The 57,671-nt window shown below is 69.5% G+C and carries 44 protein-coding genes (2 of these 44 running past the window's edge); 26 read left to right on the top strand and 18 right to left on the bottom strand.

All coding sequences use genetic code 11. The features are described from left to right. From AB4Z01_RS05125 to AB4Z01_RS05095, 7 genes are all read right to left on the bottom strand, one after another. Nucleotides 1-579 carry the 5' portion of an aldo/keto reductase gene (locus AB4Z01_RS05125; protein WP_441691222.1) on the bottom strand. 414 nt of this gene lie to the left of the window's left edge, so the window shows 579 of its 993 coding nt (coding positions 1-579); the start codon lies at nt 577-579; the stop codon falls past the left edge of the window. Next, nucleotides 563-1,543: a sugar-binding transcriptional regulator gene (locus AB4Z01_RS05120; RefSeq protein WP_441691220.1), complete on the bottom strand. Its 981-nt coding sequence runs from the start codon at nt 1,541-1,543 to the stop codon at nt 563-565. The genes AB4Z01_RS05125 and AB4Z01_RS05120 overlap by 17 nt, the downstream gene beginning before the upstream one ends. Nucleotides 1,544-1,546: 3 nt before the next feature. Continuing rightward, nucleotides 1,547-2,518, bottom strand: coding sequence for an ABC transporter permease (locus AB4Z01_RS05115; RefSeq protein WP_441691218.1), 972 nt, complete (start codon nt 2,516-2,518; stop codon nt 1,547-1,549). Further along, nucleotides 2,515-4,065: a sugar ABC transporter ATP-binding protein gene (locus tag AB4Z01_RS05110; protein WP_441691216.1), complete on the bottom strand. Its 1,551-nt coding sequence runs from the start codon at nt 4,063-4,065 to the stop codon at nt 2,515-2,517. The genes AB4Z01_RS05115 and AB4Z01_RS05110 overlap by 4 nt, the downstream gene beginning before the upstream one ends. A 71-nt stretch (nt 4,066-4,136) precedes the next feature. After that, nucleotides 4,137-5,162 (bottom strand): substrate-binding domain-containing protein, encoded by a 1,026-nt coding sequence (locus AB4Z01_RS05105; RefSeq protein WP_441691215.1) that lies wholly within the window; start codon nt 5,160-5,162, stop codon nt 4,137-4,139. A 602-nt stretch (nt 5,163-5,764) separates the two neighbouring features. Continuing rightward, the gene (locus AB4Z01_RS05100) at nt 5,765-6,163 is read right to left on the bottom strand and encodes a RidA family protein (RefSeq protein WP_441319619.1); all 399 of its coding nucleotides are present in this window, start codon (nt 6,161-6,163) and stop codon (nt 5,765-5,767) included. A 227-nt stretch (nt 6,164-6,390) separates the two neighbouring features. Beyond that, the gene (locus AB4Z01_RS05095) at nt 6,391-7,146 is read right to left on the bottom strand and encodes a GntR family transcriptional regulator (protein ID WP_441691213.1); all 756 of its coding nucleotides are present in this window, start codon (nt 7,144-7,146) and stop codon (nt 6,391-6,393) included. Nucleotides 7,147-7,350: 204 nt separating this feature from the next. Here AB4Z01_RS05095 and AB4Z01_RS05090 point away from each other — a divergent pair, with 204 nt between their 5' ends. The 7 genes from AB4Z01_RS05090 to AB4Z01_RS05060 all read left to right on the top strand — a co-directional run bounded on the left by AB4Z01_RS05090 (nt 7,351) and on the right by AB4Z01_RS05060 (nt 14,211). After that, on the top strand, nt 7,351-8,526 hold the full coding sequence (locus tag AB4Z01_RS05090; protein WP_441691211.1) for an ABC transporter ATP-binding protein: 1,176 nt from the start codon (nt 7,351-7,353) through the stop codon (nt 8,524-8,526). 23 nt (nt 8,527-8,549) lie between these two features. Further along, the gene (locus AB4Z01_RS05085) at nt 8,550-9,590 is read left to right on the top strand and encodes an extracellular solute-binding protein (RefSeq protein WP_441691209.1); all 1,041 of its coding nucleotides are present in this window, start codon (nt 8,550-8,552) and stop codon (nt 9,588-9,590) included. A 5-nt stretch (nt 9,591-9,595) separates the two neighbouring features. Next, the gene (locus AB4Z01_RS05080; RefSeq protein WP_441691207.1) at nt 9,596-10,423 is read left to right on the top strand and encodes an ABC transporter permease; all 828 of its coding nucleotides are present in this window, start codon (nt 9,596-9,598) and stop codon (nt 10,421-10,423) included. After that, nucleotides 10,416-11,219, top strand: coding sequence for an ABC transporter permease (locus AB4Z01_RS05075; protein ID WP_441691205.1), 804 nt, complete (start codon nt 10,416-10,418; stop codon nt 11,217-11,219). The genes AB4Z01_RS05080 and AB4Z01_RS05075 overlap by 8 nt, the downstream gene beginning before the upstream one ends. Nucleotides 11,220-11,268: 49 nt before the next feature. Further along, entirely contained in the window at nt 11,269-12,687 is a 1,419-nt protein-coding gene (locus tag AB4Z01_RS05070) for a M24 family metallopeptidase (protein ID WP_441691277.1), read from the top strand. After that, nucleotides 12,684-13,340 carry a flavin reductase family protein gene (locus tag AB4Z01_RS05065; protein ID WP_441691203.1) on the top strand — a complete coding sequence of 219 codons (657 nt, stop codon included), beginning with the start codon at nt 12,684-12,686 and terminating at the stop codon, nt 13,338-13,340. The genes AB4Z01_RS05070 and AB4Z01_RS05065 overlap by 4 nt, the downstream gene beginning before the upstream one ends. A 238-nt stretch (nt 13,341-13,578) precedes the next feature. Next, complete coding sequence (locus AB4Z01_RS05060; protein ID WP_441691201.1) at nt 13,579-14,211, top strand: hypothetical protein; 633 nt, start codon at nt 13,579-13,581, stop codon at nt 14,209-14,211. Between the two features lie 429 nt (nt 14,212-14,640). On the opposite strand, the gene AB4Z01_RS05055 is transcribed toward AB4Z01_RS05060, so the two are convergent. Then, nucleotides 14,641-16,140 (bottom strand): CoA-acylating methylmalonate-semialdehyde dehydrogenase, encoded by a 1,500-nt coding sequence (locus AB4Z01_RS05055; protein ID WP_441691200.1) that lies wholly within the window; start codon nt 16,138-16,140, stop codon nt 14,641-14,643. Between the two features lie 109 nt (nt 16,141-16,249). On the opposite strand from AB4Z01_RS05055, the gene AB4Z01_RS05050 reads away from it, so the two are divergent. Continuing rightward, entirely contained in the window at nt 16,250-17,134 is an 885-nt protein-coding gene (locus AB4Z01_RS05050; protein ID WP_441691198.1) for a LysR family transcriptional regulator, read from the top strand. A gap of 222 nt (nt 17,135-17,356) precedes the next feature. Here the strand turns inward: AB4Z01_RS05050 and AB4Z01_RS05045 are convergent, their stop codons facing one another. Next, nucleotides 17,357-21,661, bottom strand: coding sequence for an Ig-like domain-containing protein (locus AB4Z01_RS05045; RefSeq protein WP_441691196.1), 4,305 nt, complete (start codon nt 21,659-21,661; stop codon nt 17,357-17,359). Between the two features lie 263 nt (nt 21,662-21,924). Here AB4Z01_RS05045 and AB4Z01_RS05040 point away from each other — a divergent pair, with 263 nt between their 5' ends. Beyond that, nucleotides 21,925-23,646: a cytochrome c biogenesis protein DipZ gene (locus AB4Z01_RS05040; RefSeq protein WP_441691194.1), complete on the top strand. Its 1,722-nt coding sequence runs from the start codon at nt 21,925-21,927 to the stop codon at nt 23,644-23,646. Here AB4Z01_RS05040 and AB4Z01_RS05035 read toward each other — a convergent pair. Further along, nucleotides 23,625-24,509 carry an alpha/beta hydrolase gene (locus tag AB4Z01_RS05035; protein WP_441691192.1) on the bottom strand — a complete coding sequence of 295 codons (885 nt, stop codon included), beginning with the start codon at nt 24,507-24,509 and terminating at the stop codon, nt 23,625-23,627. The genes AB4Z01_RS05040 and AB4Z01_RS05035 overlap by 22 nt on opposite strands. 97 nt (nt 24,510-24,606) lie before the next feature. On the opposite strand from AB4Z01_RS05035, the gene AB4Z01_RS05030 reads away from it, so the two are divergent. The 7 genes from AB4Z01_RS05030 (at nt 24,607) to AB4Z01_RS05000 (ending at nt 31,419) form a co-directional block, all read left to right on the top strand. After that, entirely contained in the window at nt 24,607-25,587 is a 981-nt protein-coding gene (locus AB4Z01_RS05030) for a GlxA family transcriptional regulator (RefSeq protein WP_441691191.1), read from the top strand. A 200-nt stretch (nt 25,588-25,787) separates the two neighbouring features. Then, entirely contained in the window at nt 25,788-27,092 is a 1,305-nt protein-coding gene (locus AB4Z01_RS05025) for a M24 family metallopeptidase (RefSeq protein ID WP_441691189.1), read from the top strand. After that, complete coding sequence (locus tag AB4Z01_RS05020) at nt 27,092-27,775, top strand: isochorismatase family protein (protein ID WP_441691187.1); 684 nt, start codon at nt 27,092-27,094, stop codon at nt 27,773-27,775. The genes AB4Z01_RS05025 and AB4Z01_RS05020 overlap by 1 nt, the downstream gene beginning before the upstream one ends. A gap of 29 nt (nt 27,776-27,804) precedes the next feature. Next, on the top strand, nt 27,805-28,467 hold the full coding sequence (locus AB4Z01_RS05015; RefSeq protein WP_441691185.1) for an ABC transporter permease: 663 nt from the start codon (nt 27,805-27,807) through the stop codon (nt 28,465-28,467). Continuing rightward, the gene (locus AB4Z01_RS05010; RefSeq protein WP_441691183.1) at nt 28,464-29,585 is read left to right on the top strand and encodes an ABC transporter ATP-binding protein; all 1,122 of its coding nucleotides are present in this window, start codon (nt 28,464-28,466) and stop codon (nt 29,583-29,585) included. Before AB4Z01_RS05015 ends, AB4Z01_RS05010 begins: the two co-directional genes overlap by 4 nt. After that, nucleotides 29,582-30,364, top strand: a complete 783-nt coding sequence (locus tag AB4Z01_RS05005; RefSeq protein WP_441691181.1) for an ABC transporter permease — start codon at nt 29,582-29,584, stop codon at nt 30,362-30,364. The genes AB4Z01_RS05010 and AB4Z01_RS05005 overlap by 4 nt, the downstream gene beginning before the upstream one ends. A gap of 119 nt (nt 30,365-30,483) precedes the next feature. Continuing rightward, complete coding sequence (locus tag AB4Z01_RS05000) at nt 30,484-31,419, top strand: glycine betaine ABC transporter substrate-binding protein (RefSeq protein WP_441691179.1); 936 nt, start codon at nt 30,484-30,486, stop codon at nt 31,417-31,419. 283 nt (nt 31,420-31,702) lie between these two features. Here AB4Z01_RS05000 and AB4Z01_RS04995 read toward each other — a convergent pair whose 3' ends face one another. Both AB4Z01_RS04995 and AB4Z01_RS04990 read right to left on the bottom strand, forming a co-directional pair. Continuing rightward, nucleotides 31,703-32,488, bottom strand: a complete 786-nt coding sequence (locus tag AB4Z01_RS04995) for a LytR/AlgR family response regulator transcription factor (protein WP_441691177.1) — start codon at nt 32,486-32,488, stop codon at nt 31,703-31,705. After that, entirely contained in the window at nt 32,476-33,546 is a 1,071-nt protein-coding gene (locus AB4Z01_RS04990; protein ID WP_441691175.1) for a sensor histidine kinase, read from the bottom strand. The genes AB4Z01_RS04995 and AB4Z01_RS04990 overlap by 13 nt, the downstream gene beginning before the upstream one ends. 221 nt (nt 33,547-33,767) lie before the next feature. On the opposite strand from AB4Z01_RS04990, the gene AB4Z01_RS04985 reads away from it, so the two are divergent. From AB4Z01_RS04985 to AB4Z01_RS04965, 5 genes are all read left to right on the top strand, one after another. After that, nucleotides 33,768-40,442, top strand: coding sequence for a hypothetical protein (locus AB4Z01_RS04985; RefSeq protein ID WP_441691173.1), 6,675 nt, complete (start codon nt 33,768-33,770; stop codon nt 40,440-40,442). Between the two features lie 153 nt (nt 40,443-40,595). Further along, entirely contained in the window at nt 40,596-42,098 is a 1,503-nt protein-coding gene (locus AB4Z01_RS04980; RefSeq protein ID WP_441691171.1) for an ATPase domain-containing protein, read from the top strand. Next, a complete protein-coding gene (locus AB4Z01_RS04975) occupies nt 42,088-44,154 on the top strand; it encodes an ATP-binding protein (RefSeq protein ID WP_441691169.1) in 2,067 nt (688 codons plus the stop codon). Before AB4Z01_RS04980 ends, AB4Z01_RS04975 begins: the two co-directional genes overlap by 11 nt. Nucleotides 44,155-44,274: 120 nt before the next feature. Then, nucleotides 44,275-44,952 (top strand): GntR family transcriptional regulator, encoded by a 678-nt coding sequence (locus tag AB4Z01_RS04970; protein ID WP_441691167.1) that lies wholly within the window; start codon nt 44,275-44,277, stop codon nt 44,950-44,952. A 23-nt stretch (nt 44,953-44,975) separates the two neighbouring features. Continuing rightward, entirely contained in the window at nt 44,976-46,082 is a 1,107-nt protein-coding gene (locus tag AB4Z01_RS04965; RefSeq protein WP_441691165.1) for a mandelate racemase/muconate lactonizing enzyme family protein, read from the top strand. Between the two features lie 5 nt (nt 46,083-46,087). On the opposite strand, the gene AB4Z01_RS04960 is transcribed toward AB4Z01_RS04965, so the two are convergent. Further along, on the bottom strand, nt 46,088-46,840 hold the full coding sequence (locus AB4Z01_RS04960) for a GntR family transcriptional regulator (protein WP_441691163.1): 753 nt from the start codon (nt 46,838-46,840) through the stop codon (nt 46,088-46,090). A 169-nt stretch (nt 46,841-47,009) separates the two neighbouring features. Here AB4Z01_RS04960 and AB4Z01_RS04955 point away from each other — a divergent pair, with 169 nt between their 5' ends. The 4 genes from AB4Z01_RS04955 (at nt 47,010) to AB4Z01_RS04940 (ending at nt 51,638) form a co-directional block, all read left to right on the top strand. Further along, entirely contained in the window at nt 47,010-48,032 is a 1,023-nt protein-coding gene (locus AB4Z01_RS04955; protein ID WP_441691161.1) for a sugar ABC transporter substrate-binding protein, read from the top strand. Between the two features lie 68 nt (nt 48,033-48,100). Then, the gene (locus AB4Z01_RS04950; RefSeq protein WP_441691159.1) at nt 48,101-49,141 is read left to right on the top strand and encodes an ABC transporter permease; all 1,041 of its coding nucleotides are present in this window, start codon (nt 48,101-48,103) and stop codon (nt 49,139-49,141) included. A gap of 14 nt (nt 49,142-49,155) precedes the next feature. Continuing rightward, nucleotides 49,156-50,124 carry an ABC transporter permease gene (locus tag AB4Z01_RS04945; protein WP_441691157.1) on the top strand — a complete coding sequence of 323 codons (969 nt, stop codon included), beginning with the start codon at nt 49,156-49,158 and terminating at the stop codon, nt 50,122-50,124. Between the two features lie 2 nt (nt 50,125-50,126). Then, entirely contained in the window at nt 50,127-51,638 is a 1,512-nt protein-coding gene (locus AB4Z01_RS04940; RefSeq protein ID WP_441691155.1) for a sugar ABC transporter ATP-binding protein, read from the top strand. Between the two features lie 17 nt (nt 51,639-51,655). On the opposite strand, the gene larB is transcribed toward AB4Z01_RS04940, so the two are convergent. The 3 genes from larB to AB4Z01_RS04925 are packed head-to-tail and all read right to left on the bottom strand — an operon-like array spanning nt 51,656 to nt 54,317. Next, nucleotides 51,656-52,333 carry a nickel pincer cofactor biosynthesis protein LarB gene (gene larB, locus AB4Z01_RS04935; protein WP_441691153.1) on the bottom strand — a complete coding sequence of 226 codons (678 nt, stop codon included), beginning with the start codon at nt 52,331-52,333 and terminating at the stop codon, nt 51,656-51,658. Beyond that, nucleotides 52,330-53,133, bottom strand: a complete 804-nt coding sequence (locus AB4Z01_RS04930; protein ID WP_441691151.1) for a hypothetical protein — start codon at nt 53,131-53,133, stop codon at nt 52,330-52,332. The genes larB and AB4Z01_RS04930 overlap by 4 nt, the downstream gene beginning before the upstream one ends. After that, on the bottom strand, nt 53,130-54,317 hold the full coding sequence (locus AB4Z01_RS04925) for a LarC family nickel insertion protein (protein ID WP_441691149.1): 1,188 nt from the start codon (nt 54,315-54,317) through the stop codon (nt 53,130-53,132). Before AB4Z01_RS04925 ends, AB4Z01_RS04930 begins: the two co-directional genes overlap by 4 nt. 119 nt (nt 54,318-54,436) lie before the next feature. Between AB4Z01_RS04925 and AB4Z01_RS04920 the strand changes: the two genes are divergently transcribed. Further along, complete coding sequence (locus tag AB4Z01_RS04920; RefSeq protein WP_441691148.1) at nt 54,437-55,192, top strand: FadR/GntR family transcriptional regulator; 756 nt, start codon at nt 54,437-54,439, stop codon at nt 55,190-55,192. 198 nt (nt 55,193-55,390) lie between these two features. On the opposite strand, the gene larA is transcribed toward AB4Z01_RS04920, so the two are convergent. Next, nucleotides 55,391-56,677, bottom strand: coding sequence for a nickel-dependent lactate racemase (gene larA, locus AB4Z01_RS04915; protein WP_441691146.1), 1,287 nt, complete (start codon nt 56,675-56,677; stop codon nt 55,391-55,393). Nucleotides 56,678-56,777: 100 nt separating this feature from the next. After that, on the bottom strand, nt 56,778-57,671 hold the 3' portion of the coding sequence (locus tag AB4Z01_RS04910) for a GMC family oxidoreductase (RefSeq protein WP_441691144.1). It continues 630 nt past the right edge of the window; the window shows 894 of its 1,524 coding nt (coding positions 631-1,524); its start codon lies off the right edge, out of view; the stop codon is at nt 56,778-56,780.

Genomic DNA, 57,671 nt, shown 5'->3' with positions numbered 1-57,671 from the left:
GCGGTCGAGCATGTTGTAGGCCTCCTGCACGCAATCGACCTGCCCCGCGGCACGGTAGGCGGCGAGATCCTCGACGCTGGCGTTGCTGATGCCGATGGCCTTGGTCTTGCCCTCGGCCTTCAGCGCCAGCAGCGCGTCCATGGTCTCGGCGATCGGGGTCGTCGGGTCCTGCCAATGGGTGATCAGCACGTCGACATGGTCGGTGCGCAGGCGGCGCAGGCTGGCCTCCAGCTCCTGCCGCACCGACTCCGCGCCGAGATAGCGGTGGATGGTCTTGTCGTCCTGGCCGACGAAGGGCCGGCCCTTGTCGGTGTCCCAGACCAGGCCGCATTTGGTCACCAGCACGACCTCGTCGCGGCGGCCCTCGACCGCCCGGCCGACCAGATCCTCGGCCCGGCCCAGGCCATAGGCCGGGGCGGTGTCGATCAGGGTGACTCCGGCGTCCAGCGCGGCGCGGATCGCCGCCACCGAGGCATCGTCGTCGCCGCCGCCCCACAGCCAGCCGCCCATGGCCCAGGTGCCGAGCCCCACCGCGCTGGCGGGGATCCCGCTGGCCCCGATCTCACGCTGCATCTGCATCCTTGCCCTCCAGCTTTTCGACGACGGCGCGCGCCGTCCGGTCATCCGTGATCAAATGGCCCAGCGCGCCGCCGCGCAGCACCGCGGCGATGGCCCCGACCTTGCGCTCGCCCGAGGCGACCGCGATCCGCCGCGGGATCCCCGCCAGCTCGTCCAGCGTCAGCGCCACCAGCCGGCGGTTCGACGGGTGGTCGCAGGGCCGGCCGTCGCGATCGAGCAGATGGGCCAGCAGCTCCGCCTCGGCCCCGACGCGCTCGATCGCGCCGCGGTCGGCGGTGTCCGACAGGGTCAGGTAGGTGGCGTGCTCGTCGCGCACCGAGCCGATGCCGAACAGGGCGACGTCGGCGGACCGGGCCATGTCGAGCACGCTGCGGATGGTCGACACCGACAGCAGCGCCGCCCGCTCCGCCTCGTTCGCCGCGAAGATCGGGGCGTGCAGCTGGTAGGCCTTGCCGCCCAGCTTCTCGGCCAAAGCGACGGCGACGTGGTTGACGTCGGTGCGGAACTTGCCCTGGACGCCGCCGGTGGCCGGCACGACGCGGACGTCATAGGCCCGCGGCGGGGCCAGCGCCTCGATCGTGGCGCAGAGGGCGACGCCGCCGGAGACGGCGATGGTCATGCCGTCGGCCAGGCCTTCCAGCAGCGTCGTCGCCGCCGCCTCGGCCGCCGATTTCAGCACGATCGCCGGGTCGGTCGAGACCGCGGCCACCGCCACCGCCGAATCGAGGCCGCCCAGGCGCTTCAGCGTCGACGACAGCCCCTCCTCCGCATCGAAGGGCGAGCGGATGCGGATGTCGACCAGCCCGCGCTCATGCCCCTCGCGGATCATGCGGTTGACGCTGGCCGGCGAGATGCCGATCTCCGCCGCGATGTCGGCCTGGGAGCGGTGCTCCTGGTAGAACATCACCAGGACGCGGTGGATGTTTCGCAGTCGTTCGGATTCGCTGTAGAGCGGGCGCGGCATCGGTCAGCCCCGGGCTTTGTTCATGTTGAGGAGGTGATCGATCGTCACCGCCACCAGCAGGATGGCGCCGCGGATGATGTCCTGCCAGTACACCGGCACGTTGAGCAGGATCAGCGACGACGTGACCAGCGACAGCAGGGCCGCCCCCAGCACCGCGCCGGCGATGGTGCCGGACCCGCCGTTCAGGCTGGCCCCGCCGATCACCGCGGCGGCGATGACGCTGAGCTCCATGCCGACGCCGAATTGCGGGGTGGCCGCGCCGAACCGGGCCATGTAGATCACCCCGGCGACGCCGGCCAGCGTGCTGCACAAAGTGGCGCAGATGATCTTGGTGCGCCTGGTGTCGATGCCGGAGAAGCGGGCCGCCTTCTCGTTGCTGCCGGTGTAGTAGACCCGCCGGAACAGCACCGATTTGCGCAGCAGCACGTCGAACACGGCGATCAGCACCAGGAAGATCAGGATGACGAAGGGCAGGCCGCCGACGCTGCCCTGGCCGACGAACTTGAACTCCTTCGGCAGCGAGAACAGCGACTGCGGCGTGCCCTGGGTCAGCAGCAGGCTGAGGCCGCGGGTGATCACCATGAAGGCCAGCGACACGATGAAGAAATGCAGCCCGATGCGGGTGACGCACAGCCCCATCAGGAAGCCGATGGCGCCGCAGCACGCGACCGCGATCAGGCTGGCCGACCATGGGTCCAGCCCGGCCAGGAACAGCGTGCCGCCGATCACCATCGACAGGCAGACCACCGAGCCCACCGACAGGTCGATGCCGCCGACGATCAGCAGGATGGTCATGCCGATGACCACGATCCCCTCGATCGAGAAGGACAGCAGGATCGCCCGCATGTTCGACAGGGTCAGGAAATAGGGCGAGGCGAAGCTCATCGCCACGAACAGCAGGGCGATGATGGCCAGCAGGCCGAATTCGCGGACCCGGACGACGCGCATCATCGGCGTCACGTCGGCCATGCTCATCTGATGTCTCCCATGGCGGCGCGGCGCGGCGCGCCGGGTCCGCGTTCCTGGACAGCGAGGCCGGAGGCCAGCTGCATGATCGCCTCCTCGGTCATCTCGCCCGGCCCGAGCTCGCCGGCCAGGCGGCCCTCATGCAGGACCAGGATGCGGTCGCTGATGCCGATCAGCTCCGGCAGCTCGGACGAGATCGCGACGATGCCGGCGCCCTGGTCGGCGAGCTCGCGCAGGATGGCGTAGATCTGCGCCTTGGCGCCGATGTCGACGCCGCGCGTCGGCTCGTCGACGAACAGGATGCGCGGATTGACCGCCAGCAGCCGGGCCAGCGCCACCTTCTGCTGGTTGCCGCCGCTGAGCGTCGCCACCGGCTGGTGCACGCCGGCGCAGCGGATGCCCAGGCGCTGGCGCATCGTCTCGGCCAGCGCCGCCTCGCGCCGGCGGCTGACCATGACCGGGCCCGACACCAGCCGCAGGTCCAGCGACGAGACGTTCTGGGCGATCGACAGGTCGAGGAAGACGCCGTTGCCCTTGCGGTCCTCGCTCAGATAGACCAGCCCCTGCCGGATCGCGGCGGGATAGTCCCCCGGCGGCACCTCGGCGCCGTCGCAGGTGACCCGGCCGGACGCGCGCCGGGTGAGGCCGCAGATCGCCTGCACCGTCTCGGTGCGGCCGGAGCCGATCAGCCCGCCGAGGCTGACGATCTCGCCCGGCCGGACCTCGAAGCCGACATCGCGGACGATGCCGCCGTCGGACAGGCCCTCGACCTTGAGCAGCGGGGATCCTGTGGCCGGGCCGCGGCGCGGCGGGTACAGGTCCAGCAGCGGCCGGCCGACCATCTTCGCCGCCACCTGCTCCGGCGTCGTCGCCGCGGTCTGCAGCGTCTCGACATAGGCGCCGTCGCGGAACACGGTGATGCGGTCGGCGATGGCGAAGATCTCGGCCATGCGATGGCTGATATAGATGATGCCGATGCCACGGGCCTGAAGGCCGCGGATGATGGCGAACAGCGCCTCGGCCTCCGCCTCGGTCAGCGCCGCCGTCGGCTCGTCGAGGATCAGCACCCGGCAGTTCAGGGTCAGGGCCTTGGCGATCTCGACGATCTGCTGGCTGGCGATCGGCAGCTCGCCGGCGCGGACGTCGACCGGCACCGGATGCAGGCTGGCCAGCACCGCCTCGGCCCGCCGCTTCAGGTCGCGCGTGTCCAGCCACAGGCTGCGCCTGAGGCCGCGCCGGCCATTGGTCTCGGCCATGAAGATGTTCTCGGCCACGGTGGCGTCGGGGCAGAGCGCGATCTCCTGATGCACCAGCCCGATTCCCAGTGCCTGGGCCGCGGCCGGGCTGGGAATCCGCACCGGCTTGCCGTCCAGGCTGACCGTGCCGCGGTCGGGCTGGTGCACGCCGCCCAGCACGTTCATCAGCGTCGACTTGCCGGCGCCGTTCTCGCCCATCAAGGCGTGCACCTCGCCGGCCTGCAGCTCGAACCGCACGCCGGACAGCGCGCGGACCGGGCCGAAGCTCTTGGCGATGTCGTGGACGGAGAGCAGGGACATGGGATTTCGAAGGGCTTCCTGGGTCGCGGAGGCCGGCCGGGACGAGTCCCGGCCGGCAGTCGGATCGGCGATTACTCGTCGATGCCCTTGGTGCCGCGGCGCTGCAGATACTTGTCCCAGTAGAAGTTATCGGCATTGGCGGCCGTGACCACGGCGTAGCCGTTGTCGATGAACGGGATCACCATCGGGTTCCGGCCGGCGCCCTTGGCGTCGTTCATCGGGTCGATCAGGTCGGGATGGGCGGCGAGGTACAGCGCCATGAAGCCCATATAGCCCTGCATGCCCTGGTTCGGGTTGACCGAGCCGAAGACCTGGCCGGCCTTGATCATGTCGAGGATCTTGGCGTTCACGTCGGCGGTCATGACCTTGATCTTGCCGCCGAGCTCGACGCTGGCCTGGGCGGCGCCGAGGGCCGAGTTGGCCTCCGGCATGAACAGCGCGCCGAGGTTCGGGTTGGCCTGGGCCATCGACAGCACGGCCTGGTACGCCTTGTTCGGGTCCTGGTTCGAGGCGGCGCGGGCGACCAGCTTCATGTCCGGCCACTTCTCCTCCATCCGCTCGATGAAGGCGGCGACGCGGCGGTCATGGTTGTCCTGGCCCGGATTCTCCAGCACGCCGTATTCGCCCTTGCCGCCCATCGCCTCGGCCACGGCGTCGGCCGCGCCCGTGCCCTCGAGGTCGTTGTTCGAGGTGATGAAGGCGGTGCGGTTCGAGTTCGGCGAATCCGCGGCGAAGGTGACGATCGCCGTGCCCTGCTCGATCGCGCGGTTGATCGGCTCGATGAACGGATCCGAGTTCATCGGATGCACCAGGATGCCCTTGGGCTGGCGCGCCAGGATCTGGTCGAAGCTGGCGATCTGCTTGGTGACGTCATAGTCGGGCGTGCCGGTGTAGATGGTCTCGCAGCCCATCTGCTTGCCGGCCTGCTTGAACATCTCATAGACCGGGAACCAGTACTCGACGCCCGAGACCATCACGTTCATGGCGTAGAGCTCGCCCGGCGCGCAGCGGAACGGCTCGGCCGCGCCGGCCGGGGCGGCGGACAGCATGGCCGCCAGGGCGGCGCCCGCCAGGATCCGGGTACGCAAGGTCGTCATCTCTCATCCTCCCTAGCTCCGGCAGCGGCATCCGCGACCGGTTGTTGATGTATATTTCAATGACTGAAATTTCTTCCGTCCAAGAAAGCGAGCTTTGCCGGCGGCGTCAAGCGCTTTGTCGGCGGGCAAATAAAAAGGGCGCGCCGGATCCGGCTGTGCGGAACCGACGCGCCCCTTGGAGTCGATCGAGGATGGCCGGATCAGAGCATGATCATTTCAGGTCAGATCACGCCGGCGCGCACTGGCCGAAGATCACCAAGTTGCCAAGCGCCTTCGTATTGCCTCTCCCGCCTGGCGGGAGAGGTCGGGCTCGCGCAGCGAGACCGGGTGAGGGCGGGGCCGGACCTCGACAAGGGTCTCACCGGGCCACCCCGCACCTCCGGACTCCCGCAAGCGAGACCTTTTCGGAATCCCCAACACCGTCATTGCGAGCGCAGCGAAGCAATCCATGCCTCCGCTCATGCGGGACGATGGATTGCTTCGTCGGCTTCGCCTCCTCGCAATGACGGCGAGGGATGGGCGTTGTGACATGCTCCCGCAAGCAGGAGCGGCAACGCCCGCTACGACCCCACCGGCATGATCCGACCCGAGATCATCCCGGCTCAGCCAGCCTGCGGAATGCGCGCGATGACCTTGATCTCGAAATCGAAGCCCGCCAGCCAGTTCACGCCGACCGCGGTCCAGTTCGGATAGGGCGGCTCGCCGATCGCCTTCAGCCGGATCGGGTTGATCGTCTCCCACTGCGCGGCCGGGTCGGTGTGGAAGGTGGTGACGTCGACGACGTCCTCGAAGGTGCAGCCGGCGGCCTTCAGCACGGCCGCGAGATTGTCGAAGGCGAGCTGGACCTGCTTGGCGAAGTCCGGCTCGGGCGACCCGTCCTCGCGGCTGCCGACCTGGCCCGAGACGAACAGCAGATCGCCCGACCGGATCGCCGCCGAATAGCGGTTGATCTCGTAAAGCGCCTGCCGGCCGGCAGGGAAGATCGCATCGCGCTTGGCCATCGTTTGACTCCTGTGCAGACACCGCCGGACCGCCCGGCCGGCGCGACGATCGCCCGGCTTCAGGGTTGAGGCCCGCTGACCGTGACGAGCATTCACATACGCCCCGTATGTCGCCATATCGGAACATACGCCGCGTATGTCAATACGTATACGCGATGTATATTTCTTTAGAATGGAGTGAATCGCTTGGCATACACGGGCCCTGAGCGCCGCCTCGGCAGCTCCCGTCATTGAGTCGAGAAGTTGGCCAGCACCGACTCGAAGGTATGGCGGTCACCATGGTCCTGGGTCAGCCGGACCCGCCCCTCGATGTCCGACAGGTGCTCGGCCATCAGGTGCTGCGCGCGATCGAGGTCCTTGTCTCGCACGGCGGCAAGAATGGCTCTGTGATGGTCGGTGCCGCAATCGTCATGGCGCTCGTCCTCATAGAGCGCCATCACCAGCGAAAGCCGCGCCACGACCTTTTCCAGGAGCTCCGCCAGGACCCCGTTTCCGCTGATGCGCGCCAGCTCGACATGGAATTGCCCGGACAGGCCGGCCTTCGCCTTCTCGTCCGTGCCCTGACGAACGACGTGCTCCTGCTCGATGATGGCGTTGAGCCGATCGCAGTCGGCGGCCGAAGCGCGCCCGATCGCAAGTTCGAGGATCACGCGTTCGATCGATCTACGGGCCTCGAACAGCTCCTGGGCCTGGTCGATGGAGGGCTCGGCGACAAACGAGCCACGGTTTCGCTTACGCTCCAGCAGATGGTCATGCTCGAGAATGCCCAGCGCACCGCGCACGACCGTCCGGCTCACCCCGAAGTGCTCTGCGATCGCGTCCTCCAGAATCTTGGATCCCGGCCTCAGCGCACCTTCGCGGATGGCCGCGGCCAGAGTCGCACAGATCCGGTCGCTGACGTCCTCCGTTGCGTCCACGGAGTCGAACCGCGCCTCCTGAGCTTGGGTCAGCGGTTTGGCGCGGCGTTTTACGCTGGTTCGCACTGCGATCTCCGTATGCGGCTGCCCACATTTACACCAATTGGCGCGTTTGGATGCGCTATTTCTTGCGCATGTTAGTTTGAAAATTTTGTCGAACAAAGTTTCGTAACTTTGTTTTTCGAATGAATTTTCCATGTGATTCAGTTAGTTAAGTTAAGATTTTTATTATCTGCACGGGTTGGCATGGCGCTTGCTTCCATAAACTGCATGGACACGAACCCTGCTCTCGCGCGCTCCACTCCGGAATTCGGGCCCGGCACCGCCACAGCGGCACGAATCGCGTCGGCCGCGCCGATGAGCGCTCGCGCCCTGTCGGTGCGCGCTCTCACGCATTCCTATGGAGGAACCGCGCCGGCGGTCGACGATGTCAGCTTCGATGTTCCCGCCGGCGAGATCGCGGCCCTGCTCGGCCCGAGCGGCTGCGGCAAGTCCACGGTGCTTCGGGCGATCGCCGGCCTGATCCGGCCCAACCGCGGCATCATCTCGCTGGGAACGACGAATCTCACGGTTCTGTCCGCCCGAGCGCGCGGCATCGGCATGGTCTTTCAGAACTATGCGCTGTTTCCTCACCTGACGGTCGCCGAGAACATTGCCTATCCGCTGGCCTGCCAACGCGTGCCGCGGCCCGAGCGGCGCGCCAGGGTCGCCGAACTGCTTGCGCTGATCCGCCTCGACGGCTTTGGCAGCCGCCTGCCGCGCGAGCTGTCGGGCGGCCAGCAGCAGCGCGTGGCTGTCGCGCGCGCTCTTGCGGCCCGGCCGTCGCTGCTGCTGCTCGACGAACCCTTCGGGGCGCTGGACCGGGCGCTGCGTTTCGATCTCCAGGTCGAGATGCTGCGCCTGCAAAAATCGCTTGGCGTCACCACGCTGATCGTCACCCACGACCAGGAGGAAGCGCAGAGCCTGGCGACCCGGCTGGTCCTGATGAATCGGGGCCGCGTCGAGCAGATCGACAGCCCGACCACCGTCTACGACCACCCGAAGACTCTCTTCGTGAACAGCTTCATCGGCCACGCAAGCCGGCTTCCGGGCATCGTCGAAGCCTCTCGCGGCCATGAGGCAATGGTCAGGCTTTCGACGGGCGATACCCTCGTGCTGAAGCGGGATCTCCAGTTCATCGCCGGTGCGCCGGTGGTCGTCACCTGCCGGCCGGAGGATGTGCGCCTCCTTGCTGCCCCCGGGCCGGCAACGATCGAGGCGCGCCTCACCATCTCCGTTCCGCTCGGGCCGACCCTGGTCCACGACCTCCGGCTGGTCGACGGGACCGAGATCCGTGCCACCGAGATGCGCGGCGCCGCAGGCCGTGCGGCCGTCCCGGGCGACCGGGTCTACATCCAGGTCGACACCGACCGGTGTCACGTCTTCCCGCGCGACACCGGCAACTGATCCAACAGGAGAGGCGCCAATCCATGACCGAATTCGGATTGAACAGACGCGGTTTCGGGCTCCTTGCGGCAGGCGTCGCAACGGCCGCACTGTTGCCGGCCAGGGCGCGCGCCGCCGGCTCGCTCGTCGCCGCGACCTTTCCCGGCGGTTGGGAGGATGCCTACCGGCGCGTGCTGACGCCGCTCGTTTCGGCGGCCGGCTACGATCTCACCATCGCGCCCGCTTTGGCCCAGGACCAACTGGCGAAGGTCCAGGCAAGCCCGGACAATCCGGCTTACGACACGCTTCTGATGTCGCCGGGACAGGGCGCGGTCGCGATCGAGAACGGGCTGATCCAGAAGATCGATCCGGGCAAGCTTTCCAACTGGGCCATGCTCGATCCCGCCTTCCAGGGAGAGTACGGCCCGACCGTCACCGTCGAGGTCAACGGCATTGCCTACAATCCCGACATGGTGCCGAAGCCCGCCGGCTATCGCGATCTGTTCGAGAACCCGGCCTATGCCGGCAAGGTCTCGTGGACGGGGTTCGGATCAAACACCGCGGTCATGGCCTATACCCAGCTGGCGAAGATCTTCGGCACGGGTCCGGACGACATGGACGCGGTCTTCAAGCTGTTCAGGGATCATCCCGAGAACCTCAAGACCGTCATCGACAGCACCAACCACCAGATGACGCTGTATCAGCAGGGCGAGATCGCGGTGTTCATGTGCTCGACCAACAATGTGGCGCACCTGAAGGCGCTGGGCCTCGCGGCCGAGTTCGCCCACCCCGAGACAGGGTCCCCAGCCGCGCCCGTCAACATCCACCTGGCCAAGGGTTCGCGGAATGTCGACGCGGCCTATGCCTATATGGACGCAGCCATCTCGAAGGCCGCCCAGGACGTCCTGAAGTTGCCGCCTTCGGAGATGTTCCCGACCAACCGGGATGTCGAGCTGACACCCGGCATCGCGGCCTATGTCACGCGCGAGCAGGTCGCATCGCTGGTCTATCCGGACTGGACGCTGATCAACAAGAACCGGGCCGCCTGGATCAGGGCGTTCGACACGCTCGTGGCAGGGGGATGACGACGATGAGGTCGAGCGGCGCTCCGTATCTCCTTCCGATGCTCCTGCTTTCGGTGGTGTTCTTCGTGACGCCGCTCGCCCTGCTCGTTGCCTACAGCTTTTCCGGGAAGGCCGGCATCTCGCTCGAGAACTATTCGGCATTCCTCGGCGATCCGTTCAACTTCCGTGTGCTCATGAACACTGTCCGGCTCGGCGTCCTGACCGTCATCGGAACGACGTTGCTCGGCATTCCGATCGCGCTGCTTTACTGGCACAGCGGCTCCCGGACGCGGCAAATCATCATCTTTCTGTCACTGATTCCGATGCTGACGAGCAATGTCGTCCGCACCTTCGCATGGATCGTGATCCTCGGCCGCCAGGGGCCGATCAGCCAGGCCCTGCTCGGCCTCGGCTTCACCGGACAGCCCGTCAGCCTGATGTTCACGGAACTGGGGCTGGTGCTGACCATGTGCCAGATCGACCTGCCGCTGATCATCCTGCCGCTGATCGCCGTGCTGTCGCGCGTCAACAAGCAGTTGACCGATGCCGCCGAGGTGGCCGGGGCCGGGCCGTGGCGAGTGTTCCTGACCGTGCTGCTTCCGCTCATGCTGCCGGGCCTCCTCGCCGGCTGGATCCTGGTCTTCGCCAGCACCAGCGCATCCTTCGTGACCCAGGCGGTGATCGGTGGCGCCCGCAACGTTTACATGCCGCAGCTCATCTACCGCGAGGTCGGCGTGCTGTTCGACTGGCCCTTGGCATCCGCGATCGCGGTGGTCCTGCTGCTGTCCACCGGCAGCCTTCTTCTGGCTCTGTCCGCGATCGCCCGTCATCGGAGGCTCGTCGGCCATGCGTGACGCCGCCTCGACCTTTCTCTACCGGGCCTTTGTCTACGGCATCGGCGGGCTGGCCATTCTCTACCTCATCGCGCCGATCGCCATCGCCCTGGTGATGTCGTTCACGGCCGGCCAGACGCTTCAGTTCCCGCCGCAAGGTCTCTCCCTGCGCTGGTACGCGGCTCTGCTCGATCCGGTCGTATCGGCGACGGAACATATCGCCGCGTTCAATTCGCTGAAGATCGCCGGCCTCGCGGTGATCGGCTCGCTGCTGTTCGCGGTGCCCGCCAGCATCGGCATGGCCCGCATCCGGGGCCGGGCGGCCAACCTCACCGAGCCGCTGCTCCTGGCGCCGCTGGTGCTGCCCAGCCTGGTCTATGGGCTCGCGGCGTTGGTGGTATCGAGCCTCGTCGGCCTTCGGCCGTCGCTTTGGCTCACGGTTGCCGGGCATATCGTGGTGTTCGGGCCGTTGATGTATCGCGCAACGGCCGTCATCGCGCAGGGCATGGATCCGTCCCTGGCGGAAGCGTCGACCACCCTGGGTGCGACGCCCATGACGACGCTGCGGCGGGTGATCCTGCCGCTGCTGGTTCCGGGCATCCTCGCCGGCGCGTTCCTGGTGTTCATCCAATCGCTCGACAACGTCTCGGTCTCGCTCTTCCTCGCCGATGCGCGCACCACGGTCCTGCCGCTTCGCATGTTCGCGATGATCGAGGAATCCCTCGATGTCCGGGTCGCCGCGATGTCCGGCATCCTGATCGCCGTGACGCTCGTCGTCGTGGTTACCGGCCGCAAACTCTTCGGCCCCTCCCGCTAACGCCGACCTCGCCCTCCGCGGGCGCAAAAAGGAACATTGCGTCGTGACCATGCACCGTATTCCGGCATCCGGACGCCGGATCGAATCCCTGCTGGCCGGTTTCGAACCCGATTTCGAATTCAGCCCGCCTCTGCCGCTGCCGGATGACGAGTTCGCGGAACGGGTGCGCCGCATCCGCCGCGAGGCGGTGCTGGCGGAGCACGATGCGCTGGTCGTCCACACCGACATGGTCGGCTGGTTCCACACCTCGAACGCCTATCTGCGCTACGTCTGCGACTGGATGCGCGAGGGCGTGCTGATCATTCCGACCGACAGCGACAAGGAAATGGTGCTGCTGTCGTTCTTCACCCAGTCGGTCATCCTGCCGCCAGGCGGCGAACCGGTCGGCGTGGACCAGATCTGGCAGATCGGCGCGATCGGCCGCGAATATGCCGACCGGCCCGGCTCGTCGACGGCAAGGACTGCGGAAGCCGCCGCGAAGATCCTGTGCGATCTCGGACTTTCCGCCGGGCAGATCGGCCGGCTCGGCGACCGGACCAGCTCATCCCTGTTCGGCCATCTCGACGACCTGATGCCGAAGGCGAGGTTCGTCTCCGACAACCCGATCATCGACCGCATGCAGAAGATCCGCTCGCCGCGCGAGATCGAGATGGTCCGGGCGGCCGCGCAGTTGATCTCCATCGGCACCCAGGCCGCCTATCATGTCACCCGTCCCGGCGTGACCGACGCCGAGATCTATGCGGCATTCACCTTCGCCCAGTTGGCCCGCGGCGGCGAGACCGGCGACGGCTACCAGATCGGCGTCAACCAGTACGGCACGCATTGCGGCAAGCCCTATGGCCGCGTGGTGCGGACCGGCGACCTGATCAACCTCTACATCTCCAACGTCACCTATCAGGGCTACACGGCGCAGACCGCCCGCATGATCGCGGTGGGCGAGATCACCGCGCGGCAGGAGAAGGTGCTCGCCGCCTGCACCGACGGGCTCAGGCGCGCGGAACGGCTGATCCGACCCGGCGCGCTCGTCAGCGATATCAACAACGCGGCGTTCGATTCCTACATCGAGCACGGCCTGCTCACCTCGCCGCATGCGCGCACCATGCCCTACAACTGGCAGGCGGCCGATGATGGCGGGCCGCGGCCCGTGCCGATGCAGTATGTGGCGGACGCCGATTGGGAGGCGCGCGGACGCAGGCTGATGCATGTCTACCCCGCCACCCACGGGCCCCATAATCCAAATCTCGGTCATTCGGTCGGCATGGCCGGCGCGCAGAACAGCTTCAATGTCTCCTCGCACAACCACGACAGACTCGAGGAAGGAATGGTCTTCGTGCTGCACGCGCAATGGCTCGAAGCCCAGTCGGCCGGCTGCAATATCGGGGATTGCTACCTTGTCACCTCCGACGGCTTCGAGAACCTCAGCCGCCACACGCCGCTCGAAACCTTCCGTGTGCCGGGGGACCGATGAACGGCGTGGACAAGCTCGGGCACACCCATTTCGACTTCTCGGCGCTGACGGAGCGCGAGCGCTACAAGCTCCTGATCGGAACCGTCATCCCCAGGCCGATCGCGCTGGTGACGACCCTGAGCCGCGACGGCCGCCCCAATGCCGGGCCGTTCAGCTTCTTCAATGTACTGACCCACGATCCGGCGATCGTCGCCATCGGCGTGGAGAACCATGCCGATATGAGCTTCAAGGACACCGCGCGCAACATCCGCGAGACCGGCGAGTTCACCGTGCACATCTGTGACACCGCCCTGGTCGATCGGATGGAGATCTGTGCCATCAAGTTCGGCCCCGAGGTCGATGAGCTGAAGCAAGCCGGTCTCGAGACGGTGCCGGGCGAAATGGTGCGCAGCCCGAGGATCGTGGCGGCGCCGGCGGCGCTGGAGTGCCGCAGGTACATGACCCTTCAGATCAGCCCGGCCCGCGAGATCATTCTCGGCGAGGTCCTGGGGGTGTTTGTGCGCGCCGACGCGGTCGACCCGCGGAACCTGCATATCGACCAGCACAAGATGGACGCGATCGGCCGGCTCGGCGGGCACAGTTATGCTCGAACGCAAGACCAGTTCGAGATCAAGACAATGACCCCCGACCAGTTCTGCCAGCGCCGAGCATAGCTGGTCTCACGCCCGCCCGGCCCCATGATCCCGTGGCACCTTTCCGGACCGTCGCTGGTGGGTGAGGCACTGTCCGGAACGAGGCCTCATCACCCAAAGCCGCCCGGCGATATCAGACAAGCAGTGAGCCACCCGCTTATCCGCCGCGGACCCAGCCGAACAGCCCCCGCCCGCCCCGCCTATCACTAAACACAATGTGCATTGCGCTCGGCTGCGCGACTTGTTCATGATACGTTCCATGAAGGAGATCCCTGCCGATTTCGATGTCCAGGCCTATGGCCGCGGCTGCACGCTGCAGCAGTGCGAGATGCTCACGCGCCTGGCCGAGATCGGCATGCAGCTGGCCGAGACGGCTGGCGCCCACGCCCTCGCCGCCGAGGCTCAGCCTCCGGCTGTGGCGGACGAGGCTCAGCCCCAGGCTGCGGCCCCGGAGCCCGGCCTCGCTTTCGCACGCTACGCCCATCTGGTGCGCCAGACCCTGGCCCAGCGCGCCCGCGCCGTGAAGGACCTGTGCGCCCGCGACGGCGGCCGCGAGGCACGCCGCGCCCGCCATCGAGAGGAGGTCGAGGACGTCCTCATCCGCCTGATCGGGGACGACCGTGGCACCGACCGCGCCCGCTTCTCCGATCTCAGGATGCAACTCGACGAGGCGTTGGTCCAACTCTATGGCGACCGGGACGACCCGGTCGAGGATCGCACGGTCCCGTCGGTCGTGGCCGGCCTGGTCTGCGGCCTCGGCCTGGTCCGGCAGTGGCGCCGCCGGCAGCCGCGCTACGAGAACGGCCGCCCGGGCCTGCCGGCCGGCACCCCGGCCGAGATCCGGGCCGAGCGCGCCCGCCGCCGGACCGCGGTCGTCGCCATGACCGAGTAGTGCATCGCCGAGGTCGGCGACCCCGCCCGGATCGCCGACCTCAAGGCCGGGCTGGCGATCCGGCTGCAGGAGCCCGACATCGACACGCTGCTCGATACCGCCAGCACCGAGAAGGCCACGGTCCGCCTCTGCCGCTCCCTGGGCATCGACCTCCACTCGGACATCTGCCTCGAGAACGGCCCCGACGTGCCGCCCGATAGCAGTTGAGCGCCGCCGCCGGATGACGCGCCGCTTCTCGGTAGCCATGAACGGACCATCATCGCAAGCGTCGGTTTGCCTCTCCCGCCTGGCGGGAGAGGTCGGGCTCGCGCAGCGAGACCGGGTGAGGGCCGGCCCGGGCCTCGACAAAGAACCCTCACCCGGAGCCGCTTCGCGTCTCCGACCTCTCCCGCAAGCGGGAGAGGCAAAATGCGATGGCGCCCGGTCGGGTTACTTCATCGTCGGCATCACGAATTCGGCGCCGGCGCGGATGCCGGTCGGCCAGCGGGTGGTGATGGTCTTCAGCTTCGTATAGAAGCGCACGCCCTCCGGCCCATGCATGTGGTGGTCGCCGAACAGCGACGACTTCCAGCCGCCGAAGGAGTGGAAGGCCATCGGCACCGGGATCGGCACGTTGATGCCGATCATGCCGACCTGGATCTGGTGCGCGAACTCGCGCGCGGCGTCGCCGTCGCGGGTGAAGATCGCCGTGCCGTTGGCGAATTCATGGCCGTTGATCCAGCCGGCCGCGGTCTCGTAATCCGGCGCCCGGGCGATCGACAGCACCGGGCCGAAAATCTCCTCGCGGTAGATCTTCATGTCGGTGGTGACATGGTCGAACAGCGTGCCGCCGATGAAATAGCCGTCCTCATAGCCCTGGCGGCGGAAGTCGCGCCCGTCGACCACCAGCTTCGCGCCCTCGGCGACGCCCGAGTCGATATAGCCGCGCACCTTGTCGAGATGCTGGCGGGTGACCAGCGGCCCCATCTCGGCCTCCGGGTCGGTGCCGGGGCCGATGGCCAGGGCACGGATTCGCGGCTCCAGCCGCGCCAGCAGGGCCTCGGCGGTCTTCTCGCCGACCGGGACCGCGACCGAGATCGCCATGCAGCGCTCGCCGGCCGAGCCGTAGGCGGCGCCCATCAGCGCGTCGACCGCCTGGTCGAGATCGGCGTCCGGCATGATGATCATGTGGTTCTTGGCGCCGCCCAGCGCCTGGCAGCGCTTGCCGGTGCGCGCCGCGGTCTCATAGATGTAGCGGGCGATCGGGGTCGAGCCGACGAAGCTGATCGCCGCGATGTCGGGGTCGAACAGCAGCGCGTCCACCGCCTGCTTGTCGCCATGCACGACGCTGAACACGCCGTCGGGCAGGCCGGCTTCCTTCAGCCATTCGGCCAGCAGCAGCGAGGCCGAGGGGTCGCGCTCCGACGGCTTCAGGATGAAGCAGTTGCCGCAGGCCAGCGCCACCGGGAACATCCACATCGGCACCATGGCCGGGAAGTTGAACGGGGTGATGCCGGCGACGATGCCCAGCGGCTGGCGCATCGCGTGGCTGTCGACCCGGGTGCCAACATTCTCGGTGAACTCGCCCTTCAGCAGCTGCGGCGCGGCGGTGGCGAACTCGACCACCTCGATGCCGCGCTGGACCTCGCCGCGGGCGTCGGACAGCACCTTGCCGTGCTCGGCGGTGATGGCAGCGGCCAGCTCGTCGGTGCGCTCCTCGAGGATGCGCAGGAAGCGGTTCAGGATGCGGGCGCGGCGCAGCGGCGTGGTGCCGGCCCAGCCGGGAAACGCCTCGCGGGCGGCAACCACCGCGGCGCGGACGTCGTCGGCCGAGGCCAGGGCGACGCTGCCGCTCTGCTGGCCGGTGGCCGGGTTGAAGACGGGGGCGCTGCGCCCGCTGCTGCCCGCGAACCGGCGGCCGGCGATGAAATGATGGATCTCGGTCGGCATTGTCGTCTCCTCCACTGTTGCCGGCACCTTCGCGCTTTACCCGGCGCGCATCAACGCACAGGATCGAGCAACCGTTGTGCGGGAATTGAAGTCACCGATCGGAGATGGCATGGACTGGGACCATCTGCGCGTCTTCCTGGCGGTCGCCCGGCACGGCCAGCTGCTGGCCGCGTCGCGCAAGCTGGGGCTGAACCACGCCACCGTGGCGCGCCGGCTGGATGCGCTGGAGGCCGATCTGGGCACGGTGCTGTTCGACCGGCGGCCGGCGGGGTCGGTGCTGACCCAGGCCGGCGAGCGGCTGCTGCCCGTGGCCGAGGGCATCGAGACGGCGCTGCTGGGCGCGGCGGAAGGGCTGCGGGACGACGAGGCCGAGGTGGCGGGCACGGTGCGCATCGGCGCGCCGGACGGCCTCGGCAACCACTTTCTGGCGCGCGAGCTGGGCCGCTTCGCCCGGCAGTATCCCAGCCTGACGATCGAGCTGGTGCCCCTGCCCCGCAGCTTCTCGCTGTCCCGGCGCGAGGCCGATTTGGCGATCGGGCTGGACCGGCCGGTCGAGGGGCGGCTGATCGTGTCGCGGCTGACCGATTACAGCCTCGGCGTCTATGCCGCGGCCGAGTATCTCGGGGCGGCCGGCACGCCCGCGGATGCCGACGGCCTGGCCGAGCATGTCGTGGTGACGGGGGTCGAGGACTACGCCTACGCCCCGGCGCTGGACTATGCCTGGGCGCTGGAGGACCGGTCGCTCCGCCGCTTCCGCTGCGCCAGCGTCACCGGGCAGATGGAGGCGGTGCGGGCCGGGATCGGCATCGGCGTGCTGCACGATTTCGCCGCCGCCGACATGCCCGGGCTGGTGCGGATCCTGCCGGAGGTCGGCTTCCGCCGCAGCTACTTCATGCTGTCGCACCCGGACAGCGCCGGGCTGCGGCGGGTGGCGCTGTGCCGCCAGTTCATCACCCGCCGCTTCGAGGAGGAGCGCCGGCGCTTCCTGCCGTAGCGCTATCAGCAGGGACAGCAGGATGCCGGACGTTTCGCGTTGCCTCTCCCGCCTGGCGGGAGAGGTCGGGCGTCCGCAGGACGACCGGGTGAGGGCTGGCCGGGCCTCGACGAAGGACCCTCACCCGGAGCCGCTTCGCGTCTCCGACCTCTCCCGCAAGCAGGAGAGGCAACGCGTTACCGCCTTGATACCGTCGGGATGACCCGATCCAGCCTAAACTCTCTACCGGCTGGCCACCCCGGTGCACACGTTCTGGCCGTCCAGCGACCGCAGATAGGCGGTCACGGCGCCGATGTTGCCGACACCGACCTTGCCGCCATGCACCGCACTGAGATTCGGGCGGAACACATCCGCCAGCGTCGCCGCCTGGCCATTGTGGAAGAACGAGGAGGACTGCCACAGGCCATAGAGCGTCGGCGTGTCGAAGCCGGTGCCGGGCAGCGGCTGGCCCGACCCCGTGCCGGACGACGGCTGGACGGTGCCGACGTCGTGGCGCTGGTTGTCCTGGCTGACGGCGGTGCCGTGACAGGTGGTGCAGCTGGCCGCCCGGACCAGCTGTTCGCCCCTCTTGGCATCCGCGGTCAGGCACCCCTGTGCGGTCCGGTACGGACTGCGCTGGAAGGTGCTGAGCGACGTGACATAGGCCGCCAGGTTGTCGAGGTCGGCGCTCTTGCCGGCCTTCTTCGGGCCCAGCGGGTTGATGGTGGCGGCGTAATCGGCGTCGGTCATGAAGCCGGCACCCTCGAACTCGTCGCGGATGTCCTTCTCGAAATCCTGCAGCTCGTCGAAATTGGCGGTCCAGTGCAGCTTGCCCATGGACGGCCCGATGCCCTGCCGGCCCTGCAGCGAGATGGTGCGGCGCAGGCCTTCGCCGCGCTGGGTGAAGTCCCAGACCATGCCGTCGCTGTCGCCGTCGACATGGCAGCTGGCGCAGGAGATGTAGCTCTCGCTGCTCATCCGCGGGTCGGCGGCGTTGTAGAAGATCCGCTTGCCGGCCAGGACGGCGGTCGCCAGCGGCTCGGTCGCCACCGTGGCGATCACCGTCGGGGCCGGGGTGATGAAATCCTCGCCGGTCAGCACCTTGCCGACGTCATGGACGGTGACGCGGCGGTCGAGGAAGGCGTTGACGAACAGGCGCTTCCGGGTGGCGTCGAGATACAGGCCATGCGGCGTCCGGGCCGTGCCGGCGACCGACCCGACCACGGCGCGGCGATACGGGTCGACGATCTCGACGCTGTTCGATTCCATCTCGGCGACGAAGATGTAGTTGCCGGAGGGGGCGAAGATCGCGGCGCGGGCCGGCGCCCGGTTGTTGAAGTCGATCTGCTCGGCGAACACCTCCCGGCCCTGCGCCAGGTCGAGCTGGGACAGGATCGAGCGCACGGTGGTGTCGGCCTTGAGGTCGATGGCCTTGCGGTAGCGGCCCTGGACGATGTTGTCCTTCTTCGACGGCAGGATGGCGCGCCGCCCGTCCGGCGAGATCACGACCTGGGTCATGTAGTTGGCGACGCCGGGCGCCGCGGCCTCCGTCGCCGGCGTCGTGGTGTCGACCGGCAGCGCGATCACCGTCGCGGCGGCCGTGGTGGCGAGGCTGACCTTGTAGACCTCGCCCTGAATCATCTTCGAGCGGAAGCGGGTGACATAGGCGGTCTTCGAATCCGCGCTGACGGCGATGCCGCGCACGTCGCCGCCCTCCGGCAGCGTCACCCGGCGGATGATCGCGCCGGTGGTCGGGTTGAACACCGCCAGCACCGACTTGCCGGCCAGGGTCAGCAGCCCCTTGGTGCCGTCCGGCGTGAACACCACGCCATAGGGCGCGCTGCCGTAGTCCAGCGTGAAGGTGCTGACCGCCTTGGTCAGCGGGTCGATGCGCAGCAGCTTGTCGTCGCCCTGCACCGCGACCCACAGCTTGCCGCCGGGCCCGAGGGCCAGGGTCTTCGGCTCCTTGCCGACCGCCAGCTGCCAGGATTTGGCCAGGGTGGCGGCGTCGATCGCGGCGATGGTCCCGGCATCGGGGTCGACGGCGTAGACCGCCGTGGCGTTGCCGACGATGTTGCTGCTGTGGGTCGGGGCCGCGGCCGTGACCGGATGGATCACGCTCTGGATGAAGGAGAACGAGGTCTCGGTGCCGTCCTCGGTCACCACCGTCACCGACACGGTGTAGTTGCCCGGCGTGGCGTAGGTGTAGCGCGCGATCGGGCTGGCCGCGGTGGTGGTGACCGGCGCGCTGCCGTCGCCGAAGTTCCAGACGTATTTCGCGCCGCTGAGGCCCAAAGCGGCGGGGTCGAGCGCGACCGCCTTGGCGACCTGCTGCTGCGGCAGCACCGTCGGGCGAGGGTTGAAGATGCCGTCGATCTCGGCGTCGGCCAGCACCCGCTTGTAGACCCGCACGTCGGACAGGATGCCCTTGAAGGCGACCGGGTTGCCCTGGATCTGCCCCAGCATCTGCAGCTTGTCGAACAGCCCCAGCACCCCCGCGGTGCCGGTCGAGGCGACCTTGGCGCCGTCGATGAACATGGCTTGCGCGCCGGTCACGGCATCGCGGGTCATGGCGACCTGGTGCCACTGCCCGTCATTGATCGGCGCCGCCGACCGGGTGACCGGGTTGCTGGCGCTGCGGTCGCCGACGGACAGGTTCAGATGGCCGGCATTGTCGATCCAGCCCCAGAACACGTCATTGGCGGCGCCGACCTGGTCGCGGCCGAAGATGCCCGGCGCCTGCCACGGATTGCTGTTGCCGATCTGGCTGGTCTTCATGCGGACGCTGACGGTCGCGGTGCCGCCCAGGGCCTTGGCGATGGTGTCGCTCTCCAGCTCGACGCCGGTGGTCCGGGGCGTGAAGTCTAGGCCGCCCTCGCTGTAGCTGTCCTGGCTGCTGGCCTTGCCGTCATTGCCGCCGGCCACGTCGGTCAGGGTGCTGGCGAGCGGCCAGCGGTTGACATAGGCGGTCGGGACCGCCTGGCTGCCGGTGGTGAAGCTCGAGGTGAACTCCGTGGCCAGGCCGTTGCCGGCATAGTCCTTCACCCCGCCGGCCGCCAGCACCACCTCGTATTCGGTGTTGAGCTGCAGCGGCTGGGCCGGGGCGAAGTTGACGATGCCGAGCTGCACGCTGTAGGTGCCGGCCAGCGCCGTCCCGCCCCTGGGACGGACGATGAAGGTCTGGGCGTTGACCGTCTCCGGCAGGATGCTGTCGGACAGCGCCAGGCCGATGCGCGAGGTCGTCGCCTGGCGCAGCACGCCGCTGGCGGGCGAGACCGTCAGGATCGCCGGCGGCGTCGTGTCCGGGCCCTTCTGGTGCGGCCGGAACGCGGTGTTGCTGCCATGGTCGCTGCCGACGAAGACCAGGTTGCCGAACATCGCGACCTGGCCGAGATCCGGGTCGCGGTTGCCGCGCGGCGGCACGGTGGCGTTGTCCGGCACCCGCTCCGACCGGCCGATCTCCGGATAGGAGCCAGGGTTGGTGATGTCCAGCTTGAAGATGTAGCGCTGCGCCCCGACGATCAGGTGGTCGTCCTGAGCGGCGCAGTACAGCCCCTCCTCGACCGGGGTGGTCTCGTTCTCGATCTTGACCTCGCGCAGGTTCGAGAGGTCGTAGCCGGCCATCTTGCCGTCGCCGTTCCGCCCGGAGGTGTAGAGCTTCCGGCCGTTGAAGCAGGTGGCGTAGTAATTCGGCAGGGTGGTCTTGCCGCCGATCAGCGTCGGGTTCAGCGGGTCCGAGATGTCCAGGCTGGCGAAGCCGGACGTGGTCTCCATAGAGGTCAGCACCATCTCGTTGCCCATGGCGAAGACCGGGCCGGCGCGGAAGCCGCCCAGCTCGCCCAGCGGCACCGGATTGGCCCGGCCGTTGCCGCGGTCGGCGATCCTGGCATTGGCCGGGTCGCTGGCGTCGACGATGAACATGCCCCGGCTGGCCGAGGCGACGTAGAGATAGGGCGCCTGCCAGTACATCTGCCAGTTCACATTCTCGTAGTCGCCGGCATTCACGCCCGGTAATACGAGCTTCTTCACCTGCTTGATGTCGTTGATGTCGGTGAAGTCCCAGAACTCCACGCCATAGATGCTGGGCAGGGCGATGTAGTCCTTGCCGCCGATGGTGGCCTGGCCGAAGGCGTGCGGCTCGCGGAACTCCTTGGTGCGGCCGTCCGGCTCGTAGATCGTCTTGACCAGCTTGATGTCCCGCGGGTTGCTGACGTCGTAGATCAGGAAGCCGCCGGTCGCCTCGCCGCTGTCCGGCGCGAACAGGGTCACGAAGTAGCCGTTGTGCATGACCCCGACATTGGTGCCGTAGGGCTTCTGCGGGCTGGTGTTGCCGGGGATGGTGTACTGGATCACCGGGATGCCGTTGGTGTTGGTGGCGGTGTTCCACCTGATCGTCGAGATCTCGCGGAACAGCTCGGCATCGGTGTAGGTGAGATTCCCCAGGCCCGGGCCTTCGAGGGGGAGAGGGTCTTGCGCGGAGGCCGGCAGGCCGGGAGCCAGAGACACGGAGACCAGGCCGGCCAGGAGGGCCAGTCGACAGGCGTTCATTTTCTCCCCCTTCTTCCTTATTCCTGCTCTGCCGTCGAAGCCTCGGCCTCTCAGGTGGAGCCGGCATGCGTATCCAGTCCTATCGACGATGAAGTGTCCCATTCGGCGTGTCAATAAATCTCAAATATTGAAATATCTTTCAAATACCGTCTTTACAGGGCCAACAGCCGCTAACAACGGCTAACGGGCGAATCTCCGGGCGGCAGCCCACATCACGGCTCAGGACCATCCATCCCTGGCGGCCTGAGCCCCGGAGACCCAAGATGCTGTTGTTCGTGCTGGCCTATCTCGGCGGCGTGCTGACCATCGTCAGCCCCTGCATCCTGCCCGTCCTGCCCTTCGTCTTCGCCCGGGCGGACCGGCCGTTCCTGAGCAACGGGCTGCCGATGCTGATCGGCATGGCCGTGACCTTCGCCGCCGTCGCCACCCTGGCCGCGGTGGCCGGCGGCTGGGCCGTCGCCGCGAACGAATGGGGCCGCATCGCCGCGATCGCGCTGCTGGCATTGTTCGGGGCGACGCTGCTGGTGCCCCGCCTGGCCGACCGGCTGACGCGGCCCCTGGTGGTGCTCGGCGGCCGGCTGTCGGACGCCGCCGAGGATGTCGGCGCGCGGCGCTCGCCGGTGCCGGCATCGCTGCTGCTGGGCGTCGCCACCGGCCTGCTCTGGGCGCCCTGCGCCGGGCCGGTGCTGGGGCTGATCCTGACCGGCGCCGCGCTGAACGGCGCCAATCCCCAGACCTCGCTGCTGCTGCTGGCCTATGCCCTGGGCGCGGCCACCTCCCTGGCCCTGGCGCTGCGCGCCTTCGGCCGGATCTTCGCGGCGATCAAGCGGTCGCTCGGCGCCGGCGAATGGATCCGCCGCGGCCTGGGCGTGGCGGTGCTGGCCGCCGTCACGACGATCGTCCTGGGGCTCGACACCGGCCTGCTGACGCGGGTGTCGCTGGCCGGCACGACCTCGATCGAGCACGGGCTGATCGACCGGCTGCAACCCGTGACCAAGGTCGCCGGCCAGCCGGCCCCCCTGCCGGTCGTCGGGTACTTCCCGCCTTTGGCCGGCGCCGTCGACTGGCTGAACTCGCCGCCGCTGATCCGGGAGAGCCTGAAGGGCAAGGTCGTGCTGGTGCAGTTCTGGACCTATTCCTGCATCAACTGCCTGCGCACCATCCCCTATGTCCGCGCCTGGGCCGAAAAGTACAAGGACCAGGGGCTGGTGGTGATCGGCGTGCACTCACCCGAATTTGCCTTCGAGCGCAATGTCGACAATGTCCGCAAGGCGATCGCCGACCTGAAGATCGGCTACCCGGTGGCGATCGACAACAATTACGCGGTGTGGCAGGCCTTCGGGAACCAGTACTGGCCGGCGCAATACATCATCGATGCCCAGGGCCGGATCCGGCACGAGCATTTCGGCGAGGAGGGCTATGACGAGTCGGAGCGGGTGATCCAGCAGCTGCTGGCCGAGGCCGGGCACGCCGATCCCGTCGCCGGGCTGGTCGCGGTCAGCCCCGCCGGCGTGGAAGCGGCCTCGGACGCGAACGATGTCGGATCGCCCGAGACCTATATCGGCTTCCGACAGGCGGAGAGGTTCGCCTCGCCCGGCGGCGCGGTGCCGAACGCCGGCCATGTCTACGAGGCCGGCACGCCGCGGCTGAACCAATGGGGCCTGGCCGGCGACTGGACGATCGGCGGCGAACATGCCGATCTGAACCAGGCGGGCGGCGGCATCGTCTACCGCTTCCACGCCCGGGACCTGCACCTGGTGCTGGGGCCGGGTCCGGACGGCAAGCCGGTGCGGTTCCGCGTCACCATCGACGGCGCGGCGCCTGGCGCCAGCCACGGCACCGACACCGATGCCGACGGCCAGGGCACGGTGACCGACCACCGCCTGTACCAGCTGGTGCGCCAGGACGGCCCGGTCGCCGACCGCAGCTTCGAGATCCGGTTCCTGGATCCGGGCGTCCAGGCCTATGCCTTCACCTTCGGATAGGAGCGCGTCGCCACCGAATCCGCCGCAACGGCGCCGAGTTGCTTCAGCCAGAGGGCGAGAGCCTCGAGTTCGCGCGCCGCGACGGGATCGCGGCCCGCGCCCTTGAGGAAGCCGTGGTCCTGGCCGGCGGCCACGACGAAGCGGCTGTCGGCGCGGGAGCCGAGGCGCTGAAACAGCAGGGCGGAATCATCAAACACCGCGTCCAGCTCCGCCGCCAGGACATAGGCCGGCACGGCGATCCCGCCGGCGAAGGCCAACGGCCAGGCGTCCTGCGCCGCTGGGCCGAGACGGCGGTACATGACCGACAGCGTCGCCGCGTCCAGCCCGTTCTCCGCGGTGCCGTTGCGGGCGATGCTGCCGCCTTCGATGCCGCCGAACCCGCCATACAGCAGGGCCACCCCGGCGACCCGGGTCCGCCGCTCAGGATCGAGCCCTTGCAGGCCCCACAGGGCGACACAAGCCCCGGCGCTGTCGCCGGCCAGGACCAGCCTGTCCACGCCGATCCCGGCGAGGGCGGCGCAGGCCGCCACCGCATCCTCGCGCTGGGCCGGGAACGGATGCTCCGGCGCCAGGCGGTAGCGCGCCGACAGCACCCGCATCCCGGTCAGCTTCGCCAGCCAGGCGGTGACGCCGCGATGGCTCGCCGGGCTTCCCGCCACGAAGCCGCCGCCGTGGAAGTAGACGATCGCGGCATCCGGCGACGGATCCGGCGGCGTGAACAGCAGGCCGCCGCGGAAGGCGCCCGCCTCCTCCACCATCGACTCGGACACGTCGTCAGGCAGCGGGCCGGCCCGCTCCTCGGCATCCCGGGCGTGGTGCGCCCGCAGCTCGGCGGGACTGGATGTGGCCCATGACACGCTCATGCGACGCGATCCGGACTGGGGACGTTGACCGCGGCGCCGCCTGTCGGGACACTCCGCAGTCCGACAGGGATGCAACGACCGGCACCAGGGACGCAACGTGATTCAGGCACCCCGCGGACGCGCACAACCAGGGACGGCGCCGCCGATCACCTTCGCCGTCCTGGTCTTTCCCGGCTTCCCGACCATGGCGTTCAGCTCGGTGATCGAGCCGCTGCGCGCCGCCAACATCCTGGCCCGGCGCGAGTGCTACCGCTGGATCGCGGTCGGCCTGTCCGGCGGCAAGGTGCGGGCGTCGAACGGCTTCGCCATCGAGCCGGTGCTGGGCGCGCGCGAGGCGCCGCTGGTCGACCGCATCGTCGCGTGCTCCGGCGGCGATGCCGATCATGTGGTGGCCGAGCATGCGGTCGCCTGGATCCGCCGCAACCTGCGGGCCGGGGCCTGGATCGGCGCGGTCGCCGACGCCGCCTTCTTCCTGGCCCGGGCCGGGCTGCTGGACGGCCATGCCTGCACCCTGCACTGGACCAGCCAGCCGGCCTTCACCGAGGCCTTCCCGGAGATCGAGCTGTGCCGCGACCTCTACGTCATCGACCGCAAGCGCTTCACCTCGGCCGGCGGCGTCGGCAGCCTGGACATGATGCTCGACATCATCGGCACGGATTGCGGGGCGGAGCTGGCGGCTGGCGTCGCCGAATGGTTCGTGCACAGCCCGCTTCGCTCCAGCGTCGACCGCAAGCTGATGCCGCTGCGGCTGCGCACCGGCATCCAGGACGAGCTGGTGCTGTCGGCGATCGCGATCATGGAGGAGGCGGTAGAGGACCGGCTGCGCATGACCGGGCTGGCCGATCGCCTCGGCGTCTCGGCCGACCGGCTGGAGCGCGCCTTCCGCGCAGCGGCCGGCACCTCCCCCGGCGCCTATTACCGCCGGCTGCGGCTGCGGCGGGCGGCGGACCTGCTGGCCCATTCCACCCTGCCGGTGCGCGACGTCGCCCTGGCCTGCGGCTTCTCCGACATGTCCAGCTTCGCCCGGGCGTTCCGCGAGCAGGAGGGCGTCTCGCCCCGCGCCGCGCGCCGGCCTTAGGCACCCCCGCTATCGTCATGGCGAGCCCCGCAGGGGTGTGGCCATCCAGGGGGCCGCTCGCACCCGGCCCCCTGGATGGCCACGTCGCTTCGCTCCTCGCCATGACGGTTCTTTTGGCGGAAATCCGCATACTCTTTGCGGAATTCTGCACGAACCGCGCCTGCCGACCGTCGCATCCTGGGTCGAACAGGGAGACGCGAATGAGCATCGTGGTGTTCAACCCCGACAGCGTCGAGGACGTCGATTTCGCCGAGCGGATGCGCCACCCGGCCACCTCGGACGAATCCGTCGGCATGTGGCTGTCGGACACCGAGCCGTCCTATGTCAACGTCCATGCGCTGCGCCAGGGCCGCCTCGCCCGGCTGCGCCGCTGGATGGCCAATTCCGGCTATGGCGCGGTGGTGCTGTTCGACCCGTACAACCAGCGCTACGCCACCGGGTCGCGCAACATGTTCGGCTACTTCCTGCGCAACTCGACCCGCTATTTCTTCGTGCCCGCCGCAGGACCGATCGTCCTGTTCGAGTACCCGCAGAGCTATCACGTCTCGACCGTGCTCGACACGGTCGACGAGGCGCGGCCGTCCAAGCTGGTCTGGTCCTCGGTGTCGAACCGCGACGGCGAGAGCGCCGGCGCCTTCGCCGACGAGATCGCCGAACTGCTGCGGGCCCATGGCGGCGGGTCGATGAAGATCGGCCTCGACCGCTGCAACCACCTGCACGCGCTGGCGCTGGAGAAGCGCGGCTGCACCGTCACCGACTGCCAGGGCGAGATCCTGGCCGTGCGCGCGGTGAAGACGGTGGAGGAGATCAAATGCCTGCAGGCCTCGATGGCCGGGGCCGAGGCGGCGGTCGCGGCGGTGCGCGAGGCGATCAAGCCCGGCATCTCCGAGAACGAGCTGTTCGCCATCATGTATCACGAGGTGATCCGCCAGGGCGGCGAGTTCATCGAGACCCGGCTGCTGACCTCCGGCCAGCGCACCAACCCGTGGTTCAGCGAGGCCGGCGGCCGCAAGGTCCGGCCGGGCGAGCTGGTGGCGCTCGATACCGACACGATCGGCTGCTACGGCTACTACTCCGACTTCTCGCGCACCTTCCGCTGCGGACCGGGCCGGCCGACGGACTACCAGAAGATGCTGTACCGGATGGCCCACGACCAGATCCGGCACAATATCGGCATCGTCAAGCCGGGCATGGCGTTCCGCGAGGTGGCGGAGAAGGCCTGGACCATCCCCGACCGCTTCGTCGAGCAGCGCTACACCTCGGTCATGCACGGCGTCGGCATGCATGGCGAGACGCCGTTCATCGCCCATGCCATGGACTACGAGACCTATGGCCGCGAGGGACATCTGGTGCCCGGCATGGTGGTCAGCGTCGAGAGCTATGTCGGCGAGAAGGGCGGCCGCGAGGGCGTGAAGCTGGAGGACGAGATCCTGATCACCGAGACCGGCACCGAGCTGCTGTCGCGCTTCCCCTATGAGGACGAATTCCTGGACGGGGAGGTGTGATGCGGACGGCCCTGACCATCGAGCCTGGCCGGGCGGCGGCGCTGTTCGTCGACCTGCAGGAGGAGCACCGCAAGGACCGCCGCTACCTGGTCGAAGGCTTCGACGCGGTGATCGGCAACGTCCAGCGGCTGCAGCGCGCGGCGCGGAATGCCGGGATCCCGGTGCTGCACTCCGCCTATGTCGTCGACCTGGCGGCACAACGGACGAAGCCGTTCCACCCGGTGATGGCGGACGGCAGCTCGGCCTTCAGCGACGCCGACGACCCGCTGTCGGAGATCTGCGCCGAGGTCGGCCCGACCGACCGCGAGCCGGTGCTGGTGAAGTCGGAGGCCAGCGCCTTCGCCGGGGGCGGGCTGGCCGACCGGCTGGCGGCTTTGGGCACCGAATGGCTGTTCGTCGCCGGGGTGTGGACCGAGGCCTGCATCGCCGAGACGGTGCGCGATGCGGTCGGGCGCGGCTTCCGCGTCGCCCTGGTGAAAGACGCTTGCGGCAGCGGCAGCGCGGCGATGCACCAGACCGCCATCCTCAACCTCGCCAACCGGCTCTATGGCGGCGCCGTCGTCGACACCGTCGGCGCCTCCCGGCTGATGGCAGGGGAGACGGTGAAGGCCTGGCGCGTGCAGGGATCGGTGCCGCTGCGCTTCACCTACGACACTGCGGCGAGGCTCTATCTCGACCTTTGACGACGAGGCAATCACGGGATCGCGGCCTGATGGACACGCTCACCTTTGCCTATGACAACCTGGACGTGATCGCGGCGCGGGCGCTGGAGCACGTGTCGATCGTCGCCATCGCGGTCTCGATCGCGATCGTCACCGCGGTCCCGATCGGCATCGCCATCACCCAGTCCAGGCGGGCCGCGGATGTGGTCCTGTACCTCGCCTCGATGATGATCACGGTGCCGTCGGTGGCGCTGTTCGGGCTGATGATCCCGCTGCTGTCGCCGATCGGCCACGGCATCGGCACCGTCCCGGCCGTGATCGCGATCATCCTCTATTCGCAGCTGCCGATCATCCGCAACACCTACACCGCCATCGTCGATGTCGACCCGGCGCTGCGCGAGGCCGGCATCGGCATGGGCATGAGCGCGGCGCAGCGGCTGCGCCAGGTCGAGATCCCGCTGGCGATCCCGGTGATCATGGCCGGGGTCCGCACCGCCGCGGTGATGAACATCGGGGTCACCGCGATCGCCGCCTATATCGGCGCCGGCGGCCTGGGCACCTTCATCGCGCGCGGCATCAGCCAGTCGGACCCGCGGCAGCTGATCACCGGCGCGGTCGCGGTGTCGCTGCTGGCGATCGCGGTCGACCTGCTGCTGGCGCTGGCGCAGCGGCGGCTGACCTCGAAGGGGCTGGCCCGGGGAGCCGTGGCATGATCCGGCTGGACCGCCTGACCAAGGTGTTCGACACCCCGTCCGGGCCGGTGGTCGCGGTCGACGAGGTCAGCTTCGAGCTGCCGGCCGGCGAGATCTGCGTGCTGCTCGGGCCCTCCGGCTGCGGCAAGACCACGACCATGCGGATGATCAACCGCCTGATCGAGCCGACCGGCGGCACGGTGTTCATCGACGGCCGCGACACCCGGACGGTCGACCCGATCCGGCTGCGCCGGTCGATCGGCTACGTCATCCAGCAGATCGGGCTGTTCCCGAACAAGACCGTGGCCGAGAACATCTGCGTCGTGCCCGACCTCCTGGGCTGGGACCGCAGGAAGTCCCGCGCCCGCGCCGCCGAGCTGCTGGAGCTGGTGGCGATGGAGCCGGCGGTATTCATGGACCGCTACCCGAAGGAGCTGTCGGGCGGGCAGCAGCAGCGCGTCGGCGTGATCCGGGCCCTGGCGGCGGACCCGCCGGTGCTGCTGATGGACGAGCCCTTCGGTGCCATCGACCCGATCAACCGCGAGGCGATCCAGGACGAGTTCCTGCGCATGCAGGCGGCGCTGCGGAAGACCGTGATCTTCGTCTCGCATGATCTGGACGAGGCGGTGAAGATGGCCGACCGGGTCGCCATCTTCCGCGCCGGACGGCTGGAGCAGTTCGCGACGCCCGAGCAGCTGCTGGCCAACCCGGCCACCCCGTTCATCGAGACCTTCCTCGGCACCGACCGCACGCTGAAGCGGCTGCGGCTGGTGCGCATCGCCGATGTGCCGCTGGGCCGGCCCGGCACGGTCCGGCATGACGATCCGGTCGGCCGGGCGCGCGAGCTGATGCAGGCCAGCGGCTGCCCCGCCGTGCTGGTGCTGGATGCGGACGGCCGGCCCGGCGCCATGGTCTCCGGCAGCCGGGCCGGGGCGGTCCGCGGCGGCACCTGCGGCGATTGCGCCGAGCCGATCCGCGCCACCATCCCCCTGACCGCCGATTTGCGCACCGCCGTGACGCTGATGTTCGCGCATGACATGCCGCTGCTGCCCTGCGTCGACGCCGAGGGCCGGATCCAGGGCGCCCTGACCTATGCCGGCATCATCCGCGGCCTGTCGGCGCGGGGGGCCTCGGCATGAGCGATGTCGGCAAGGCCTGGACCGGACGTGCAGCGCCGCTGGCGGCAGGCGGGCGCCCCCTCCCCGTCCCGGGCATCGCCGCATTGCTGTGGCTGCTGCTGGCCGCGGCGGCGGTGCTGTGGTGGCTGTCGAGCGACATGCCGGCCGAGATCCTGTCCTATCAGGAGGACATCGTCTTCCTCGGCCTGCAGCATGTCGAGCTGGTGGCCTGGGCCGGCGGCCTCGCCATCCTGACCGGCGTGCCGGCCGGCGCCGCGCTGTCCCGCCCCGCCTTCCGCCGCTCGGCCGAGCTGATCCTGCAGGTGTTCAACCTCGGCACCACGATCCCGACGCTGGCGGTGCTGGCGCTGAGCATGACGGTGCTGGGCATCGGCACGGTGCCGTCGGTGTTCGGCCTGTGGGCGGCGACGCTGCTGCCGATCGTCCGCAACACCTATGCCGGGCTGCGCACTGTGCCGACGCCGCTGATCGAGGCGGCGCGGGGCATGGGCATGACCCCCACCCAGGTGTTCTGGCGGGTCGAGCTGCCGAACGCGCTGTTCATCATCTTCGGCGGCGTCCGGACCGCCCTGTCGATCTGCGTCGGCACCGCGCCGCTGGCCTTCCTGATCGGCGCCGGGGGCTTGGGCGAGCTGATCTTCACCGGCATCGCCCTGAACGACCTGCCGATGATGCTGGCCGGCGCCATCCCGACGGCGCTGCTGGCCGTGCTGACCGACTTCGCGGTCGGCCGGCTGCAGATCCACCTCATGCCGCGCGGGATCAACCCGCTGCGGTGAGGGCACAACAAACAGGGAGCAAGTCGATGATCAAGACGATTTTGAAGCGAGATCTTTTCAGAACAACGACTTATCCCTTTGCCGTCATTCCCGCGAAAGCGGGAATCCCTTTCCGGTCAATGCGTAACGAGATCCCCGCTTTCGCGGGGATGACGGGTTGGGGGATTCTGAAAAGGTCTCTGAAGCGCGCGATCCTGTCGGCGATCGCGCTGCTGGCCTTCGGCGCCGCCGCCGGCGCGGCCGAGCTGACCGTCGGCGGCAAGGACTTCACCGAGCAGTTCCTGCTGGCCGAGATGACCAAGCAGCTGCTGGAGAGCAAGGGCTACACGGTCGAGAAGAAGGACGGCATGGGCACCAACATCGTCCGCGCCGCCCTCGAAAGCGGCGAGGTCGACCTGTACTGGGAATACACCGGCACCTCGCTGGTCACCTTCAACAAGATCACCGACAAGCTGACGCCGGACGAGACCTACGCCAAGGTGAAGGAACTCGACGGCGCCAAAGGCCTGGTGTGGCTGGCCCCGTCCAAGGCCAACAACACCTATGCCCTGGCCACCCGCAAGGGCAATCCGAAGACCGACGGGATGGTGACGCTGTCCGACCTCGCCGCCGCCTACAAGGACGGCAAGGACCCGGTGATGGCGACCACGGCGGAGTTCCCCAAGCGCGAGGACGGGCTGTTGGGCCTGCAGAAGGCCTACGACTTCAAGGCCGGCCGCGCCAATGTCCGGCCAATGGAGATCGGCCTGGTGTTCCCGGCCCTGGCCAATGGCGATGTCGACGTCTCGGTGGTGGCGGCAACCGACGGCCGCATTGCCGCGATGAACCTGACCCTGCTGAAGGACGACAAGGGCTTCTTCCCCAACTACGCGCTGGTGCCGGTGGTGCGGCAGGACGTGCTCGACGCCCATCCCGACCTCAAGCCTCTGCTCGAGACCCTTGCGACCCGGCTGGACGACGCGACGATGCAGCGCCTGAACGGCGAGGTCGACGTGCAGAAGAAGACGATCGAGGCGGTCGCCACGGAGTATCTCAAGGAGAGCAGCCTGTTCTGAGGCGGGATCGGGCCTGAAAGCGGGATGAGTTTAGACCAAATCAGGGCCTTCTCGATTGAGGCCGTGAGTTGTTGCCTCTCCCGCTTGCGGGAGAGGTCGGAGACGCGAAGCGGCTCCGGGTGAGGGCTCTTTGTCGAGGCCCGGGCCGGCCCTCACCCGGTCTCGCTGCGCGAGCCCGACCTCTCCCGCCAGGCGGGAGAGGCAATGCGCGAAGACGCTCGACATCCTGTCAGCCCCCGCCCTGCCGGAATGCACTCCTGCCCCGACCTCAACTCATCCCACCTCAGGCCCGAACCATGGGCTCGCCCTCCAGGCACTGACGCAACCGCCGGGCGGCGATCCGGCCGAGGGCGATCGGGCCGATGCCGCCGCCCAGCGACACGCTGCAGCGCCCGGCATCCTGCCAGTCGACCCGCTCGAGCTGGTCGAGGTTGACGATCAGCGACCGGCTGATGCGGACGAAGGGCGGCGTCGGCAGCTGGGCCTCGAAATGGCGCAGCAGCCGGCACACCAGATAGTCCCGCGCACCCCTCAGGAAGACGCGGGTGAAATCCGCCTCCGCCGCCAGCATCGCCACCGTGCCCAGGGGTGCGATCACCGATTTGCCGTCGATCCGCAGATGGATGCGTGGCTGGGCCCCGCCCGGCTGCGGATCGCTGTCCAGCTCGGCATCGTCCTGCCGCTCGCGGCCCGGCGCCCCGGCCCGGGCCGCGTCCAGGCGATGCCGACGCAGCCGGTCGATCGTCACCGCCAGCCGCTGCGGGTCGACCGGCTTGAGCAGGAAGTCGAGCGCCGAGACGTCGAAGGCCTTGACCGCATAGAGGTCGTGCGCGGTGACGAACACGATCGCCGGCAGCGGCGACAGCTGGCCCAGCAGGTCGAAGCCGCGGCCGTCGGTCAGCTCGACATCCAGGAAGATCGCGTCGGGCCGCAGCCGGCCCGCCTGCTCCCGCGCCTCGGCAACGGTCCCCGCCTCGGCCACGACCTCGACATCGGGATGCGCCTGCAGCAGGCGCCGGAACCCCCGCCGGGCCGGCGGTTCGTCATCGACCAGCATCACGCGAAGCATGCCGTCCCTTTCAGCACCAGTCGCGCCACCACCGTCTCTCCCTCCTGAGCCACTATCAGCTCGTGCCGCGCCGGATAATGCAGCTCCAGCCGGCGGCGGGTGTTGGCCAGCCCGACCGCCGGCCGGTCGTCCGTCCGCGGTGCCAGCCGGCCCGGGTTGGTGACCTCGATCGCCACCGCGTCGTCGTCCAGGCGGCGGGCGGCGACCCGGATCTCGAGCGGGCCGGCGGAGGTGCGCAGCCCGTGCTTCACCGCGTTCTCGACCAGCCCCTGCACAATCAGATGCGGCACCGGGACTGCGCTGGCCCGCGGGTCCAGCTCGACCGTGCAGCGCAGGCGGTCCTCGAAGCGAAGCTCCTGGATGCGGACATAGGCGCGCACGGCCTCGATCTCCTCGCTCAGCGGGCACACCGGCCGGGTCTGCGGGTCCAGCGAATAGCGCAGATAGGCGGCGATGCGGTGGGTCATTTCCAGCGCCGCCTCCGGATTGTCGGGGATCTCGACCGCCACGGTGTTCAGCGCGTTGAACAGGAAATGCGGGTCCAGCTGCAGCCGCAGCCGCTGCAGCTCCGCCCGCGTCGCCGCAGCCTGCGCCTCGCTGCGGCGCGCCCGCTCCGACCGGGCCTCGACATCCGCCCGGATCCAGAAATAAGCCAGCGACCAGCCGAGGAAGACGGCGGTGTAGTACACGGCCGGGATCGCGTCGGCGCGGGCCATGCTGCCGCGGTCCAGCCCCGCGAACAGCAGGTCCTTGACGACATTGACGATGCCCATCAGCAGCAGGCCGCCGAGGATCGAGCACAGCACCACCAGCCCGACGATCACGGCCGGCCGGAACCGGGGGCGGGCCAGGACGGTCTTGTGCGCCAGCGCCGTCAGCCCGAAGCCGATCGGGTCGACGATCAGCGTGATCGTCAGGGCCAGGGCGAGATCGTTGAAGGTGGCCAGACGCGAGACCAGGCCGAACAGGGCGATGAAGATCCAGCCGGCCGCGTGGGCCCGCCAGAACGAACCTGCCGTGCCGGGGGCTGGCCCGCGATCGGCAAAGGCCGCGAACACGCCCGGCCTGCGCCGCCTCTCGCCTCGGGAAGCCCCGGTTGACCAATCCATCGCTGGGAGCGTTTCATCGACCGGCAGGGTCGATTCATCGATTGAAGAATGCGGCAGTAGAGCAAGAATATTATCGTAAATGCAACGGCGAAGACGCCATTCTGCGTCAGGAGAGACCGGCGCCTGCTGAGGGCGGCCTGGCATCTCCGGTCGAACGAGGGGGATAGAGCATGCGGACGAAGTTGGGCGTCGCTCGGTCGGCCGCGGCCGGACCGGCCGTTGCGGTTCCCCGGGGTCCCGGCCTCTGGCCCCGGCTCGCCCTGCTCTCCTCCGTCTCCGCCGCTGGCCTGCTGGCCGCCGTGCCGGGGCATGCGGGCGAGATCGGCTGCTCCGGCAGCGATCCGGTCACCTGCAACATTTCCGGCACCTACACCACGCGCGAATACGCGATCATCAGCGGCGCCGCCGGCGACGATGACGTCAAGAGCGGCGGCGCCTCGGACAACCTCAGCGTCACCAACAGCGGAACCTTCGATCTCAGCACGGAATCGACGCCCTACTTCGTCTTCGCCGGCATTACTGCGATCACGGAAGGCGGCATCGGCAAGGACGAAGGCGGCGGCGGCAATGGCGGCGCCCTGACCTTCACCAACAACGGCGCCGTCACGGCGAATCTGACGAACACCGGCTTTCCCCTGATCTTCCTCATCGAAGCGGCGTCGGCCGGCGGCTCGGGCGACCAGGACAACAAGAACAACAACTCCGACGGCGGCACCGGCGGTGCCGGCGGCACGGTCACGCTTACCAACAGCGCGCAGGTGAGCGTGACGGGGACCAGCGACGGCGAGTTCTACGCCATCTATGGCGAAAGTGCCGGCGGCCAGGGCGGCGAACAGAACAGTGCCGCCATCGACGACCAGAAGGGCGGCACGGGCGGCGCCGGGGGCACCGTGACGGTCACCAACACCGGCACCATCCTGCTGGGCAGCAGCTCCAGTCGCATGCAGGGGGCGGCGACCGGCGGCGCCATTGTCGCGAATTCGATGGGCGGCGCCGGCGGGAACTACAACGGCAATGCCGGATCGGGCGGATCGGCCAGCGCCACCAACAACGGGTCGGTCCAGGTCTATTGGAACGCCAATGGCGGCAGCAGGCTGTTCGGCATCGGCGCCCTCAGCGCCGGCGGCGACGGCATAGCCTCCAGCGACAACAGCGACAATGGCGGCAACGGCGGCGGCGGCAACAGCGCGACGGTCGCCAACACCGGGCAGATCCTGGTCGATGTCACCAACGGCAGCGGGGTGGGCGCCGCCATGGCGGCGGAAAGCCGGGGCGGAAACGGCGGCGCGGGGCCGGACAAGGACCAGTATGGCGGCAGCGGCGGCACGGCTGGCACGGCGGCCGCGAACCTGACCGGCAGCGGCACGCTGATCACCCGGGGCAACTCGCTCTACGGCATCCTGGCGGAAAGCCTGGGCGGCCAGGGTGGCGACGGCAGCGACAGCACCGCCCTGGCCGGCACCGGCGGCGGCGGCGGCTTCGGCGGCAATGCCGGCAATGTGACGGTGACGACCGAGACCGGTACCGTGATCACCACCACCGGCACCTATGCCGCCGGCATCGTCGCGCATTCCGTCGGCGGCGGCGGCGGCACCGGCAGCGATTTCCAGAGCGTGCTGGGCGGCCAGGGCGGCAATGGCGGCAATGGCGGCAATGGCGGCACCGCGACCGTCACCAACGCCGGCACGATCTCGACCACCGGCGACCATGCCTATGGCGTGCTGTCGCAGTCGATCGCGGGCAGCGGCGGCACCGGCGGGCTCGCGACCGGCGAATTCGTCGCCCTGGGCGGTGACGGCGCCGGCGGCGGCACGGCCGGGGAGGCGATCATCCGCAACAGCGGCGGCATCACCACCGGCGGCTATTCCTCGCACGGCATCATCGCCCAGTCGGTCGGCGGCGGCGGCGGCGCGGCCGGGTCCGCCACCGGCCTGGTCAGCGTCGGCGGCGACGCCTCGGGCACCACCGATTCGGATGGCGGCAAGGTTCTGGTCAACAACACCGGCACGGTCACGACCGCGGGCAACGCCGCGGCCGGCCTGATCGCCCAGTCGGTCGGCGGCGGCGGCGGCAGCGGCGGCGACAGCAAGGGCATCGCCGGAGTCGGCGGCTCCGGGTCGGCCGGTGGCGACGGCGGCGAGGTCGACCTGATCAATCTCGGCAGGATCGCAACGACGGGAGATTTCGGTCTCGGCGTGCTGGCGCAATCGGTCGGCGGCGGCGGCGGCAATGGCGGCGACGTCCTGACCGTCTCGACCATCGCGTCGATCGGCATCGGCGGCAATGCCGCCAATGGCGGCGACGGCGGCTCGGTCTGCGTCGACAACACCGGCACCAATTGCGACGACGTCGACGGCAACGGCAACCGGACCGGTCCGGCCGGCCAGGCGGCGACCATCACCACCACCGGCGACTACGCGGCCGGGCTGGTGGCGCAGTCGATCGGCGGCGGTGGCGGCAATGGCGGCAGCGTCCAGAACTACAGCGCCCTGTCCTTCGTGGCGCTGCAGATCGGCGGCAAGGGCGGTGACGGCGGGATCGGCAAGGACGTGACCGTGCAGCAGGACAACCTGACGCTGACCACAGGCGGCGCCCACGCCATCGGCGTACTGGCGCAGTCGGTCGGCGGCGGCGGCGGCAATGGCGGCGACGCCTCCTACTACAACGTCACCCTGGGCTTCAACGCGTCCCTCGTGGTCGGCGGCAGCGGTGGCAGCGGCGGCACCGGCGGCGGGGCCGCCACCGTCAATCTCGACAACTCCCGGATCATCACCGGTGTCCCGGGCGCCAATGTCGACCCCGAAACCTACGCGCCGGACGATGCCTTCGGCATCGTGGCGCAGTCGATCGGCGGCGGCGGCGGCAATGGCGGCAGCTCAAGCGCCGCCGATCTCGTTGTGGCGGCGCCGACCGGCACCGGCGTGCCCGTCGCCTTCAACTTCCAGGGCGCGGTCGGCGGCACCGGTGGCAGCGGCGGTGCCGGTGGCGCGGCCACCGTGACCCTGACCGGCGGCAGCTCGGTCACCACGGTGGGCGACGGCTCGCATGCCATCGTGGCGCAGTCGGTCGGCGGCGGCGGCGGCAATGGCGGTGACGCCTCGGTGCTGTCCACCACGCTCGGCGACAAGGACACGGTCGAGGTGACGGCCGGCATGAGCCTCGGCGGCAGCGCCAGCAACAGCAGCTCCACCGGCGGCACGGTCACGGTCACGCTCGGCGATTCCGGCGGCGCCGTGGTCGGCAGCCCGCCACCATTGGCGCTGCCGCCGACCCAGCCGACCCCGGCCTCGACCATCGTCACCTACGGCAACTATGCCGACGGGGTGCTGGCGCAGTCGATCGGCGGCGGTGGCGGCAATGGCGGCATCGGCGCCAGCAACGCCTATTCCCAGGGCGGCGTGGCCAGCGTCAAGGCCACGGTGGGCTTGGGAGGCACGGGCGGCAGCGGCGGCACCGGCGGCGCGGTCAACATGACCCAGTACCAGAACCAGACGATCCAGACCCTCGGCTCCGGCTCGCGCGGCATCGTCGCCCAGTCGATCGGTGGCGGCGGCGGCAATTCACAGGGCGGCACGCTGTTCCTGGCCGCCGGCGCGGGCGGCTATGAGGGGCGGTTGGATGTCGGAGTCGGCCGGACCGGCGGCAGCGGGGGTGATGGCGGCGCCGTCACCGCCAACACGGCCGGCGCGATCACGACGGTGGGCGGCGATGCCGATGGCGTGATGCTGCAGTCGATCGGCGGCGGCGGCGGCCTGGGCGGGTCGATCGGCGCCGACGCCTCGTCCCACCCGATCCTCGACCGCATCGGCGAGTTCAAGGACAACAAGGACCGGCTGTCCGACGAAGGCAACACCTACACCCTGACCGTCGATGTCGGCGGCACGGGCGGCGGCGGTGGCAATGGCGGCGCGGTCTCGCTGACCCATTCCGGGCGGATCGCCACCGCGGGCGACTGGGCCGACGGCATCGTGGCGCAGTCGATCGGCGGCGGCGGCGGCGCCGGCGGGTCGTCGACGGCCTCCGGAAGCAAGGTCCAGGCCAACATCACGGTCGGCGTCGGCGGCAAGGGCGGCTCCGCCGCCACCGGCGGCAGCGTTGCCACGATCTTCGACGACAGCCACAACAACCAGATCACCACGACGGGCTATGCCGCGAATGCGGTGGTGCTGCAGTCGATCGGCGGCGGCGGCGGCCAGGGCGGCGATGGGTCCGACCAGGCGGCCGGCAACCTGACCGTCGGCGGCGACGGCGGCGGCACCGGTGGCGGCGGCGGCAATGGCGGCACCGTCCAGATCAATCCGCTCGTCGATGGCCGCGGCAGCTGGCTGAACGCCCAGACCAGCGGCGACGATTCCATCGGCATGCTGGCCCAGTCGATCGGCGGCGGCGGCGGCACCGGCGGCGCCGGCAACAGCACCGCAGCCAAGAACGTCGGCGGCCATGCGGTCGCGGTCGTGGTCGGCGGCAAGGGCGGCGTCTCCGGTAGTGGCGAGGCCGTCACCCTGACCACCGGGCTGGGCCTGACCACCTCCGGCGCGCGGTCTTACGGCATCGTGGCGCAGTCGATCGGCGGCGGCGGCGGCATCGGCGGCGCCGGGGCGGCCAACAACCTGAACGGCCTGGCGCTCGGCGGCCAGGGTGGGGCCGGCGGCGGCGGCGGGACAGTGACGCTGGACATCACCACCAGCAGCCACATCACCACCAGCGGCGCCGGGGCGCATGCGATCGTGGCCCAGTCGATCGGCGGCGGCGGCGGCATCGGCGGCGATGCGTCGGTGGGCCTGTTCGCGCTGAACCCGATCGGGCGCAACGGGGCGGGCGGCACCGGTGGTGGCACCGGCGGCACGGTTGCGGTCACGGTCGATGGCAACATCGCCACCAGCGGCGCCAATGCCTTCGGCATCCTGGCGCAGTCGATCGGCGGCGGCGGCGGCTTCGGCGGCGACCAGTCCGGCGCCTTTGCCGGCAACACCGACTCGACGACTGCCGGTGACGGTGAAACGGTGGCCGTGACCCAAAGCGGGTCGATCACCACCACGGGCGCAAACTCGACCGGCATCTTCGCCCAGAGCCAGGGCCCGGAGAACAACGGCGTCGTTACCGTGACCGTCAACGGCGCGGTCACCGGCGGTTCGGGGGGTGGCTCCGGCGTCTGGATTGCCGCTGGTGTGAACAACCTGCTGACGGTGAATGCCGGTGGCAGCGTGTCGGCCGGCTCGGGCACCGCCATCCGCTATGACGGCGACACCAGCACCTCCTCTGGCGGCCTGCTGACGGTGAACAATTACGGCACAATCTCGGGCAACATCCTGCTGAACAACACCGATGGCGCCAATGCCGGCACGGTGAACAACTATTCCAGCGACACGCTGATCGACGCGTCGCTGTACCAGGCCGACGTGGTGAACCAGGGCCGGCTGGTGGTCGGTCATTCCGGCAAGACCGACGGCACCGAGATCACCGGCGACTTCACCCAAGGCGCGGCCGGCACCCTGGTGGTCGACACCGACTTCAACCGCAGTGCCGCCGACCGGCTGCTGGTGCGCGGCGACGCGGCGCTGGGCGGCATGCTGGACTTGGCTGCCACCAGCCTGCGGCCCGGCCGGGCGCTGACCGTGCTGACCGTCGACGGCGCCGCCACCGGAGCGATCACGCCGGAATTCTCACCGATCTACCGCTTCGCCCTGACGCCGCAGGGGCACGACTATCGCCTGTCCGTGGCCTCGGCCGATTTCGATGCGGATGCGATGAAGCTGGAGGGCAACCAATCCAAGGTCGCCCACGGCCTGCAGGACGTCTGGGATGCCGGCGGCACCGACAGCTTCGGCACGCTGTTCGCTACCCTCGGCACCGCGGCGGACCAGGGCCGCAAGGCCTATTCCGGCATGCTGGCGGACCTGTCGCCCGGCGTCGCCCTGGCCCCGGCGGCGCAGCTGCAGGCCGGGCTGGCGCGCTTCAACAGCGGGCTGATGAGCTGCCCGGTGTTCAGCGGCACCGACGCCCTGACCAGCGAGACCGACTGCGCCTGGGCCCAGGTCACCGGCCGGTCGACCCAGCAGACCGCCGACAGCGGCACCTCGGGCTTCTCCAACGACAGCATCACCTACCAGGTCGGCGGCCAGCACGAGGTGGCGCCCGGCTGGTTCGTCGGCATGTCCGGTGCGTATCAGCAGAGCTGGCTCGACGGCTATGACGGCCGGGTCGACGGCGACGGCAGCAGCGGCTATGTCGGCCTGACGGTGAAGCGCGAGATCGGGCCGTGGCAGATCGCCGGCGCGCTCAGCGGCAGCTATGGCAGCTTCGAGTTGAACCGGCGGATTTCCGTCCCCGGCTTCGCCGGCACCGCCTCCAGCGACCCCGACGTGTTCGCCGGCTCGGCCCGGCTGCGGGTGGCCCGGACCTTCGCGGTCTCCGAGATGTATCTGAAGCCCTATGTCGATCTCGACGCGATCTATTCGCGGATGCCGGGCTACAGCGAAGGCGGCGGCGGCGATCTCGGCCTGAAGGTCGAGGACAGCGACCAGTTCACCTTCGCCTTCTCGCCGACGCTCGAGGTCGGCGGACGCGTCGCCGCCGGCAACACCGTGCTGCGGCCCTACGCCTATGCCGGCGTGTCGATCCTGACCGACGATGACTGGACCGCGAAGGCCCGCTTCACCGGCGCGCCGTCCGGCACCGGCAGCTTCGACACCTCGCTGCCGATCGATGATGTGGTGGCCCGCATCGGCGCCGGTGTCCAGGTCCTGACCGCCGCCGGTGTCGACTTCCGCTTCCAGTATGACGGCGAGTTCTCCAACCGCACCTCCAGCAATGCCGGCTCGCTGAAAGCCATCCTGCCGTTCTGACCCGGCGGGAGCCGACTGTCCGGCCTGCTGGAATGGCCCAGCGGCTGCACCGTATTGGACGCACGTCCCCCGCCCTCGCATTCTGATCGGGATCAATCCAGCGCTTCGTCGCGTTTATCCGGTCGGAAGCGGTAGCCAGTTCGGAGGGCACAGATGAACGAGCATCCGGAGGCCGCCCGGGTGTCCACGGGCAGCGCGGGGCTGGACGACATTCTCTGCGGGGGGCTCGACCCCGATCGGCTCTATCTCTACGAAGGCCGGCCCGGCACCGGGAAGACGACGATCGCGCTGCAGTTCCTGCTCGAGGGAGTCCGGAACGGCGAGCGCGTGCTGTTCGTGACGCTCTCGGAGACGGAACGCGAGCTCACACTGGTGGCGCAGCGCCATGGCTGGTCGCTCAAAGGCATCGACATCTTCGAGCTGGTGCCCCCGGAGACCACGCTGGACCCGGCGCAGCAGGTCACCGTGTTCCACCCGGCCGAGATGGAGCTGAGCGAGACGATCAACCTGATCTTCGAGCGCGTGCAGCAGATCGATCCGACCCGGGTGGTGATCGACAGCCTGTCCGAGCTGCGGCTGCTGGCGCAGAACCCGTTGCGCTACCGGCGCCAGGTGCTGGCCCTGAAGCACTTCTTCGCCAGGCGCCGCTGCACCGTCATCGTGCTCGACGACCTGACGTCGGCGCAGAACGACCTGCAACTGCATTCGATCTCGCACGGCGTCGTGCTGCTCGAGCAACTGGCGGTCGATTACGGCGGCGAACGGCGTCGCCTGCGCGTCGTGAAGATGCGCGGCATTCAGTTCCGGGGCGGCTATCACGACTTCACCATTACGTCCGGCGGCCTGCGGGTGTTCCCGCGGCTGGTCGCGGCCGAGCACCATGTGGAGTTCCCTGCGAGCGTCGCGCCCGGCGGCAACGCCGATCTGGACGCGCTGCTCGGCGGCGGGCTGGACCGAGGAACCAACGCGCTGATCATCGGCGCCGCCGGTGTCGGCAAGTCGTCGCTGGCCCTCACCTTCGCCATCGCGGCGGCACAGCGCGGCGAGCACGCGGTGATCTTCGCCTTCGACGAAGGGCGCGGCACGGTCGAGGCGCGGGCCCGCACGCTCGGCCTGCCGCTCGACGAAGCCCTGGCCTCGGGGCGGATTCAGTTCGCCCAGGTCGATCCGGCCCAGCTGTCGCCGGGCGAGTTCGCCAAGCTGGTGCGCGATGCCGTCGAGCGGGACGGCGCCAGGCTGATCGTCATCGACAGCCTGAACGGCTATCTCAATGCGATGCCTGACGAGCGCTTCCTCGTGCTGCAGATGCACGAGCTGCTGAGCTATCTCAACCAGCAGGGCGTGCTGACGCTGCTGCTGCTGGCCCAGCACGGCATGGTCGGGCCGCAGGAGACGCCGATCGACATCAGCTATCTCAGCGATGCCGTGATTATGCTCCGGTATTTCGAGGCGATGGGCCAGGTCCGCCGGGCCCTCTCGGTCGTCAAGAAGCGCACCGGAAACCACGAGCACGCGATCCGCGAGTTCCGCCTCACCAGCACGGGCATCCATATCGGGCCGCCGCTCTCGGACTTCCGGGGAGTCCTGACCGGGACGCCGGAGTATGTCGGAAACGCCGAGCCGCTGCTGCAGCCCGGTGGACAGAATGGAGTCTGATCCGCACAGCCTACGCGTCCTGGTGTTCGCACCGATCGGCCGCGATGGCCCGGCCTCTGCGGAGATCCTGGCGCGGGCGGGCCTGACGGCAGCGATCTGCATCGACCTCGACCAACTGCTGGCGGAGCTGGAGGCCGGGGTCGGCGCCGCCTTCGTTGCCGAGGAGGCCCTCGTCGGCCGGGACATCACCGGCCTTCTCCGGTGGGTTGACATCCAGCCGCCCTGGTCCGACCTGCCCTTCGTCCTCCTCACCAGCCACCGCGAGCCGGAGGCGGTCGCCGCCTGGCGCCTGGACATCATCCAGCGCCTGCGCAACGTCACCCTGGTCGAGCGGCCGGTGCAGCCGATCAGCCTGACCAGCACGCTGCAGGCCGCGTTGCGCAGCCGCCGGCGGCAATATGATCTGCGCGGCTTCATCGAAGCCCGGGAGCGCACGGCCCAGGAGCTCGAGGCGCTGGTCGCCGCCCGCACGGCGGAGCTGAACGCCAGCAACGCCCAGTTGCGCGATGAGATGGCGGAGCGGGCGCGCAGCGAGGAGCAGTTCCGGCTGCTGATCCAGGGCGTGACCGACTACGCCATCTACATGCTGGACCCCCAGGGCGGGATCAGCAGCTGGAATGCCGGGGCCGAGCGCATCAAGGGCTACGCGCCGGCGGAGATCATCGGCGAGCATTTCTCCCGCTTCTACACGGATGAGGACCGCGCCGCCGGCCTGCCCGCGATCGGCCTCGCAACCGCAGCACGGGAAGGGCGGTTCGAGCGGGAAGGATGGCGGGTCCGCAAGGACGGGACTCGGTTCTGGGCGCACGTGGTGATTGACGCGATCCGCGACGACGGCGGAAACCTGACCGGCTTCGCCAAGGTGACCCGCGACATCACCGAGCGCCTGAAGTCGCAGAAACAGCTGGAGGAGGCCAGGGAGGCCCTGTTCCAGTCGCAGAAGTTGGAGGCGATCGGGCAGCTGACCGGCGGCATCGCCCATGATTTCAACAACCTGCTGATGGTCATCCTCGGCAGCTTGGCGCTGATGCGCAAGCGCCTGCCACCGGAGACGGGCGCCGCCCTGTCGCTGCTCGACAACGCCGTCCAGGCGGCCCAGCGCGGCGCGACGCTGACCAAGCGGATGCTGGCCTTCGCCCGCCGCCAGGAGCTGAAGATCATGGCCGTCGACATTCCCGACCTGGTGCGCGGCATGGCCGATCTGCTGCAGCGCTCGCTGGGGCCGTCCATCACCATCGAGACCCGGTTTCCGCTCGGCCTGCCCAAGGCGTCGACGGACCTCAACCAACTGGAATCCGCCCTGCTGAACATCGCGGTCAACGCCCGGGATGCGATGCCGGAGGGTGGGTCGATCACCATCGCCGCCAAGGTCGCAACCGCCAATGAGCCAGCTCCCGGCCGCTATGTCTGCCTGTCGGTGACCGACACCGGGGAGGGCATGGACCCGGAGACGCTCGCCCGGGCGACGGAACCGTTCTTCACCACCAAGGGCGTCGGCAAGGGGACGGGGCTCGGCCTGTCGACGGTGCATGGGTTGATGGAGCAGTCCCACGGCCGGATGGTTCTGGCCAGCCGGAAGGGGATCGGCACGACGATCGAGCTGTGGCTGCCGGTGGCATCCGCCGAGGCAGAGCTGTCGCCGCCGGCGGACGAGGCCGCGGCCCCGGCCGCGGCGGAGGCGCTGGGTCGATTGCACATCATGGCGGTCGATGATGACGGCCTGGTGCTGATGAACACGATCGCGATGCTGGAGGAGTTGGGCCATGCCGCCGTTGGCGCGACCGCGGCCGATCAGGCGCTCGATGCGCTCCGCCGCAACGCTGCAGACCTGGTGATCACCGACCACGCCATGCCGCGGATGACCGGTGCCGAGCTGGCCGACCGGATCGCGGCGGAATGGCCCGGCCTTCCGGTGATCCTGGCCACCGGCTATGCCGAGCTGCCGATGGGGATCGGGGCGAATCTGCCGAAGCTCGCCAAGCCCTTTTCGCTGGAGGAGCTGGAGATGGCGATCCGGTCCGCCACCTCCGCCGAAGCCCCGGATCGTCCGGGATAGGCGGAGCGCCAGCGCCTTGACCGGCGCGGCGCTCGCCGCATAAATCATGCACGATCCATGATGTATGATTGACTCCACCCCGGCCCGCCCTCTATCAGGGCCGGATCCGGGAGGATCGTCGTGCCGCAGAAAGCCGCCATCTCCCGCGTCGTCCTGGCCGATCAGGTCGTGCGCGTGCTGCAGGAGCGCATCCTCGACCGAGTCTATGAGCCGGGCGCGCGGCTGAACATCGATGCCCTGTCGCGCGAGCTGGAGATCAGCTCGTCACCGATCCGCGAAGCCTTGATGCGCCTCGCCGCCGAAGGGCTGGTCGCCGCCTCCTCCTTCGCCGGATTCTCGGTGGCGCCGGTGCCGCCGCGCAGCTGGTTCGAGCAGCTGCTGGCTTACCGAATCCTGGCCGAAGGCTGGGCGGCCCGGCAGATGGCGCTGCGCCGGCCGGACGCCGCGATCGGGCGGATGCGCGAGAGCCTGGCGGCGATGGCGGGCGGCCGGATGGGCCGCAAGGCGCGCGACTACCTGACCGCCAACCAAGCCGACCAAGCCTTCCACGAGGCCATGCTGGACGGCGCCGGCAATGAGATCCTGGCCCGCAGCGTGCGCGACCTGCACCCGCATCTGCACCATGCCCGGCTGTTCGCCCGGGTCCCGCAGGACATCGCCCCGGTGATCGTCGAGCACCAGGCCATCCTGGCCGCCATCGAAGCGGGCGACGAGGAGGCGGCCGCCGCAGCGCTGGAGCGGCACCTGCGCGCCTCCTGGCATCGCTACGACGGCTGGACCGCCGACGAACCGGCCTGACCCTTCACCGAGAGGACTTTCCCGTGGCCAAGATCGTTTCCGTCGAGATCCTGCAGGCCGACCTGAAGCCCAAGGTCAAGCGCACCGACGCGGTGCAGGCCTTCGAGCTGCAGGAGACGCCGATGGTCCGCATCACCGATGCCGACGGCGCCACCGGCACCGGCTACAGCTACACCATCGGCACCGGCGGCTCCGCCGTCGCCAAGCTGCTGGACGACCATCTGGCGCCGCTGCTGATCGGCCGCGAGGCGGATGACATCGAGCGGATCTGGCGCGACCTGTTCTACCGCGTCCATGCCACCACGGTCGGCGCCCTGACCTCGATCGCGCTGGCCGCAATCGACACGGCGCTGTGGGACCTGCGCAGCCGCCGTACCGGCATTCCGCTGCACCGTCTGGCCGGCGGCGCCAAGGACAGCATCGAGCTCTACTACACCGAGGGCGGCTGGCTGCATCTGGACCAGGCGGCGTTGGTCGATGAGGCGCTGCAGGCCAAGGAGCAGGGTTTCGGCGGCACCAAGGTCAAGGTCGGCCGGCGGCATGTGGCCGAGGACATGCGCCGGCTGTCGGCGGTGCGCGAGGCGGTCGGCCCGGAATGGGAGATCATGACCGACGCCAACCAGGGCTTCACCCTGGACGAGGCGGTGCGCCGGGTGCGCAGCTTCCAGGAGGTCGGCATCGCCTGGTTCGAGGAGCCGATCCACGCCGACGACGTGCGCGCGCATCAGCGGCTGGTGGCGTCGACCAGCGTGCCGATCGCGGTCGGCGAGTCGATGTATAGCCTCTCGCAGTTCAAGGATTACCTGCAGAGCGACGCGTGCTCGATCGTCCAGGTCGATGTCGGCCGGATCGGCGGCATCACCCCCTGGCTGAAGGTCGCGCACATGGCCGAGGCCTTCAACGTGCCGGTCTGCCCGCATTTCCTGATGGAGCTGCACCTGCCGCTGTGCTGCGCCGTGCCGAACAGCCGCTGGCTGGAATACATCCCGCAGCTCGACCTTGTCATCACCGAGGAGATCCGGATCGAGAACGGCCGGGCGATCCCGTCGGACAAGCCGGGGCTGGGCATCGAGTGGGACTGGCAGGCGCTGGACCGCGTCATCGTGCACCGCAACCGCCACGGCCGATGACGGCTTTAGTCGACCACGTAGCGGCGGTAGCGCTCGGGCAGTTGGTCGAGCAGCACGAAGGCGCGGTCGACGTGATAGACCAGCCGCGCCTCGGCTTCCGCCGCGTCGTCTTCGTCCAGCGCGTCGATCACCGCGAGATGCTCCTCGACCACCAGCGGCAGCCGGTCCGGGCTGCCGAACAGCCGCATGAAGCGGGCCAGCCGGGTCCAGGCGGTCTGGATCGTGGTCCAGACGCCCTCGCGGTTGGCGAAGCTCATCAGCAGGTGGTGAAACTCCGCATCCGCGGCGTGGAAGCCGTCCGAGTCCCCGGCCTCGAGCAGCAGCCGCTGCTTCGCCGGCACCGCCCGGGCCGCGGCGCTCATCGCCGGGGTCCAGATCCTGGCCGTCTCGCGCAGCACCGCCACCTCCAGCGCCCGGCGCACGAAATGGGCGTCGCCGATGCCGCTGAGCCGGATCGGGGCGACGAAGCTGCCCTGCTGCGGGTAGACGTCGATCAGCCCTTCCTCCGCCAGCCGCTGGATCGCGGCCCGGATCGGCGTGCGCGACACGCCGAATTGCCGGCTGATGCTGTTCTCGCTGATCGGGGTGCCGGGCAGCAGATGGACGCCGACGATGGCGGCCCGCAGCGCCTCATGCACTTGGTCGGCGACCGGCAGGCGGCGGTCGAGGCGGAGGCGAATCGCCTGCAGCCCGCCGGTCTCCTCGTTCGGTTCGTCGGCAGCGACCGGCGGCGCTTCGGTTGGTGCGGCGATCGGCATCTCTCCCTCCCCGAACAGCGCAGCCTTCGGCCATTTGTCCGACCTGTCCGGCCGGAAGAGCCACAATTCGATTGCGCCTTGCACACTTGGATACTAGCGTTTCACCGAGCCGTTCAAGTGCGTTGACGCCTTGACGGCACCCGACAAGAAACCTTGGGGAGGATCTCTGATGTCCCGACATGTCCGGAGGGCCGTTCTGGCCGGCATGGCGCTGCTGGCCGGGGTCGGCACGGCTGCCGCCGATGATACCCGCGTCGCCCTGGTGCCCGGCGGCCCACACCCGTATTTCGCCGCCTGGGAGCAGGCCGGCAAGGACGCCGCCCGCGACTTCAAGCTCGCCGCCGCGGACTACAAGGTGCCGCAGAAATGGGAGCTGAGCACCCAGAACCAGCTGCTCGAGAGCCTGGTGACCCAGGGCTACAACGCGTTCCTCGTCTTCCCCGGCGACCCGGTCGGCAGCGTCAGCACCGTGGCCGAGCTGGCGGATAGCGGCGCCCCGGTCATTGCCACCGCCGGCTGCCTGAAGGACCCGTCCGAAGCGCAGTTCTGCCTCGGCACCGATGTCGGCAACTCCGCCTATCTCGGCACCAAGGAGCTTCTGAAGGCGATGGCCGGCAAGAAGCGGATCCTGCATGTCACCGGCTTCCTGGTCGACCCCAACACCCAGCTGCGCATCGACGCGGTGGAGAAGGCGGCGAAGGAAGAAGGCGCGCAGGTCGTGCAGGTGATCGCCGACATCGACGCGCCGGAGCCGGCGGAAGAGAAGATCAACGCCTATCTGGCCGCCCATGCCGCCGATGTCGACGGCATCGTCAGCACCGCCTGGGTGCCGTCGGTGGTCGCCGCCAATGCGCTGCGCCGGATCGGCGACAAGCGCATCCAGATGGTCGCCATCGACCATGACGAGGTGGTGCTGAAGGCGATCAAGGACGGCTTCCTGCACGGCACCATGCTGCAGAACCCGTACGGCCAGGCCTATATCGGCTCCCACGTCGTGGACCGGCTCCGCAACGGCTGCACGATCAAGGCCGACGCGCCGTGGAAGACCAACGCGCTGACCAGCCACTTCGTCGATTCCGGCACCGTCTTCGTCGCCGCCGACAAGGTGGATGGCTACGTCGCCGCGATGCAGGACATCACGAAGTCCCTGCTGGCCAGCTTCGACGCGACCTATCTGAACTGCAAGTCCTGAGCGGCTTCACCCGGCCGGGCCCTCGCGGCCCGGCCGGGATCCGCAGACCGTTTCCCAGAGCCAGACCGATGCATGCCGAAGACAGCGCCCCGTCCCGGACCGGGTCCCCGCAGGCGACGCCGCGCGCGGCGTCCGGTCGCCCGCGCTTCTGGCTGACCAACGAGTTCGGCCTGATCGTGCTGATCGCGCTGTTCGTCACCGCCTTCGGCCTCTTGACCCCCGGCTTCCTGTCGCCCTTCAACCTGTTCGCGCTGGGCCGCACCGCCGCGATCAATGTCATGATCGGCCTGTCGATGATGGTGGTGATCGTCACCGGCGGGCTGAACCTGGCGGTCGGCGCCATCGGCGTCTGCGCCGCCATGGCCTGCGGCTGGCTGATCCAGAATGCCGGCCTGCCCTGGCCACTGGCGATCCTCGGCGGGCTGGCGATGGGCACGGCGCTGGGGTTCGTCAACGGCTGGACCGTCGTCCGCTCCGGCCTGCACAGCTTCATCATCACCCTGGCCAGCATGAGCATCTTCTTCGGGGTGATGATCTTCCTCAGCCGGGGCGAGTCGTACCGCGAGCTGCCGCCGGTGTTCTCCAGCTTCGGCCGGCTGCGATTCCTCGACGGCACGCTGTCGCCGCTGGTCCTGGTGGCCGTCGCCGTCGCCGTGCTGCTGGTGGTGCTGTACCGCTTCACCGTGGCCGGGCGCGAGATGCTGGCCGCCGGCGCGAGGCCGGAGGCCGCGTCCCTGTCCGGCATCCGGGTCGACCGCGTCTTCATCTATTGCCACATGCTGTCGGGCCTGCTGGCCGGCATCGCCGCGCTGATGCTGGTGGCGCGCAACGGCGCCGCCCTGCCGTCGATGGCCGGGCAGCTGGGGCAGGACTGGCTGCTGCCCGCCTTCCTGGGCCCGGTGCTGGGCGGCACGCTGCTGTCGGGCGGCCGGGTGTCGGTGGTCGGTACCTTCCTCGGCGCCTTCCTGGTGACGCTGCTGACCAGCGGCCTCCTGCTGCTGCAGGTCGGCGAATTCTGGGTCCAGGCCTTCCTCGGCCTGCTGCTGCTTCTGGCCGTGCTGATGGACATGGCGCGCCGCTCGTTCCTGGCGCGGAGGAGAATGGTTTGATGGGGGATGGTGTGATGGGGGCCCTTTCGCGCTATGCCCGGACCGACTGGTTCGGCCCGCTGCTGGTCACTGTGCTGGCGATCGTCATCGTCGGCGCCTTCAACCCGTCCTTCCTGTCGCCGCTGAACATCCAGGTGCTGCTGCTGGCGATCTCGGTCAACGCGCTGATCGCCTTCTCGCAGATGATCATCATCGCGGTCGGCCAGATGAACCTGTCGGTCGGAGCCATCGGCGGCCTGGCGGCGATCAGCTTTGCCGGGATGATGCAGGTCTGGGGCCTGCCGGCGCCGATCGCGGCCGTGCTGGCGCTGCTGATCGGCGTGGCCGCCGGGATGGTCAACGGCGCGTTCATCGCCTGGACCGGGATCAGCGCCTTCGTCATCACCCTGGCCAGCCTGTCGATGTTCAAGGGCATCAACCTCGGCATCACCCAGGCCCAGCCCTTCTACGGCATCCCGGACGCGGTGAAGGCGTTCGGCAACACCACCTTCATCGACCCGCTGCCCTGGCTGGTGCTGCCGACGGCGCTGGTCGCCGTGGGTCTATGGTTCCTGCTGAACCGCCAGGCGCTGGGCCGCTTCATCCTGGCGGTCGGCGGCAATTCGCATGCGGCGGAGCTGTCGGGCATCTCGGTCGGCTTCACCGTCGTGGCCGCCCACGCCATCTCCGGCCTGCTCGCCGCCCTGGCCGGCATCATGCTGGTGGCGCGGCTGCAGATCGGCCAGCCGACGATCGGCGACGACTGGCTGATCCTGTCCTTCGCCGCACCGGTGATCGGCGGGGCGGTGTTGTCCGGCGGCCATGTCAGCGTGTCGGCGACGCTGCTGGGCGTCGTCATCGTCGCGATCATCACCCAGGCCCTGGTGCTGTTCAACATCGACCCCTTCCTGGTCCAGGTCGTGCTCGGCGTCCTGATCCTGTGGGCGGTCGGCATCAACCGCCTGCGCGAGCTGCGGCTGCGCAAGGCCGTGGTGGGGGTCTGACCATGGCGGTGTTCGAGGCACGCGGCGTCAGCAAATTCTTCCCCGGCGTGAAGGCGCTGCAGGGCGTTTCGCTGACCCTGGAGCCGGGGTCGATCCATGCCCTGCTGGGCGAGAACGGCGCCGGCAAGTCGACGCTGATCAAGATCATCACCGGCGTGCACCGGCCGGATGAAGGGCAGCTGCTGCTCGACGGCAAGCCGATCGAGCTCGGCGGCCCGCGCGACGCCACCGCCCACCGGATCGGCGTGGTGCATCAGGAGCGCAACCTGATCCCGCGCTTCTCGGTCGGCGAGAACATCGCGCTGGAGCAGCTGGCGGCCCATCCGCTGCGGCGGGTGGACTACGCCAAGGTCAACGCCGATGCCCGCCAGTGGCTAAAGGTGCTGGACCTCGACATCGATCCGCGCATCCCGGTCTCACAGCTCAGCGTCGCCAAGATGCAGCTGGTCGAGATCGCCAAGGCGCTGTCGCTGAAGTCGCGCGTGCTGCTGCTGGACGAGCCGACAGCGGCGCTGACCCCGCACGAGACCGACATCCTGTTCGGCCTGTTGCGCCGGCTGCGCGACGAGGGCGTCAGCATGCTCTTCGTCAGCCATAAGCTGGAGGAGGTGCAGGCGATCTGCGACCGGGTGACAGTGCTGCGCGACGGCCGCAACGCCTGCGAGAGCCGGTCGATGGCGGGTCTGGGCCGACAGGACCTGGTGCGGCTGATGATCGGCCGGGCCGAGCTGATCGCCGACTGGCCGGCGCGCGACCATTCCCAGGCTTCGGCGGCGCTGCGGCTGCAGGGCGTGTCGACCAGCCTCGGCCATCGCGGCGTCGACCTGACCCTGCGCCGCGGCGAGATCGTCGGCCTGTACGGTCTGGTCGGCGCCGGGCGGACCGAGCTGGCGAAATGCATTCTGGGCCAGTTCCCGGTGACGGCCGGCACGGTCGAGGTCGAGGGCAAGCCGGCGAAGATCCGCGACGTCGCCGACGCCATCCACCGCGTCGGCATCGGCTATGTCAGCGAGGACCGGAAGCAGGAAGGCCTCGTGCTGATGCATTCGGTGCTGGAGAATGCCGGCATCACGGTGTGGCGCCGGCTGGCGCGCCGCTTCGGCTTCCTGACCGACGGCATGGTGCGGGCGAAGACCGAGCCCTTCATCAGGCGGCTGGCGGTGCGCACCCCGTCGCTGAACCAGCTGGTCGGCAACCTGTCCGGCGGCAACCAGCAGAAGATCAGCGTCGCCAAATGGCTGGCCGCCGGGGTCAAGGTGCTGATCGTCGACGAGCCGTCGGTCGGCATCGACATCAAGACCAAGGCCGAGTTGCACGAATTGCTGCGTGAGCTGTCGGAGACCGGCACGGCGATCCTGCTGATCACCAGCGATATGCCGGAGATGATCACCCTGGCCGACCGGATCGTGGTGATGAACGCCTACCGGATCGAGGGCGAGATCACCAACACCCGCGACTACCGGGCGATGAGCGAAGGGATCATGAACCTGATCCACCGGGTGGAGGCGGCCTGACGCCCCGCGCCGAAACCCTATGCCTGCTCCTGCAGGCGGCGCGCGCCGTTGAGCAGGCGCAGCGCGGCGCAGGCGGCGCCATAGCCGTTGTCGATGTTGCAGACCGACAGGCCCGGGGCGCAGCTGGCCAGCATCGCGTCCAGCGCCGCCCGGCCGCCCGCGGCGACGCCGTAGCCGACCGAGGTCGGGACGCAGATCACCGGCCCGGCCACCAGCCCGCCGACGACACTGGCCAGCGCCGCATCCATGCCGGCGACGACGATCACCACCGGATGGCCGCGGATCTCGTCCAGCCGATCGGTCAGCCGCCACAGCCCCGCCACGCCGATATCGCTGAACAGGCTGGCCTGCTGCCCGGCATGGCGCAGCGTGCGCTCCGCCTCGCGCGCCACCGGGATGTCGGAGGTGCCGGCCGACAGGATCGCCACTTGGCCCGTCGCCGCGACCGGCCGCAGCGGACCGAAGAAGCCGGTGCGTGACACCGGGCAATAATCGATGCGGCCGCGATGGCCTGGCGAAAGGGCCTCCAGCTTCGCCGCGTCCAGCCGGGTCAGCAGCAGGCCGGCCCCGGCGGCCTCGGCCAGATCCAGGATCGTGGCGATCTGGGCGGCAGATTTCTCGCCGCAATAGATCGCCTCGTCCTGGCCGATCCGGCCGCCGCGGCCGAAATCGAGCATGACCTCGTCCCGGCTCATCCCGGCACCCCGACGAAGGCGCTGCCGACCCGGTACGGGGCGAAGGCCAGCGGCCGCGACGCGGCTGCGTCCGGCAGCACGGCGCGGATCGACGCTTCCAGCGCCGCCGCCCCGGCCTCGCCCAGCCCAGCCAGGCTGCCGGGGTCGAGCTCGACCACCAGCCCGGCGGCCCGGACCCGGCAGCGCACCGTCCGCGGCTTCAGGCGGCTGGCCACCAATTGCTCCACCGCGTCGATGATGCGCAGCATCTCCGGCTCGATCGGGATCAGGGTCTCGACCCGGCTCGACAGGCAGGGCGAGGACGGCAGCTCCGCCAGGTCGCCGAGACCGAGGTCGCGCGCCAGGGCCCGCAGCCCGGCCTTGCCGATCCCGGCCTCGACATAGGGGTGGCGCACGCCATGCTCTCGCGCCGCATCGAGGCCCGGCCGGTACTCGCCGAGATCGTCGAGATTGGTGCCCGAGACGATGGTGCCGTCGACCTGCCTGGCGATGGCGCCATACAGGTTGGTCTTGCAGAAATAGCAGCGGTTCACCGGGTTCTCGCGATAGCGCGGATCGGCGAATTCGCCGGCGTCGAGCACGGTCAGGGCCCAGCCCTCGCGCCTGGCCCAGTCGCGCACCCGCGCGGTCGCCAGCGGCGGCACCGCGGGCGACACGGCATGGACCACGGTCACGGCGTCGGGGCGCCGGCGATGGGCCAGCACGGCCAGGGTCATGCTGTCGACGCCGCCGCTGACCGCCACCGCGATCGGGCCGAGCCCGTCCAGCACATCCTCGAGCCGGGTTCGATCCATACTCATGACTCTTCCACCGCATCCTCCGCCGCCCGCCGCCGGGCCTTGCGCGCCTTGTGCCCGTCGACGTCGGCCACGTCGTCCGCCTCGGCCTTGGCCGTCCGCCCGCCGGGCCGGTCGACCGCCTTGACCCGCAGCGTCCGGTCGCCGGCCGCGACCTCGACCATGCGCCGCGGCAGCACCGCCCGGGCCTGCACCGAATGACGCAGGCCGATGGTCGTGGTCTCGGCGAAGCACAGGCGCAGCACTTCGTCGCGTGCCTCCGGCAGCGCCAGCAGGCGAAGCTGGGCCATCATCCGCCCCTTCTTGCCGAAGACCGGGGCCTGGACCACGTCCAGCACCGCCGGATGGGCCCGCAGCCGGTCCAGCGCCAGCGCCAGCTCCTCGCCCGACTGGTCGTCGATCTCGCACTCCACCACCAGCACCGCATCCGTCGCGAAGCCCGGTGCCTGCTCGACCGGATCGAAGCGCAGCACCCGGACGCAGTTGCTGAGGCCGGGCAGGATGCGGGTGCCGAAGCCGATGCCGGTTGCGCCCATGATCCGCGGCTGGGCCGGCCGGGCCGCGTCGCCGCAGAGATGGCGCAGGATCGCGGCACCGGTCGGGGTGACGCGCTCGCCGCCGACGCCGTCATCGATCACGGCGAAGCCCTGCAGCAGCAGCGCCGTGGCCGGCGCCGGCACCGGCAGCGGACCATGCGCGCTGCGCACCCGGCCGGAACCGAGCGGGATGGCGCCCACGGTCCAGCGGGCCGCCCCCACCGCGGCGATCAGATGCGCGGCGCCGACGATGTCGGCGATCGAATCCCAGGCCCCGACCTCGTGGAAGCTCACGGCCTCCACCGCCACGCCATGCACTCGCGCCTCGGCCTCGGCCAGGTGGCGGAAGATGGCGATGGCGTGATCGCGGACGGCCGGGTCCAGCGCCGATGCTTCCAGCCCCTCGCGGATCCGGCGCCAGGCGGCGTGGTCGTGGCCGCCCCCTGCCCCGCCCGTCCGCTCGACCAGGAAGCGCCGGCCGGCCAGCACGCCGTCATTGTGCGGCGCCAGCCGGGCGGTGACGCCGGCGAGCAGCCCGGTGCGAGCCAAGCTGTCCTGCAGCCCGACCTCACGCTCCGGGAACAGGTCGAGCATCGCGGCGATGAACATGTCGCCTGCCAGGCCGCCGACCAGATCGAGATGCAGCTCCATGCCCGGACTGTTCCAGATTGCCGCCGGGTTCACAATGCGGCGGCCGTGGCGCCGGCCTTGCACCGCGCCGCCGGCGCTGCGATCCTGCGGACCGCGAGGCGTGAGGATTGAAGGACGATATGAGCGCGCATTCCTCGGCTTTCGCTGCGATCCGGAAAGCCCCCAACCTCACCGCCGGCCTGGTCGAGACGCTGGAGGCGCAGATCGCGTCCGGCGACCTCGGCCCCGGCCAGCGCCTGCCGACCGAACAGGCCATCGTCAACGCCACCGGCGTCAGCCGCACCGTGGTGCGCGAGGCTCTGGCCTCGCTGCGCGCCCGCGGCCTGATCACCACCCGCCAGGGGCTGGGCGCCTTCGTGGCCGAGACCATGCCGGCCCGGTCCTTCGCCATCGACGCGGAGAAGCTGGAATCGATCGGCGACGTGCTGCAGGTGCTGGAGCTGCGGCTGAGCATCGAGGTCGAAGCTGCCGGCTTGGCCGCCGAGAGGCGCAGCCCGGATGAGCTCGCGCGCATCGAGGCCGCGCAGGCGGCGTTCCTGGCGGCGATCTCGGCGCCGGGGGCCGATGCCGAGACGGTCGGGCTGGGCGAGGACCTGGCGGTCCACCGCGCCATCCTGGCCGCCACCGGCAATGCCTATTTCGCCAAGGTGTTCGACGTCTTCAACGTGGTCATCCCGCGCCAGCGCATCCCGGTCGCCGCCCTGTCGCAGGCGGAGCGCGAGCGCCATCTGCGCCGGGTCGGGCAGGAGCATCAGGCAATCCTGGCCTCGATCCGCGCCGGCGACGCCACCGCCGCCCGCCGGGCGATGCGAGTGCACCTGACCCGCGCCCGCGACCGCTACGCCGCCCTGCGGTCCGAGGCGAAGGCGGGCTGAGCCCGGGCGATCCCGCCAAGTCAGTGACGTGTTGCCTCTCCCGCTTGCGGGAGAGGTCGGAGACGCGAAGCGGCTCCGGGTGAGGGCCCTTCGTCGAGGCCCGGGCCAGCCCTCACCCGGTCGTCCTGCGGACGCCCGACCTCTCCCGCCAGGCGGGACAGGCAATCGGAAGATGCTCGCCATCCGTGCCCGACCACCTCAGCCTGCATGGTACGGGATGACGTACGGACCTTCCGGGATGATCGCGACTGCCGGGTCGTTCGCGCGGGCCACGCTGGCGGCGATGGCGGCGTCGAGGTCGTCGACCAGCGCCGTGCCGGTGATGCCGCGCTCGGCCGCGCCGAGGCCGGTGGTGTAGAGCTCGACCCGGCCGAGGCGCAGCGACTTCAGCTGCATCTCGGTCTGCCATTCGTCGATCTCGGCCAGCGTCTTCGCCGTCAGCGTCGCCAGGAACCGCTCCGGCCCGAGCTCGACCAGCCGGGTCTGGGCGTCACGGAACTCCGGCGAGCCGAAGCCCTCGGAGCATTCCGAGGCGATGATCAGCGTGCCGCCCGGCGCCAGGATGTCGAGCGGCGTCACCATGCCCTTGATCGTCTGGTAGTAGGTCTTGTCCAGCGGATAGCCGGCCGATGAGGTCACCACCGTCCTGAACTTGCGCGGCACCGGCACGCGGGTGGCGCCGCTGACGAAATCGACCGCCGCGGCATGGCTGGCGATGATCTCGCCGAAGGTGACGCAGACCAGGTCGCGGTCCTCGTCCAGCACGGTGTTGAGGCCGTAGACCTCGCCCAGCATGCCGACGATCTGCAGCTGCTCCTCATGCAGCGGGTTGCCGACCAGGTTGCACTGGACCGCGAGCGGATCTTCCATGAAGCGCGCCGAGTGGAAGGTGCGGATGGTCTCGTGATGGGCGACGCCGGGGGCGATCACCTTGCGGCCGCCGGACCAGCCGGCCATGAAATGCGGCTCCACCAGCCCGGTGGCGATGCGCAGGTCGGCCTCAACGAATTGCCGGTCGATCTTCACCGGCGTGCCGCGCGTGACGGTGCGGCCGAAATCGACATGGGCGGAATCGTCGCGGGCGTCGTGGTTGTCGACCCGCACATGCTCCAGCACCCAGGGGTCGCCGACCAGCTCGGCCAGCTCCTCGCCCAGGTTGGGGCGGTGCAGGCCGGTGGCGACCAGGATGCTGATGCGGTCGAGCGGGATGCCGGAGGCGACCATGGTCTCGACCATCGGCCGCAGGAACAGCCGGTTCGGCACCGGCCGGGTGATATCGCAGATCAGGATGCAGGCGCTGCGCCGGCCACGCGCCAACTCGGCCAGCCCGGGCGCGCCGATCGGCTGGGCCAGCGCTCCGGCAATCGCGGCCTGCGGGTCGGGCAGCTTCGGCAGCGGCTGCTTGCGCACCACCGTCGCCTGCGCCCCCGCCGGCAGGCGGATCGGCAGATGGCCGCGGCCATAGGAGAGGGTCAGTGTGCTCACGGTGCTGCTCCGCTTCGGCTTCAGGCGGAGACCGCTGGCGCCCCGCCGAGAGCCCGCATTCTACCCGACCGGCACCGGCGTCAATCGGAAAACATCGGATCTATGGAAACCGTCTGTCCGCAGAGGCTGCCCAGCTTTCCGCGATCGCGACCACGACGGCGTTGACCGGACCGCTGGTGATCGAGGGGATGACCGAGGCGTCGACGACGAACAGGCCGCCGATGCCTCGCACCGCGAGCGACGCATCGACCACGGCCCCCAGGCTGCAGGTGCCGACCGGGTGGTGGTGGGTCATCGCCGCCCGGGCCAGAAAGGCGTCGAAATCGGCATCCGCCTCCACGCCCGGTCCCGGCAGGATCTCGCCGTCGTTCCACTCCTCCAGCGGTGCGGCCCGGCCAACCCGGCGGGCCAGGCGCAGCGCCGCGCGAAAAATCCGGCGGTCGTGCTCGGTCGAGAGATAGGCGGGATCGATGACCGGGGCATCCGCCACCGACGGGCCGCCGGGGCGGATCGCGCCGCGGCTGGTCGGGTGGGTGACGCCGCACATGATGGTGTAGGCGGCTCCGGCCTCCGGCCGGGTGAAGGCCTCGGTCACCACCGGCAGTACGACGCAGGCCAGGACGACATCCGGCGCCCCCTCCGCCCGGGTCGGGTCGTCGCTGTGCAGATACATCAGCGATTCCGAATGCTGCAGCCGCGACGGCGCCACCGGCCGGCGCGCGCGGTAGACATTGCCGGCCGCCAGCAGATGGTCGTGCAGGTTGCGTCCGACCTCTGGCAGCTCATGCCGGCAGGCGATGCCGGCATCGCGCAGGGTCTCCGGGTCGCCGATGCCGGACCGCATCAGCAGCAGCGGCGAGGCGACCGTGCCGGCGCAGAGCACGACCCGGTCGGCGGTCACGATCTCCTCCGCCCCGTCCCGGGTGATCCGGACGCCGCGGGCGCGGCCGGCCTGCAGCACCAGCTCATGGACCAGGATCTCGGTCAGCAGCGT

Origin of the sequence: Inquilinus sp. YAF38 (genome assembly GCF_052113205.1) — a bacterium.
In the GTDB taxonomy this organism is placed as follows: Bacteria; Pseudomonadota; Alphaproteobacteria; order DSM-16000; family Inquilinaceae; genus Inquilinus.
This window is presented reverse-complemented; position numbering and strand designations above follow the sequence as displayed.

Excerpts from the sequence above, each read along its gene's own strand:
- AB4Z01_RS05120 (WP_441691220.1), bottom strand. The coding sequence starts at position 1,543 with ATGCCGCGCCCGCTCTACAGCGAATCCGAACGACTGCGAAACATCCAC.
- AB4Z01_RS05115 (WP_441691218.1), bottom strand. The coding sequence starts at position 2,518 with ATGAGCATGGCCGACGTGACGCCGATGATGCGCGTCGTCCGGGTCCGC.
- AB4Z01_RS05110 (WP_441691216.1), bottom strand. The coding sequence starts at position 4,065 with ATGTCCCTGCTCTCCGTCCACGACATCGCCAAGAGCTTCGGCCCGGTC.
- AB4Z01_RS05105 (WP_441691215.1), bottom strand. The coding sequence starts at position 5,162 with ATGACGACCTTGCGTACCCGGATCCTGGCGGGCGCCGCCCTGGCGGCC.
- AB4Z01_RS05100 (WP_441319619.1), bottom strand. The coding sequence starts at position 6,163 with ATGGCCAAGCGCGATGCGATCTTCCCTGCCGGCCGGCAGGCGCTTTAC.
- AB4Z01_RS05090 (WP_441691211.1), top strand. The coding sequence starts at position 7,351 with ATGGACACGAACCCTGCTCTCGCGCGCTCCACTCCGGAATTCGGGCCC.
- AB4Z01_RS05085 (WP_441691209.1), top strand. The coding sequence starts at position 8,550 with ATGACCGAATTCGGATTGAACAGACGCGGTTTCGGGCTCCTTGCGGCA.
- AB4Z01_RS05080 (WP_441691207.1), top strand. The coding sequence starts at position 9,596 with ATGAGGTCGAGCGGCGCTCCGTATCTCCTTCCGATGCTCCTGCTTTCG.
- AB4Z01_RS05075 (WP_441691205.1), top strand. The coding sequence starts at position 10,416 with ATGCGTGACGCCGCCTCGACCTTTCTCTACCGGGCCTTTGTCTACGGC.
- AB4Z01_RS05070 (WP_441691277.1), top strand. The coding sequence starts at position 11,269 with ATGCACCGTATTCCGGCATCCGGACGCCGGATCGAATCCCTGCTGGCC.
- AB4Z01_RS05065 (WP_441691203.1), top strand. The coding sequence starts at position 12,684 with ATGAACGGCGTGGACAAGCTCGGGCACACCCATTTCGACTTCTCGGCG.
- AB4Z01_RS05060 (WP_441691201.1), top strand. The coding sequence starts at position 13,579 with ATGAAGGAGATCCCTGCCGATTTCGATGTCCAGGCCTATGGCCGCGGC.
- AB4Z01_RS05055 (WP_441691200.1), bottom strand. The coding sequence starts at position 16,140 with ATGCCGACCGAGATCCATCATTTCATCGCCGGCCGCCGGTTCGCGGGC.
- AB4Z01_RS05050 (WP_441691198.1), top strand. The coding sequence starts at position 16,250 with ATGGACTGGGACCATCTGCGCGTCTTCCTGGCGGTCGCCCGGCACGGC.
- AB4Z01_RS05045 (WP_441691196.1), bottom strand. The coding sequence starts at position 21,661 with ATGAACGCCTGTCGACTGGCCCTCCTGGCCGGCCTGGTCTCCGTGTCT.
- AB4Z01_RS05040 (WP_441691194.1), top strand. The coding sequence starts at position 21,925 with ATGCTGTTGTTCGTGCTGGCCTATCTCGGCGGCGTGCTGACCATCGTC.
- AB4Z01_RS05035 (WP_441691192.1), bottom strand. The coding sequence starts at position 24,509 with ATGAGCGTGTCATGGGCCACATCCAGTCCCGCCGAGCTGCGGGCGCAC.
- AB4Z01_RS05025 (WP_441691189.1), top strand. The coding sequence starts at position 25,788 with ATGAGCATCGTGGTGTTCAACCCCGACAGCGTCGAGGACGTCGATTTC.
- AB4Z01_RS05020 (WP_441691187.1), top strand. The coding sequence starts at position 27,092 with ATGCGGACGGCCCTGACCATCGAGCCTGGCCGGGCGGCGGCGCTGTTC.
- AB4Z01_RS05015 (WP_441691185.1), top strand. The coding sequence starts at position 27,805 with ATGGACACGCTCACCTTTGCCTATGACAACCTGGACGTGATCGCGGCG.
- AB4Z01_RS05010 (WP_441691183.1), top strand. The coding sequence starts at position 28,464 with ATGATCCGGCTGGACCGCCTGACCAAGGTGTTCGACACCCCGTCCGGG.
- AB4Z01_RS05005 (WP_441691181.1), top strand. The coding sequence starts at position 29,582 with ATGAGCGATGTCGGCAAGGCCTGGACCGGACGTGCAGCGCCGCTGGCG.
- AB4Z01_RS05000 (WP_441691179.1), top strand. The coding sequence starts at position 30,484 with ATGCGTAACGAGATCCCCGCTTTCGCGGGGATGACGGGTTGGGGGATT.
- AB4Z01_RS04995 (WP_441691177.1), bottom strand. The coding sequence starts at position 32,488 with ATGCTTCGCGTGATGCTGGTCGATGACGAACCGCCGGCCCGGCGGGGG.
- AB4Z01_RS04985 (WP_441691173.1), top strand. The coding sequence starts at position 33,768 with ATGCGGACGAAGTTGGGCGTCGCTCGGTCGGCCGCGGCCGGACCGGCC.
- AB4Z01_RS04980 (WP_441691171.1), top strand. The coding sequence starts at position 40,596 with ATGAACGAGCATCCGGAGGCCGCCCGGGTGTCCACGGGCAGCGCGGGG.
- AB4Z01_RS04975 (WP_441691169.1), top strand. The coding sequence starts at position 42,088 with ATGGAGTCTGATCCGCACAGCCTACGCGTCCTGGTGTTCGCACCGATC.
- AB4Z01_RS04960 (WP_441691163.1), bottom strand. The coding sequence starts at position 46,840 with ATGCCGATCGCCGCACCAACCGAAGCGCCGCCGGTCGCTGCCGACGAA.
- AB4Z01_RS04955 (WP_441691161.1), top strand. The coding sequence starts at position 47,010 with ATGTCCCGACATGTCCGGAGGGCCGTTCTGGCCGGCATGGCGCTGCTG.
- AB4Z01_RS04950 (WP_441691159.1), top strand. The coding sequence starts at position 48,101 with ATGCATGCCGAAGACAGCGCCCCGTCCCGGACCGGGTCCCCGCAGGCG.
- AB4Z01_RS04945 (WP_441691157.1), top strand. The coding sequence starts at position 49,156 with ATGGGGGCCCTTTCGCGCTATGCCCGGACCGACTGGTTCGGCCCGCTG.
- AB4Z01_RS04940 (WP_441691155.1), top strand. The coding sequence starts at position 50,127 with ATGGCGGTGTTCGAGGCACGCGGCGTCAGCAAATTCTTCCCCGGCGTG.
- larB (WP_441691153.1), bottom strand. The coding sequence starts at position 52,333 with ATGAGCCGGGACGAGGTCATGCTCGATTTCGGCCGCGGCGGCCGGATC.
- AB4Z01_RS04930 (WP_441691151.1), bottom strand. The coding sequence starts at position 53,133 with ATGAGTATGGATCGAACCCGGCTCGAGGATGTGCTGGACGGGCTCGGC.
- AB4Z01_RS04925 (WP_441691149.1), bottom strand. The coding sequence starts at position 54,317 with ATGGAGCTGCATCTCGATCTGGTCGGCGGCCTGGCAGGCGACATGTTC.
- AB4Z01_RS04920 (WP_441691148.1), top strand. The coding sequence starts at position 54,437 with ATGAGCGCGCATTCCTCGGCTTTCGCTGCGATCCGGAAAGCCCCCAAC.